This is a genomic window from Emticicia fontis (genome assembly GCF_054779675.1).
In genome coordinates this window covers 350,811-400,072 of the sequence record NZ_BAAGXU010000064.1, presented here as the reverse complement: position 1 = coordinate 400,072, position 49,262 = coordinate 350,811, and the positions used below count along the sequence as shown (strand labels likewise).

General features: G+C 37.6%; 38 protein-coding genes. 13 read left to right on the top strand and 25 right to left on the bottom strand.

Features of this window, described 5'->3' with window-relative positions; all coding sequences use genetic code 11:
- Nucleotides 1–284 precede the first annotated feature (284 nt).
- Nucleotides 285–1,652 carry a Gfo/Idh/MocA family protein gene (locus ACYVFA_RS25490; protein WP_460474685.1) on the top strand — a complete coding sequence of 456 codons (1,368 nt, stop codon included), beginning with the start codon at nt 285–287 and terminating at the stop codon, nt 1,650–1,652.
- A 50-nt stretch (nt 1,653–1,702) separates the two neighbouring features.
- On the opposite strand, the gene ACYVFA_RS25485 is transcribed toward ACYVFA_RS25490, so the two are convergent.
- From ACYVFA_RS25485 to ACYVFA_RS25475, 3 genes are all read right to left on the bottom strand, one after another.
- Nucleotides 1,703–3,493 carry an ABC transporter ATP-binding protein gene (locus tag ACYVFA_RS25485; protein ID WP_460474684.1) on the bottom strand — a complete coding sequence of 597 codons (1,791 nt, stop codon included), beginning with the start codon at nt 3,491–3,493 and terminating at the stop codon, nt 1,703–1,705.
- A 61-nt stretch (nt 3,494–3,554) separates the two neighbouring features.
- Nucleotides 3,555–4,706, bottom strand: coding sequence for a DoxX family protein (locus ACYVFA_RS25480; RefSeq protein WP_460474683.1), 1,152 nt, complete (start codon nt 4,704–4,706; stop codon nt 3,555–3,557).
- Between the two features lie 13 nt (nt 4,707–4,719).
- Complete coding sequence (locus ACYVFA_RS25475; protein ID WP_460474682.1) at nt 4,720–5,283, bottom strand: thioredoxin family protein; 564 nt, start codon at nt 5,281–5,283, stop codon at nt 4,720–4,722.
- A gap of 180 nt (nt 5,284–5,463) precedes the next feature.
- On the opposite strand from ACYVFA_RS25475, the gene ACYVFA_RS25470 reads away from it, so the two are divergent.
- On the top strand, nt 5,464–5,682 hold the full coding sequence (locus tag ACYVFA_RS25470; protein ID WP_460474681.1) for a hypothetical protein: 219 nt from the start codon (nt 5,464–5,466) through the stop codon (nt 5,680–5,682).
- Here the strand turns inward: ACYVFA_RS25470 and ACYVFA_RS25465 are convergent.
- The 7 genes from ACYVFA_RS25465 to miaB form a co-directional block, all read right to left on the bottom strand.
- A complete protein-coding gene (locus tag ACYVFA_RS25465; RefSeq protein WP_460474680.1) occupies nt 5,679–7,601 on the bottom strand; it encodes an acetoacetate--CoA ligase in 1,923 nt (640 codons plus the stop codon). The two genes, ACYVFA_RS25470 and ACYVFA_RS25465, sit on opposite strands and share 4 nt — an antisense overlap.
- Before the next feature lie 98 nt (nt 7,602–7,699).
- Nucleotides 7,700–8,488 (bottom strand): DUF3108 domain-containing protein, encoded by a 789-nt coding sequence (locus ACYVFA_RS25460; RefSeq protein ID WP_460474679.1) that lies wholly within the window; start codon nt 8,486–8,488, stop codon nt 7,700–7,702.
- A gap of 46 nt (nt 8,489–8,534) precedes the next feature.
- The gene (locus ACYVFA_RS25455; protein ID WP_460474678.1) at nt 8,535–9,596 is read right to left on the bottom strand and encodes an aminopeptidase; all 1,062 of its coding nucleotides are present in this window, start codon (nt 9,594–9,596) and stop codon (nt 8,535–8,537) included.
- Nucleotides 9,597–9,710: 114 nt separating this feature from the next.
- Entirely contained in the window at nt 9,711–12,554 is a 2,844-nt protein-coding gene (gene carB / locus ACYVFA_RS25450; RefSeq protein ID WP_460474677.1) for a carbamoyl phosphate synthase large subunit, read from the bottom strand.
- Between the two features lie 173 nt (nt 12,555–12,727).
- Entirely contained in the window at nt 12,728–13,189 is a 462-nt protein-coding gene (locus ACYVFA_RS25445; protein ID WP_460474676.1) for an LptE family protein, read from the bottom strand.
- A gap of 85 nt (nt 13,190–13,274) precedes the next feature.
- A complete protein-coding gene (locus ACYVFA_RS25440; protein ID WP_460474675.1) occupies nt 13,275–14,585 on the bottom strand; it encodes a sigma-54 interaction domain-containing protein in 1,311 nt (436 codons plus the stop codon).
- A 7-nt stretch (nt 14,586–14,592) separates the two neighbouring features.
- Nucleotides 14,593–16,035: a MiaB/RimO family radical SAM methylthiotransferase gene (gene miaB, locus ACYVFA_RS25435; RefSeq protein ID WP_460474674.1), complete on the bottom strand. Its 1,443-nt coding sequence runs from the start codon at nt 16,033–16,035 to the stop codon at nt 14,593–14,595.
- Nucleotides 16,036–16,263: 228 nt separating this feature from the next.
- Between miaB and ACYVFA_RS25430 the strand changes: the two genes are divergently transcribed.
- Nucleotides 16,264–17,580 carry a transporter permease gene (locus ACYVFA_RS25430; protein WP_460474673.1) on the top strand — a complete coding sequence of 439 codons (1,317 nt, stop codon included), beginning with the start codon at nt 16,264–16,266 and terminating at the stop codon, nt 17,578–17,580.
- 6 nt (nt 17,581–17,586) lie between these two features.
- Here ACYVFA_RS25430 and tamL read toward each other — a convergent pair whose 3' ends face one another.
- Nucleotides 17,587–20,094, bottom strand: a complete 2,508-nt coding sequence (gene tamL / locus ACYVFA_RS25425) for a BamA/TamA family outer membrane protein (RefSeq protein WP_460474672.1) — start codon at nt 20,092–20,094, stop codon at nt 17,587–17,589.
- A gap of 13 nt (nt 20,095–20,107) precedes the next feature.
- Between tamL and ACYVFA_RS25420 the strand changes: the two genes are divergently transcribed.
- Together ACYVFA_RS25420 and ACYVFA_RS25415 are read left to right on the top strand one after the other, a co-directional pair.
- Nucleotides 20,108–20,854 (top strand): TrmH family RNA methyltransferase, encoded by a 747-nt coding sequence (locus ACYVFA_RS25420; RefSeq protein ID WP_460474671.1) that lies wholly within the window; start codon nt 20,108–20,110, stop codon nt 20,852–20,854.
- Nucleotides 20,855–20,861: 7 nt separating this feature from the next.
- Nucleotides 20,862–21,434 (top strand): pentapeptide repeat-containing protein, encoded by a 573-nt coding sequence (locus tag ACYVFA_RS25415; protein ID WP_460474670.1) that lies wholly within the window; start codon nt 20,862–20,864, stop codon nt 21,432–21,434.
- Between the two features lie 2 nt (nt 21,435–21,436).
- On the opposite strand, the gene ACYVFA_RS25410 is transcribed toward ACYVFA_RS25415, so the two are convergent.
- On the bottom strand, nt 21,437–21,952 hold the full coding sequence (locus ACYVFA_RS25410) for a GNAT family N-acetyltransferase (protein WP_460474669.1): 516 nt from the start codon (nt 21,950–21,952) through the stop codon (nt 21,437–21,439).
- 82 nt (nt 21,953–22,034) lie between these two features.
- On the opposite strand from ACYVFA_RS25410, the gene ACYVFA_RS25405 reads away from it, so the two are divergent.
- Nucleotides 22,035–23,021 (top strand): bifunctional helix-turn-helix transcriptional regulator/GNAT family N-acetyltransferase, encoded by a 987-nt coding sequence (locus tag ACYVFA_RS25405; RefSeq protein WP_460474668.1) that lies wholly within the window; start codon nt 22,035–22,037, stop codon nt 23,019–23,021.
- Between the two features lie 220 nt (nt 23,022–23,241).
- Here ACYVFA_RS25405 and ACYVFA_RS25400 read toward each other — a convergent pair whose 3' ends face one another.
- From ACYVFA_RS25400 to ACYVFA_RS25390, 3 genes are all read right to left on the bottom strand, one after another.
- Nucleotides 23,242–28,077, bottom strand: coding sequence for a M36 family metallopeptidase (locus ACYVFA_RS25400; RefSeq protein ID WP_460474667.1), 4,836 nt, complete (start codon nt 28,075–28,077; stop codon nt 23,242–23,244).
- Nucleotides 28,078–28,142: 65 nt separating this feature from the next.
- Complete coding sequence (locus ACYVFA_RS25395; RefSeq protein ID WP_460474666.1) at nt 28,143–28,484, bottom strand: LytR/AlgR family response regulator transcription factor; 342 nt, start codon at nt 28,482–28,484, stop codon at nt 28,143–28,145.
- Nucleotides 28,485–28,721: 237 nt separating this feature from the next.
- Complete coding sequence (locus tag ACYVFA_RS25390; protein ID WP_460474691.1) at nt 28,722–30,647, bottom strand: helix-turn-helix domain-containing protein; 1,926 nt, start codon at nt 30,645–30,647, stop codon at nt 28,722–28,724.
- 223 nt (nt 30,648–30,870) lie between these two features.
- Here ACYVFA_RS25390 and ACYVFA_RS25385 point away from each other — a divergent pair, with 223 nt between their 5' ends.
- Entirely contained in the window at nt 30,871–33,819 is a 2,949-nt protein-coding gene (locus tag ACYVFA_RS25385) for a T9SS type A sorting domain-containing protein (protein WP_460474665.1), read from the top strand.
- A 63-nt stretch (nt 33,820–33,882) separates the two neighbouring features.
- Here ACYVFA_RS25385 and clpB read toward each other — a convergent pair whose 3' ends face one another.
- A complete protein-coding gene (gene clpB / locus ACYVFA_RS25380) occupies nt 33,883–36,501 on the bottom strand; it encodes an ATP-dependent Clp protease ATP-binding subunit (protein ID WP_460474664.1) in 2,619 nt (872 codons plus the stop codon).
- Nucleotides 36,502–36,672: 171 nt separating this feature from the next.
- Between clpB and ACYVFA_RS25375 the strand changes: the two genes are divergently transcribed.
- Complete coding sequence (locus ACYVFA_RS25375) at nt 36,673–37,287, top strand: IMPACT family protein (RefSeq protein WP_460474663.1); 615 nt, start codon at nt 36,673–36,675, stop codon at nt 37,285–37,287.
- A gap of 75 nt (nt 37,288–37,362) precedes the next feature.
- On the opposite strand, the gene ACYVFA_RS25370 is transcribed toward ACYVFA_RS25375, so the two are convergent.
- The 3 genes from ACYVFA_RS25370 to ACYVFA_RS25360 all read right to left on the bottom strand — a co-directional run bounded on the left by ACYVFA_RS25370 (nt 37,363) and on the right by ACYVFA_RS25360 (nt 38,881).
- The gene (locus ACYVFA_RS25370; RefSeq protein WP_460474662.1) at nt 37,363–37,653 is read right to left on the bottom strand and encodes a hypothetical protein; all 291 of its coding nucleotides are present in this window, start codon (nt 37,651–37,653) and stop codon (nt 37,363–37,365) included.
- A gap of 525 nt (nt 37,654–38,178) precedes the next feature.
- On the bottom strand, nt 38,179–38,358 hold the full coding sequence (locus tag ACYVFA_RS25365; RefSeq protein WP_460474661.1) for a Sec-independent protein translocase subunit TatA/TatB: 180 nt from the start codon (nt 38,356–38,358) through the stop codon (nt 38,179–38,181).
- 91 nt (nt 38,359–38,449) lie between these two features.
- The gene (locus ACYVFA_RS25360) at nt 38,450–38,881 is read right to left on the bottom strand and encodes a YkvA family protein (protein WP_460474660.1); all 432 of its coding nucleotides are present in this window, start codon (nt 38,879–38,881) and stop codon (nt 38,450–38,452) included.
- A 346-nt stretch (nt 38,882–39,227) separates the two neighbouring features.
- Between ACYVFA_RS25360 and ACYVFA_RS25355 the strand changes: the two genes are divergently transcribed.
- From ACYVFA_RS25355 to secG, 3 genes are all read left to right on the top strand, one after another.
- Nucleotides 39,228–40,172, top strand: coding sequence for a malate dehydrogenase (locus ACYVFA_RS25355; RefSeq protein ID WP_460474690.1), 945 nt, complete (start codon nt 39,228–39,230; stop codon nt 40,170–40,172).
- Between the two features lie 391 nt (nt 40,173–40,563).
- On the top strand, nt 40,564–41,226 hold the full coding sequence (locus ACYVFA_RS25350) for a hypothetical protein (protein WP_460474659.1): 663 nt from the start codon (nt 40,564–40,566) through the stop codon (nt 41,224–41,226).
- A gap of 56 nt (nt 41,227–41,282) precedes the next feature.
- On the top strand, nt 41,283–41,660 hold the full coding sequence (gene secG / locus ACYVFA_RS25345) for a preprotein translocase subunit SecG (RefSeq protein WP_460474658.1): 378 nt from the start codon (nt 41,283–41,285) through the stop codon (nt 41,658–41,660).
- 92 nt (nt 41,661–41,752) lie between these two features.
- On the opposite strand, the gene ACYVFA_RS25340 is transcribed toward secG, so the two are convergent.
- Together ACYVFA_RS25340 and ACYVFA_RS25335 are read right to left on the bottom strand one after the other, a co-directional pair.
- Nucleotides 41,753–42,112, bottom strand: a complete 360-nt coding sequence (locus tag ACYVFA_RS25340) for a DUF2304 domain-containing protein (protein ID WP_460474657.1) — start codon at nt 42,110–42,112, stop codon at nt 41,753–41,755.
- A gap of 131 nt (nt 42,113–42,243) precedes the next feature.
- Nucleotides 42,244–43,485: an ABC transporter permease gene (locus ACYVFA_RS25335; protein ID WP_460474656.1), complete on the bottom strand. Its 1,242-nt coding sequence runs from the start codon at nt 43,483–43,485 to the stop codon at nt 42,244–42,246.
- A 258-nt stretch (nt 43,486–43,743) separates the two neighbouring features.
- On the opposite strand from ACYVFA_RS25335, the gene ACYVFA_RS25330 reads away from it, so the two are divergent.
- Nucleotides 43,744–45,306: a zinc-binding metallopeptidase family protein gene (locus ACYVFA_RS25330; RefSeq protein ID WP_460474655.1), complete on the top strand. Its 1,563-nt coding sequence runs from the start codon at nt 43,744–43,746 to the stop codon at nt 45,304–45,306.
- 25 nt (nt 45,307–45,331) lie between these two features.
- Here ACYVFA_RS25330 and ACYVFA_RS25325 read toward each other — a convergent pair whose 3' ends face one another.
- A complete protein-coding gene (locus ACYVFA_RS25325) occupies nt 45,332–46,594 on the bottom strand; it encodes an RNA polymerase sigma factor (RefSeq protein WP_460474654.1) in 1,263 nt (420 codons plus the stop codon).
- Nucleotides 46,595–46,596: 2 nt separating this feature from the next.
- On the bottom strand, nt 46,597–46,950 hold the full coding sequence (locus ACYVFA_RS25320; protein ID WP_460474653.1) for a YciI family protein: 354 nt from the start codon (nt 46,948–46,950) through the stop codon (nt 46,597–46,599).
- A gap of 205 nt (nt 46,951–47,155) precedes the next feature.
- Between ACYVFA_RS25320 and ACYVFA_RS25315 the strand changes: the two genes are divergently transcribed.
- Nucleotides 47,156–48,418 (top strand): asparagine synthetase B, encoded by a 1,263-nt coding sequence (locus ACYVFA_RS25315; protein WP_460474652.1) that lies wholly within the window; start codon nt 47,156–47,158, stop codon nt 48,416–48,418.
- 63 nt (nt 48,419–48,481) lie between these two features.
- Here ACYVFA_RS25315 and ACYVFA_RS25310 read toward each other — a convergent pair whose 3' ends face one another.
- A complete protein-coding gene (locus ACYVFA_RS25310) occupies nt 48,482–48,712 on the bottom strand; it encodes a DUF2188 domain-containing protein (RefSeq protein ID WP_460474651.1) in 231 nt (76 codons plus the stop codon).
- 2 nt (nt 48,713–48,714) lie between these two features.
- Nucleotides 48,715–49,262 (bottom strand): DUF4142 domain-containing protein (locus ACYVFA_RS25305; RefSeq protein WP_460474650.1); only part of this gene is annotated, 548 nt, incomplete at its 5' end.

Here is a 49,262-nt window from a genome sequence, read left to right as displayed (position 1 = left end):
TTGCATTTAGCAAAGGTCTTTATTCATTTTTACTATTCAAATTTTAATGCGTTTAACCTGATTATTGCTTACCATTGATTATGTAAACTTTTGTCGCACAATAGGGAACGGTAGTCTATAAAAGACCCTCAAACAAAAAGAACAGCATTGAATACTCCGGTTTTCTAAATTATCTTTGGGTATTATTTTTTGTAAGTATCTACTAAAATTTATAAAAGTATTAAGAAAAAATTCTTAAACTTGATAGATTTTAAAAATAGCAAAGTCAACCCCCTCTATTTCTAATGAATAACTTTAATATTAACCGACGCCGATTCATGCAAGGTGCGTCTGCTTCTTTAGCATTATCTACCTTTGGTGCAAGAGGCATGGACATTATCAATCCACCAACAGCTTATCGTGTAGCACTCATTGGTACAGGGTGGTACGGCAAAAGTGATTTATTCCGTCTGATTCAGGTAGCTCCCGTTGAAGTCATAGCTCTTTGCGATGTTGACAAAAACATGCTGAACGAAGCTGGAAAGCTAGTGAGCCAACGCCAGAAATCAGGCAAAGTACCTAAACTCTATACTGACTACAAAAAACTACTGGCCGATAATCAGTTAGATATTGTATTGATTGGTACTCCTGACCATTGGCACGCATTGAATATGATCGATGCCGTGAAAGCTGGTGCCAACGTATATGTACAAAAACCAATCAGTGTGGATGTGATGGAGGGTGAAGCTATGGTTGCTGCTGCCCGAAAATATAATAAAGTGGTTCAGGTAGGTACTCAACGTAAAAGTACACCTCACCTGATTGAAGCGAAAAAGAATATTGTTGATGCGGGTTTGTTAGGTAAGATTTCCCATGTAGAAATGTGCTGCTACTTCCATATGAGAAACAACGGAAATCCTCCTGTACAAGCCGTACCTGATTTTCTTGATTATGAAATGTGGACAGGCCCTGCTCCTATGCGGCCTTACGATGGTTTACCGCATATCCGCTGGTGGCGTACATTCAAAGAATATGGTAACGGAATCATGGGTGATATGTGTATCCATATGTTTGATACGGTCCGCTGGATGTTGAAACTAGGCTGGCCTACCAAAATATCTTCTACCGGAGGTATTTACGTACAAAAAGAAGGAAAATCGAATATTGAAGATACACAATCGGCGATCTTTGAATATCCTGAACTGAATTGTGTATGGCAGCACCGCACCTGGGGAACGCCAAATAACCCTGATTATCCTTGGTCGTTCACCTTATATGGCGAAAAAGGCACTTTATGGGCCAGTACCATGGCGTATGATTTTATTCCACAAGGCAAAGGAGATAAAATCCATAAAGATGTGGTATATGAAAGAGAGAAATATCCGGAAGATTTAACAGAAGACAGAATTGAGTTAAACGCCGCTCCGGCAACTCGTCTGCATATGTTAGATTTCTTAGCTGCAATTGAAAACAAAGGCAGACCGGTGGCTGACATAGAACAAGGTCATATTTCAACCGCAAGCTGCTTATTAGCTAATCTTTCGATGCAAACAGGCCGTCCGATTGTTTATGATCCAGTGAAACGCGAGATTGTTGGTGACCGTGAAGCAAATGGTCTTTTGGCTCGTCCGTATCGTAAGCCTTATGTACACCCAGATCCAAAAAAGGTTTAAGAATTACTTTTCAATCGATAAAGAATAGGTGGGCGAAGGTCTGCCTATTTTTATTCCTCGTCAATATCAAATGTCTTGGCTATTTTCTCTAAATTTAAACTTCTGGCAGAAGCATTGAAGATTTCGCGATACACGCCATTTTTCTCATACAGTTCCTGATGGACTCCTTGCTCTACTACTCTTCCTTTTTTCATGACAATAATTTTATCTGAGTCGATAATCTGAGATAGACTATGAGAAATAATTACGACTGTACGTCCTTTTTTAATATCATCCAGGCTATTTTTGATTTGTTCGGTAGCAATGGCATCCAGACTAGCGGTAGGTTCGTCTAAGATAATAATAGGAGGGTTTTTCAGAAATAATCTGGCAATGGCAATTCTTTGTTGTTGTCCACCAGATAAGAGTTGTGCATCTGATTCATATTTATCCGGCAATTCCATAATCTGTTCATGCAATGACGCTTGTTTGGTTGCTTCTATGATCTCCTCTTTAGTGGCATTCATATTACCATAGCGTATATTCTCTTCGATATTACCTTTAAAAATATGATTCTTTTGTAAAACCATCCCAATATCATCTCTTAGTACCTGCGTATCATATTTGGATAAATCTATCTTATCCAGTACTATTTGTCCAGAATCCGGGGCATAAAATTTAACCAGTAAATTAATCAAAGTACTCTTGCCTGCACCAGATAAGCCAACTAAAGCCGTTGTTTTCCCATTTTCAATTTCAATAGATATATCGGTCAAAGCTTTTGTACCATTCGGGTAGGTAAAATCTACATTTTTTAATAAATAATCTCCCTTGATTTGTGTCGGTTGGAAATCACCGCTTTTTTCAATGGCTTTTTTATTGTCTAAAATATCAAAGAACCCCTCTGAATAGGTGAGGGCATCGTTCATTTCATCGTAAATACGATGAAGCTGACGGATTGGCGCCGATACATTATTAAAGAGCATGATATGAAACATAATTGCCCCTATGGAGATTTGTCTGTCTAAAACCAGATAGGCTGTCAGGATGATGATTAACACTACTCCTATCTGCTCTACAAAGCTCTTGATAGCATCAAATAAAAAGTTGGTTCTGCGGGTAGTCAATTGCAAATCCATCAGTTTCATTTGCAGGCCATATTGCTTAGTCTCTTCGTATTTTTCTCTTACAAATGATTTAATAACTACGATTGATTCAATCAGATTGATGATACCATTACTCTTGTTTTCTCGCTGGAATTTGAGTTTTCTTCTTACCCCCTGCAATTTATCTGCCTGTACATAACTAATCCAGAAGTAGATTGGGAGAATCATAGTAGCGACTAAACCTACATACACATTGGCTGTGAACATCACGATCAAGGCCATAATTGAATTGGCAAAGAGCGGGAGAATATCTATGAAGAAATTCTGCACCAGTTTAGTTAAACTTTCTACTCCCCTATCAATACGTGTCTGCAGTTTGCCTTTCTGGTTATCACTATCGGCATAAAATGCCATCTGATAGCTCAGAATTCGGCTCACTACTTCCTGTGATAAATCGCTTGAAATATTAATTCTGATTTTTTCACCGTAGAATTTTTGACCGAAAGTGATAAAAGAGTTTATCACCTCTTTGACACATAAAACTAAAGTGATTTCTAAGAGAAGAGGATACCCTTGCTGGATTGTCAGATGTTTATCTAACATTCCCTGGATAGTATCGACCGTATAGCGCAAGACCCAAGGGTTTACCTGTGCTGTAATAGCTCCCAGTAATGTTAGTAACAAAGCCAGATAAATTAGGCCACGATAAGGTTTGACAAAAGGCTGCAAACGCTTAAATATACTCCAGATGTTCATGTGATTGTGTGAGAAATAGCAGTAATTAAAAGGGATTTTAGTGTATACTCAATTTTTACTTTTAATTGAATATGAGTTTATCTTTACGTAATGTACATTCAATATTGAGCGAATCTTTCCCTATTCTTCCTCTTAATAAGAGTTTATCAGCTACAGACTTTTCTAGTTTCCATGTCTGAGTTTCATAGCGGGTATTCTGATTATTAATAAAGCTAATGGTTGTCTGTTTTTCGGTAGAATCCATAAAATATACAAATCTTTGCCTTTTTAAAGGGCCTTGAAGAACACCAGCGTAGCCTTCAAAAAAACACCTGTTAAAATTACTTGAATCAGTAGCAGTAGTAGCCACCCAGTTGCCATTTTCCCACTTTTCAATTTTTTCTACTTTCCAGGCGCCATATAACTTATTTTTAGGGGCTGATTGATTAGCAGCCGTTAAATAATCGTAGGTACTTATCAGAGGGTCATATAAGATATAACCAACCAATAAGATATTGATACCTAAACCTATTCGTTTCAATAATTTTCTATCGGCCAAGTCAGGATAATAAGGCGCCGGAACTTCTTTATTGGTAAAAAAGAATTTCCAGAGTCTATTACTATATTGCAGGAAAATATAAGTAGCCACTGCCAAATAGGTAAATGAATTGAGTTTGACACAAACATCAAAGAAGATGTTAACCAGCCATACATTCAGCATGACCACTACCATCAATAATGCTCCTAATAAAGCAGTGCGGCGAAAAAGTAGCAAAAAGGCAGGAATCACTTCTCCCCACCCCAGAAAGATCTGATAGCCCTTTGAATACCCAAAGAATGCCCATGCCACACGCATAGGGCTTAGTTCGGCCATTCGGGCATCCATATTTGCCATTAACTGAGGAAATTGTCCAGCAAAGACCTTAGCTAAACCATAGCTCATAATTATCCATGCCAGGTACATACGCAGGAGAAATACAAGTATAGGCTGGACTCTATATGCATTTGGAATTTTAGCGTGTAATAAATTAAATAGTAATCCGACCGCTCCACCAATAAGCGCGCCTCGCCCTACTACCTGATAATGCTGTGGGAAATCCCCACAACCACTATTATAATTGGCCTGAAAGAATACACCGATAGCCATTCCGACTACCGTAAAACCAAGAATATTATTCCAGAAGCTGACATCCGTCAGACTGAGACGTTCATAATAGCGGTAAGGTTTAGTCATGATATGGTATTTGTTATTGTTTCCACTTGATATTACAACCCATACTCGGGTATTGGATTTCTGAGACTAGTTGATTGGCGAGCATGGCATTCAGTGCGCCTCTTAAGTCACTTCCGGTAACAGGCTTAGGGTTTTCCATTTTTGGTCGGGATTCATCTAATCTGCCTCTATATCTTAATCTCAGTTCTCCATCAAATACGTAAAAATCTGGTGTACAGGCTGCTTCAAAGGCTCTTGCTACATCCTGAGTTTCATCATATAAGTATGGGAAAGTAAAACCCGACTCTCTCGCAAAAACTTTCATCGCATCAGGGCCGTCCTGTGGGTAATGTTCTACGTCATTAGAACTGATAGCTACAAATGAAACGCCTTTGGGTTGGTAGTCTTTTGCCAGTTTTACTACCTCATCTTTTACATGCAATACATACGGACAATGATTGCATATAAACATGACAACTGTGGCTTTGTCGGAACGCAAATCATTCAATGACAGCAATTGTCCTGTGATGGTGTCAGGTAATATAAATATAGGAGCTAAGGTCCCAATGGGAAGCATATTTGATTCAGTGCGTGCCATAATTTATCTTCTTGCAGGATTAAAAAGCAAATTAATTAATTTCGGTATAAGATGATAGGGGTAATAATCGTTTTAATTGTCAGATGAATAGATTAATTAAACCATTTCTGTTTTAATTAATCTAAGAACTAAAATGTTTATAGAATTATGAAAAATCAATCAAAATTTCGTACGCTAACCTTGGCAGGACTTTTTGCTCTGCTTGCTTTATCGCTTTCGAGTTGTGTGTATAGTGGCCGACCTGTCCGTTATTACGATAGGCCAGCTTATAGTAGTCGTCCGTATTATAGGGTTCAGCCAAGAACAAGAGTTGTTGTAGTTCCAAGATATGATAGACATCACCGCAATTATGACCGACATCATCATGACAACGGCCGTCGACGCGGTGGAAGATATTAATAGCTATTTTGGTTTAAAAACCAGTTTATAGATTGCGGATTACGCATAGCATCCAGCGAAACCGCTTTTTCAACCGGAGTGCCCATCAGGATTTTCTTGATGGGCATTTCCATTTTTTTACCACTAATGGTATAAGGTATTTCCGGAACTTCAAAGATGGCATCAGGCACGTGTCTGGGGCTATATTGTTTTCTGAGTTGTGCTTTAATTTTCGCTATTAAATTATCATCTAATAGTCCGTTCTCATGCAGAACTACATATAATGGCATAAAGAAACTACCATCAGGCTTTTCTATACAAATAACCAGGCTATCTTTTATTTCGGGTATGGCCTCAATTGCATTATATACCTCAGCAGTTCCTATCCTTACGCCATCACGATTCAGCGTAGCATCTGACCTGCCGTAGATAATAATTCCCAGATTTTTGGTAATTTTTATCCAGTCACCATGTGTCCAGACATCGGCGTATTTTTCAAAATAGCTGCTACGGTATTTTTGGTTATCTCTATCTTTCCAAAAATACAGAGGCATGGAAGGCATCACGTTTTTTATGACTAATTCTCCTACTTCATTATAGATTGGGCTACCCTCATCATTCCAGGCTTCAATATTTGCTCCTAACATCCTGCACTGAATTTCGCCAGAATAAACCGGTAGATAAGGGCATCCTCCCATAAATGCACTACATACATCAGTTCCGCCACTTAAAGAAATCAGATGCAGGTTTTTAGAAACATTTTCATAAATCCATTCAAAAGCTTGTGGTGGCAAAGGTGAGCCTGTTGAACCCAATGTTTTAATTTTAAGTGTATTATCCTTAAAAAAATGCGTACCTTGCTTCATATAATTGATATAAAAAGCAGCTCCACCCCCAAAATGATTCACTTTGGCATCTCTGGCAAATTGCCATAAGACATTAATATGAGGGTAAGCAGGTGAACCATCATATAAGCATAAGGTTGCTCCACAAGCCATTGAAGAGAGAGCAAAATTCCACATCATCCATCCGGTTGTTGAGTACCAGAAATACCGTTCTCCCGGTTGCACATCCTGGTGAAACGCCAGCGCTTTCAGGTGTTCTATCAGATTTCCTCCGGTGCTATGGGTAATAGCTTTGGGTTTTCCGGTCGTACCTGATGAATAGAGAATCCAGATTGGGTCGTTAAACTCAACCGGAGTAAAGGTTAGTTTTTCATTAGGTGTTATCGATAGTATTGTTTCCCATGCTTCACTCTCCAAAATAACTGTATCGACCAATGATGGTAGTTGTTCAGATAATTCTTTTACAATAGCCGATTTATCAAAAACCTTACCGCCATAATTGTAACTATCGCATGCAAAAAGGATTCTAGGCTCTATCTGTTGAAAACGGTCTATCAGACTCTCCAAACCAAAATCAGGGGAGCAGCATGACCAGATAGCTCCTACTGAATTCACGGCTAAGAAAATGGCTATTGTATCGGGAGTATTAGGTAAATAACCTACTACCCTATCTCCTTTCTGGACTCCTTTTTCTTTCAGATACTTTTGCAGGGCTGAAACTTCGTTTTCCAAGCTTGCCCAGGAAATTTCAGTTAGGGTTTGGGTTTCAGATTGAAATATAATGGCAGGACGTTCGGTAGTTTTATGACGAAATATATGTTCAGCATAGTTTAAAGTGGAGCCTTCAAACCATTTGGTGCCAATCATTTCGTTGTTGGTTTGTTGTAATACCGATTGGTAGCCAGTATGAGCATGGATTTCGAAGAATTGAAAAATTGTCTCCCAAAAGTCTGCAACATTATCAACCGACCATTGCCACAAAGCCTGATAATCTTTAAAAGTCAGGTTTTTATGAATCTCAAGCCAGGATTCGTATTTTTTTAGATTCGATTCTTCAATATATGTGGTGGAGGGTGTCCAAAGCGGGATATTCATGCCTATTCTTATTTTAAGGCAATATTATGAAGATACTTTTATATTTTAATTGTCAGAACAATTATTTTATCTATCTAATTTATCAGATATTAGCAGCTTTAGCGCCACTCAAAATTGTAGCGGGTATGCTTGTAGCCTTTGATTTCCATGCTGGCACTACCAATTGGGAACTCAAGCTCTATTCTGATGGGTACTCGGTTTCTATCATCAGATACCCAGATTCTGATAGCATCTTCACCTTTAAACATTTCGTTCTGTGGTAAAATTGGCGTTAGTTTAAGTACATCAATCTTACCGAATCTGGTTTTTACTACGCCCCTACCATTAAATTTCACTTTCATCTGGTAGATTTGATCGTCGAAAAACATCGGTGCGGCCACACTTTCGCCCACCTTCATTTTTGAAAAATCTAAGGTACGTAAGAAATAATAACCCGAAACCACATCGTGGATATTGTTGGGCAGATCAAATGCCTTCTTTTCATTGTTCTGTTCTCGCATTGCAGAGTTGGCCGCGTGATCAAAAAGAATGACCTGATCTTTTTTATAATTGTTTTCCTGCAAACTCATCAGGAATTTTTGCGGCAAAATAGCAGAGGTATCAAGATAAGAGCGATAGGTATTTCTGATATGAAAAAGGTCTGTTAAACCAGTGGTACGACCAAAAACATTAATCCGGAAACATGCGCGGTTATTGACAGAATAAATCTGTGGGCTTACTTCAACTGTTGCTTCACCTACGGGCAGTATACCGTACTTTATTTTATACTCAAAGTATTCTCCCGCCTTAAAACTTGTATTAGGTATAAAGCGATACGTATCTCCTACCACAAATGATGAGGCAACGAATAAAAAACAAACAGTCAATATTTTTACAAGATATTTCATCTAAACTAGGCTAAACAAAAGATATAACTAAAAAAATATGCCAATATCAAAAAACAATACTACTTGGATACTCCTTTTTAAGATATGTCAGGTATTTTTTAAAATCCTGATTGAATTTAGTTTTAAACTCTTCTTCAAACTGATTTTGCTTGCTCTGATATGTGAGATAGCCAATAAAATAAGCATTATTTACCTCGGAAGTTCGTCTGCGATTCTTTCTGAGTGATTGCATTTCTCCTTTCATCAACGTATCAGTTGAACTTATTATTTTTCCTATCAAATCAAATTTAAGGGAAGTTCTCTGGCTGATTGTTAAGCTTTTATTAAAACTATGATACAAATTATCCAATTTTTTTGCTCCCCTGATCAGGTGTTTTGTGTAAGCATCACTAAACATCTTTGAGCGCTCATATTTTCTCAACTCTTCTGAATCCCTGCCATATTTATAGGCTAAAAATCTGATAGCTCCATATTCTCCAATGAAATCAGCCAGATTCTCATTGAACTCCAGGTTATTTTTCACAAAAAGCGTTCCATGTGTGAGTTCATGAATAATCAATGATGCTAATCTGGCATCAGAATAATAAAGCATAGAACTCAGAATCGGATCTTTCAGATAACCTAAAGTACTCCAGGCTGAAACCTCGTTCAATTGTGTATCAAAGCCTTGTTTTTTCAGTTCCCCTATTTCCTTATCAGCCAATTCTTTTTCAAAATGTCCTTTATAACTAAAAGTACCTACAATCGGGAAATGCCATTTTTTTGCTTTCAGCTCAAAAGGTTCACAGGCAGTCATTACCCATAAAATAGGTTTGCCATGTTGATTATAAAATGTGGTATAGTTTTCGGAAGGATTTAAACCCAAAGAATCAACTGCGAATTTTTTAATTTCCTGAATCAATTCAATCCGTTTCTTTAAAGAGTCGGGGAAGGTTTTGTCTGCCATCACCTCTTTTACCGGACGCGTATTAAAAATGATTTTTAACTGGCCTTTTGCCTGACGAAAGCCATAAGCGGCAGCATCGAAATTGAACGCAATAAAGCCTACCAGTAGGATGAAGAATACAAGAAAAAAGTATTTGATAAACTTTTTAAAACCAAGCCACATATTGCAATATAATTGAATCTCTTATTTTCTATAAAGAAAACTATACTCAGACTAATAAACAAAAATAAAAGCCACTCTGTTCAGAATGGCTTTATATTTATCTATTTCTTAATATTATCTGCTTAAATAGAGATTTCTTTCAGCATAAACTTTCAGGAAGAAATCATCTGTTAAATCGTCGATGAAGTAAATACCTTCACCTGTCGATTTCATCTCAGGCCCTAGTTCTTTATTCACATTCGGGAATTTGCTGAACGAGAAAACAGGGATTTTAATGGCATAACCTTCTTTATGAGGATTGAAATTAAAATCTTTTACTTTTTTCTCTCCTAGCATCACCTTAGTTGCATAATTTACATAAGGCTCACGGTAAGCTTTACAGATGAAGGGTACTGTACGAGATGCTCTTGGATTTGCTTCAATTACATATACCTTCTCATCTTTAATCGCAAACTGGATATTGATTAATCCTACCGTATTTAAACCTACGGCAATTTTCTTCGTGTATTCCTCTATCTGAGCAATCACATTTTCGCTTAAATCAAACGTTGGTAAAAGCGCATAAGAGTCTCCTGAGTGGATACCTGCAGGCTCAATATGCTCCATGATACCGATGATATATACATCTTCTCCATCACAGATAGCATCAGCCTCTGCCTCTATTGCATTTTCAAGGAAATGGTCTATCAGGATATTGTTGTCAGGAATATCGTTCAGGATTTTAACCACGTGTTGCTCTAATTCCTGCTCGTTGATAACAATTTTCATGCTTTGTCCGCCTAGTACATAACTTGGACGAACCAATAGAGGGAAGCCTAGTTCACGAGAAACTTCAACCGCGCGATCTGCACTACGAACCGTATCAAATAAAGGGTAAGCAATATCAAGTTCTCTTAATCTTTCAGAGAATCGACCTCTGTCTTCTGCTAAATCAAGCGCATCGTAAGAAGTACCTATGATTTTGATACCATATTTAGTTAGTTTTTCTGCCATTTTCAGGGCAGTTTGTCCACCTAACTGTACAATTACACCTTCCGGTTTTTCGTGTTGAATCAAATCATATACATGCTCCCAGAATACTGGCTCAAAGTATAATTTATCTGCAATATCAGGGTCTGTTGATACAGTTTCAGGATTACAGTTCAGCATGATGGTTTCGTAACCACATTCTTTAGCTGCTAATACACCATGCACACAAGAGTAATCAAACTCAATACCTTGCCCGATACGGTTAGGGCCTGAGCCCAATACCAATACTTTCTTTCTGTTCGAACTTACCGACTCATTTTCAGGATTTTCCTGATCAACGTTGAAAGTAGAGTAATAATATGGTGTTTTTGCTTCAAACTCTGCCGAGCAGGTATCAACGCATTTATACACGCGCTTAATACCTAAAGCATTTCTCTTATTGAAAACCTGACTTTCTTTACAATTCAGAATATGGGCAATCTGACGGTCAGCATAGCCTTTTTGCTTGGCTGTTAATAGTAAATCTTTGTCTATATCATCAATTGAGAATTGCTCCATTTCTTTTTCCAGCAATATCAATTCCTCAATCTGACGTAAGAACCATTTATCTATTTTGGTAAGATTCTGTATAGTTTTGAAAGAAAGCCCGGCTTTGAAAGCATCATAAATATGGAATAAACGATTCCATGATGGATTGGCTAATGATTTCTTCAATGCATCCTGATCTCTCAATTCTTTGCCATCTGCACCTAAACCATTACGACGGATTTCTAATGATTGACAAGCTTTTTGAAGCGCTTCCTGAAAATTACGGCCGATACCCATCGTTTCACCTACCGATTTCATCTGTAAGCCTAACGAACGGTCAGCACCCTGAAATTTATCGAAGTTCCAACGTGGTACTTTTACGATTACGTAGTCGATGGCTGGTTCGAAAAACGCTGAAGTACTTCCTGTAATCGGGTTAATTAACTCATCAAGATTATACCCAATCGCCATTTTTGCGGCAATCTTGGCAATCGGATAACCAGTAGCTTTTGAAGCCAGCGCCGATGAACGGCTTACACGAGGATTAATTTCGATAGCAATAATCTCGTCTGTATCAGGATGCAATGAGAACTGAACATTACAACCACCTGCAAACTGTCCGATTCCGTTCATCATCTTGATTGCCATATCACGCATTTTCTGGTAAATGGTGTCTGGCAATGTCATGGCAGGAGCAACTGTAATTGAGTCTCCTGTATGAATACCCATCGGATCGAAGTTCTCGATGGTACAGATAATAACGATATTACCTTTATTGTCGCGCAATAACTCTAACTCATATTCCTTCCAACCCATGATTGATTGCTCAACCAATACTTCGTGTACTGGTGAAGCATGTAAGCCATGGTTAAGCGCTTTATCAAAATCTTCAGGATTATTTACAAATCCACCACCAGTTCCACCTAGGGTAAATGATGGACGAATAACCAATGGGAATCCTATTTCCTGTGCGATTTCTTTTCCTTCCAGGAATGAACGGGCAGTACGGCCTTTACATACGCCTACGCCTAGCTCAAGCATTTTTAGTCTGAACTTCTCACGATCTTCGGTTGTCTCAATGGCTTTGATGTCAACACCAATAATCTGCACATTGTATTTTTTCCAAACACCACTTTTATCACAATCAATGGCAAGGTTCAATGCAGTTTGTCCGCCCATAGTTGGTAAAACGGCGTCAATTGGTTTACCCATTGCGCGGTGTTTTTCCAGAATTTCTACGATAGATTTTTTCTCCAGTGGTTTCAGATAAACATAATCAGCATTGATAGGATCCGTCATGATAGTTGCCGGATTTGAGTTAATCAAACTCACTTCAATACCTTCTTCCTTTATTGATCTTGCTGCTTGAGAGCCGGAGTAATCAAATTCACACGCCTGACCTATGACAATGGGGCCTGAGCCTATGATAAGAACTGACTTAATATTGAGATTTTTTGGCATTTTTTTTTGTGAAGGGGTTTCGATTCGTTAATCGAAGAACAAAGTTAGTACAGATTTTTGATTCTATCATTGAAAACTTAAAAATACCTTAGAAAAGTGCAAAAAAAAGATAAAAATATCTCATTAAACAGCAATCTTCATTAAGTCTTTTGCCAAAGTCTAAAAGATAGATTTTACCACTGTGCAGCAGTATCGTTGAAGACATTTAATACCAATTGGTCAAGGATTTTAGGCACTAATGAGCCTTCTACCTGAGCCAATGTTTGTTCTTGCGGGAAGTCCTGATAAAAAGAATATTCTTTTTCAAAACTATCATCCTCGCTTTTTGAATTTACAAACCTTACTTCTATTCTGATGGTTAATCTGTTAAGCGCAGCTTTATCACTTGCGGTAGCAGCTACCGGAGTAAGTTCATAACCAGTAATTGAACCTTCTAAAAATAAATCTCCATCATTGGGTTTTAATTTCAGACTGGTATTACGCTGATAATATTCTTTTAGTTTTTCGGTGAAAGTCAAGGTAAGGTTGGCAGGGCCACCGGCGGTGTTCATCACAAAAGTTTGAATCGTGATAGTTTTTAAATCGCTCGAAAGAGTTGTACCCGTAAAAGAATAGATTTTGCATGAATCAAGCATTAGTGCAGAACATAAAAAAAGCGACAGAACTAAACACCTTTTTGCTACTACACCAAATTTATCTTTGTTTGTGTTTAATCCTATGTTATTCATCTTCAATATCGTATTGCTTGATTTTTCTATATAATGTTCTTTCAGAAATGCCCAGGTCAGATGCTGCATATTTACGTTTAAAGCCATTTTTCTTCAAAGCTTTAATAATCATTTCTTTTTCCTGCCTCTCTAATGAAAACGAATCTTCCTCCGTCTCATGCGAAATATCTTCTATATTATTTCTATCGTCCTGAATTTCGTCAATCTTGATAAATCCATTTTCGTCAACTGGTTGATATGGCTGAAATGGGCTCGCTACCGGGCCATACATATTCTGAGGTACAAGTGCAACACTTTCATCCTGATGAATGCCATTAAACAAGTCGCTATGTTGTTTCATCATTTCAGGATTTATCTGCCCGCCTTGCATTAATGACAGAACCAATTTCTTCAAATCAGTCATGTCTTTCCGCATATCAAAGAGTACTTTATATAATAAATCTCTTTCTGAAATACCACTGTCAACCCCACCATTCATGCCTTTCAGCAAGGTAGGCAAGCCACTTGATTGTTCACGGGGAAGGTATTTAGTCAAGACTTCGGCTGACACCAATCTATCGGTTTCCAGAATGGTAATTTGCTCTGCAATATTTTTTAGCTGACGAATATTGCCCGGAAAGCGGAAATTCATCAATAATTGCGTAGCACTTTCTGTTAGCTCAATGGGCTGAATATGATTTTTTTCGGCGAAATCGTAGGAGAATTTTCTAAAAAGCAGGTCAATATCGTATCCACGCTCGCGTAACGGTGGCACGTATATAGGAACTGTATTTAAGCGATAATATAAATCTTCTCTGAATCTACCTTTTTCAACCGCATCAATCAGATTGACATTCGTTGCCGCAACTACCCTTACGTCTGTTTTCTTTACTTTAGAAGAGCCTACCGGAATAAATTCGCCATTCTCTAATACACGCAATAAACGGGCTTGCGTGCCTATCGGTAACTCAGCTATCTCATCGAGGAATATTGTACCAGAATTAGTGGTTTCAAAGTAACCTTTACGGTCGTCGATAGCACCTGTAAAAGAGCCTTTTACGTGTCCGAATAGCTCTGAGTCAATAGTTCCTTCAGGAATAGCTCCACAGTTGATAGCTATAAATGGCCCATGTTTTCGTGAACTTAGTGCATGGATTATTTTTGAAAACGATTCCTTTCCACTCCCACTCTCTCCGGTTATCAGGACAGTCAGGTCGGTTGGGGCTACTTGTACGGCAATACTCAGGGCATAATTCAATGCAGGCGCATTGCCAATGACTCCGAACCGATTCTTGACTGATTGTATTTCTGCGTTGTTGGTCATTATAATTCTAAGCTAAAACTTCTTCCACTGCCTTGCCTATCAAAGTTGCTGCGGTGCACTCAGTTACCAATACGTTTACGTAATCGCCTTTCTTGAAATTCTCTTTTGGGAAAACCACCATTTTATTCTGGTCATTTCTACCACATAAGTGTTCTGCAGAACGTTTTGAGAAACCTTCTACTAAAATCTTATGCACTTTACCTATGGCTAATTGATTACGCTCTAATGAGTGCAATTGTTGTTTGGCAATAACTTCTGTCAGACGTCTGTTTTTTACATCGGCAGGTATATCATCAGTCAATTTTTTAGCTGCAGGAGTATTTGGTCTTTCAGAATAGGCAAACATATAACCATAGTCATATTTTACGTAATCCATCAATGAAAGTGTGTCCTGATGATCTTCTTCTGTTTCAGTACAGAAACCTGTAATCATATCTTGTGAGATACCACATTCTTCGCCCAGAATCTCGCGGATTCTATCAATCTTACCCATGTACCATTCGCGGTCATAAGTACGGTTCATCAGGTCAAGAATACGACTGCTACCACTTTGTGCCGGCAAGTGAATATATTTACAAACGTTTTCATGCTTTTTCATCGCATAAAGCACCTCATCTGTAATGTCTTTTGGGTGAGAAGTGGAGAAACGGATGCGTAGGTCTGGATTGATTGAAGCTACCATTTCCAGCAAATTAGCAAAGGTGGTGGTATTAAGGTCCCCATTCACGCCTTTCCATTTGTATGAATCTACGTTTTGGCCTAAAAGAGTAACTTCTCTGTAGCCTTGCTCAAAAAGTTCAGTGGCTTCTTTAACAATCGAGAACGGGTCACGACTTCTTTCACGTCCACGAGTATAAGGCACTACGCAGAAGCTACACATATTATCACAACCACGCATAATGCTGATGAAAGCAGTAACACCGTTTGAATCTAAGCGGATAGGTGTGATATCGGCATAGGTCTCTTCTCTTGATAGAAATACGTTTACGGCTTTTTGGCCGTCTTCTACTTCGTTAATCAAATTGGGTAAATCACGGTAGGCATCAGGGCCTACTACCATGTCTACGATTTTCTCTTCTTCCAGAAACTTGGTTTTCAAACGCTCTGCCATACAGCCTAATACGCCAATTTTTACATTCTGGCGTTTTTTCTTCATAGGCACCAGGTGTTGCAGGCGATTTCTGACCTTTTGCTCGGCATTCTCACGGATAGCACAAGTATTCAGTAAAATCAATTCTGCTTCTTCTATTTTAGAAGTAGTCGCAAAACCATTTTCTCTTAATATAGATGCTACAATTTCGCTATCCGCAAAATTCATCTGGCATCCATAGCTTTCTATATATAGCTTGCGTTTGCTATTGCTTTCTTCGTCCACACTCACACGTGCTACATCTAAATCTTTCTTATCTTCTTCTTTCAGAATTTCTAATCTGCTTGTTACTAAACTCATGATTATTACCTTGATTTATCAAACACAACTCAATCGACAAAAATAAAGTTCTTATTCCGGTTAATCGACTTGCACAATTAAGACACAAATTTACTACAATACTGACAGATTGTCAGAAAAAAATTAATTAATTATTCTTAAACAGATGCTATCCCTCTTTTACCTCTATCTATTTTCAATAATCCTTTGTAATTTGCTGCACATTCAACCTTATAACCTGTTGCCCTTATGCCTTTGCTCATTACTATTATTGGGCTTATTGTATTGATTTTGCTCATTTCTTATTTCAAACTTCATACATTTCTTTCTTTTTTAGTAGTTACATTAGGTGTAGGCTTAGCTTTACAAATGCCCCCGGAAAAAATATTAACGGCAGTTCAGCAAGGTATTGGCGGAACACTCGGTTCTATCGTTTCAATTATTGCCTTGGGGGCTATGCTAGGTAAACTCGTAGCGCAAAGCGGCGCAGCCCAACGGATTTCAACCAAAATGATGGAGATTATCGGCACGGGCTATGTTCGCTGGGCTTTTATGATAACAGGTTTTATTGTTGGGCTACCACTTTTTTATTCAGTGGGCTTTATGCTTCTGGCTCCTTTGGTTATCACAGTTTCGTATAGATATAAATTGCCTGCGGTTTACATTGGTATACCCATGTTAGCTTCTCTCTCGGTTACGCAAGGTTATCTCCCACCCCATCCTGCTCCTTTAGCTATTGTGAAACAATTTGAAGTTGATATGGGCTTGACACTGTTTTATGGCATCATAGTGGCTATTCCGGCAATATTGGTTTCGGGTGCCTTGTTTGGGAGTACTTTAAAAAAATATCTCACCTTACCGAATAAGGCTTTTATTGCGCCTGAGCTAAAAGATGATGAAATGCCTTCTACTTTTATGAGTTTTATTTCAGTACTCTTACCTATTCTGTTGATTAGCATTTCTACCATTATTCTTCCCTATTTTCCTAAGGGATCATTCATGCATCAGCTACTGACTTTTGTGGGAGATCCGATTGTGAGTATGTTTATTTCGGTCTTGTTTGCTTCTTATGCTTTAGGTATTAAGCAAAATAAAACGATGGGAGAAGTAACAAATTTATTAGGAGACTCAATTAAAGAAGTAGCAATGTTGTTCCTTATTTTTGGTGGTGCCGGAGCTTTGAAACAGGTTTTGACCGACGGAGGTGTCAATCAATCTATTGCTTCCATGATGCAGGCATCTTCTTTGCATCCGTTGATTTTAGCCTGGGGAATGGCGGCTATCATACGTGTGGCGGTGGGTTCTTCTACTGTTTCGGGTATTACTACTGCCGGATTTGTTGCACCGTTATTGGCTTCTACCCATACTGAACCGCACCTGATGGTATTGAGTATTGGTGCAGGGAGCATGATGTTTTCTCATGTAAATGATGCGGGCTTCTGGCTTTTCAGAGAATATTTTCAGCTTTCTATGACCGAAACATTGAAAACCTGGTCTATTATGGAAACATTGGTTTCTGTATCAGGACTGGCTGGCGTAATGGCATTGAATGCGTTTATCGGATAAATCGACTTAAAAAGGATAACCAATAGCGAAGTGGAACACAGGATAGTATTCGTTATTCCTGCCTAATCTGGTTTTATTCAACACGAAACGATCACCCTCTTCCCTAGAAGGGTCTATTACTTTTACCCCCCAATCAAAACGGGCAACAAAGTAGTCTAAATCCAGACGAATACCAGCGCCTGTACCTACTGCGAATTCTTTATAAAACCTGTTCCAGGCAAAATTAGCCTCATTGTATTTGGATGAAATCTGGTACCATTTCCAGACGTTCCCAGCATCAATAAACAAGCCTGCGTTCCAGTTACCGATGAATCGGAACATATACTTGCGATATTCTATACTTCCTTCTAAGAGAATATCACCCGGTTGCTGGAAGAAACGGTTCCCAACGGTTACCCCTTGTGCTGAGCCTGGGCCTAAAGAGCGTGGTCGCCATGCTCGGATACTATTAGGGCCGCCAATAAAAAAGTTTTTTTCGAATGGTAGAGCCTGATTATCTCCATAAGGATGCGCTACGCCTACATTCACCCGATAAGCCCACGAGTCGCGGGCATTGATTGGGAAATATTTTCTGAAATCTATATTGACTTTTAAAAATCTGAAATACGCCCGCTGAATGGTATCTAGTGGAAATAACCGGTCAATGAATTTGATTTTATTTTTATCCGGAAAAAAATTAAGCGTTGTTCCACCTGATTCTATGAAAATCCTCAGATATTTAGCTCTGATATTTTTTCCCTGCTCCTGATTATTGAAAATATAGGTGGCGTTGATACTCGAAACGAATTGCGGATCAAATAATACTTTCAGGTTATTGCCACGTGCTGCTTCTGATGTCAGGATTGAATCAAAGGCATAACTTTTATAAGGGGTATTAATCAGATTAATATCGAATGGAGAAATCTGAATAGTTTCATATTTTGATTTTAACCATGAGTAATTACCGGTTAATCTAAAAACCTGTCTACGATACAATTGTTGGGCCGAATTATTATAACTCAAAGCCACTTGAGTACGTGGACTTTTCAGGCTTAAGCTATTGGATACTTTATTAAAGAAAATAATTTTCGGGAAGTTAAAAGCCAGATTTGCCCCCAATTCACGGCTTCGTTGAACGGTTGTATCTAGTCCTGGTTGTCCTTCCAAATTGGCTCTAATCCCTAATTCAGTCGTTTCTAAGGCACTTAACAGGTTTCTTGCCCTTAATGACACATTGGCTCCACCTCCGAGAATTCCATTAATGTTATTAACATCGAAGTTGTAAGAGGAGGTATACTTAGGGTTTGTTGGGGCAATAATATCTGTACGCAGCCTATTATCAGGCAATTGTGTAAACTTAATATTGGCAAAAGCAAACTGATCAAGGCCGTAGAGTTGCCGGTTTGTTTCATTTACTACCGAAACTCTGAAAAGCTGATTCGGGCGAATCAGTATTTTTTTATCCAAAAGTCTTGTTGGGAATCTTTTACCAATAAAAGTATAATTAATGCCGCTATAAGTTATTTGGGTGGTATCTCCTCCAACTGTCGGATCATTTGAGGGGTCAGCAGAGATAAAGTTTACCGATTCAAAATGAAATTGCTCATGCTGATTTCTGGCAACAGGGTTTCTTATCAGCATTTTTACATTTACCCGATAATTACGTTTGATATAATCGGTCGTATCAATTTCAGTTGATATATAGTTTTTGGCGATAAAATTATAATAGCCTTCGTCTTTCAGAAGCAGCTCTATCCTACCCTTTTCCAAGGTAATATTATTCATGTCTATATGCGCTCCCTGCTTTATCATGGTAGAAGCCATGGTAACTTTAATAATACTATCGACGCGAGGATCCTTGATATCATACGTAATGCTATCAATATAATAGGCGTTTTTTTCTTCAACCGAATAAGTCAGTTTTATTCCTCTCTTATTACTAACCGAATCTATCTGATAAGCAACGGTATTATCAAAATAGCCCTTATTATAAATATATTTCTGAATCGTTTCAGAAGTATGTTTAATGGCGGCCTCTGTGATTTTTGCAGGTGGTTCGCCCACGTTTTTCATCCACCAGTTTTCTTTGGTATCTAATCTATCCTGATAAATATTCTTTTTCCGCTGATATCTTGCTCTCTTTTTTTCTATATCTGCATTAAATTCAGGAGAACTCGGCAAAGCTTTGAGTTTAGCATCCCATCTATCATAACGTTTTTTTATTTTAGCAGAATCATAGAAAGTTTTCCCCAAATTATATAGCCCCACATAGGGAGTAATAGGCAGATTAAAAGGCCGACGATTAGGTTTTTGTGTAGGAGGAATAAGGTACTCTAATTCCTCAGTTGAAATTTGTTTATTACCTTTGAACGCCAGACTGTGCAAACGATATTCGTTTGGCTCCAGCTGTACTTTGCGTGAACACGAAAAGAAAAGCAGGAACAATAAAGGCAGGTACTTCATTTTATCACTCACGACATTTCTTTGTGCTTTCTGGGTCTTGGTATGTCTTGATGATAAATAAGAAAAACGCATAAATTCTATTGATATGTTTTCTAAGCAGCAACAAAAATACGTTCAATCCTTACAAATAAAAAAATATCGTCAAGAACACCACGCTTTTTTAGTAGAGGGAGCGAAAAGTGTACTGGAATTGATGGATTCTGATTTTCAGATTGAGTTGTTGCTCTGTACGTCTAAATTCTTTGAAGAAAACGAAAAAAAACTCAAAAAAATATCGGTTGAGCAAATTTCTCAGACAGAATTAGAGAAAATAAGTACCCTGCAAAGCAATGATGCAGCGGTAGCAGTAGTAAAAATGAAGGCAAATGTCAATCTTCAAGCCAGTGAAAAAGAATTTGTTGTGGTGTTAGATGATATTCGTGATCCGGGCAATTTAGGTACTATCTTGCGAATTGCTGATTGGTATGGCATTACAAAGGTGATTTGCTCTGATACGACCGTTGATTTTTATAATCCAAAAGTCATCGCAGCCTCGATGGGTTCATTTACCAGAATCCAGACCTTTTATACTGATTTGCAAGCCTATTTTGAAAAGATTTCGGGTCAAACTCCTGCTATTATTGGTACATTTCTGAATCATGAAAACCTGCATCAATTCAGTTTTCCAGACGCCGGCTATATTGTTTTGGGCAATGAATCGAATGGTATTGGAGAGGTGGTTGAGAAGTTTGTAACCAACAAAGTAACTATTCCAAGATTCGGACAAGCCGAGTCATTGAATGTAGGCATCGCCACAGCTATTGTTTTAGATAACTTAATGAGAAGAAAATAATCCTGTTATGAATAAAGCCTATTTTGAAGATCTCTCTTTTGATAAAGTTGATTTTGTGGCCACTACACTGGCCAGGGGTGAATATGAAAACTGTGCGTTCAGCAATTGTAATTTTGCTGAGGTGCATTTATCAGGCTATATTTTTTCAGACTGTGTATTTAAAGACTGTAATTTGAGTCTGGCTCAAGTGAGAAGTACTTCATTTAAGGGTGTAAGATTTAACTCCTGCAAATTGTTGGGTATACATTTCGACCAGTGCAATCCTTTTCTTTTTGAAGTAAATTTTGAAAACTGCCTGCTTAATCTTTCTACCTTTCAAAAATTGAATCTTAAAAAGACTAGATTCAAGGATTGTACGATTCATGAAGTAGATTTTTCAGATGCTGATTTAAGTAGCGCCATCTTTGATACCTCTGATTTAACAAGAAGCAATTTCAACAATACTAATCTGGAAAAGGCTGATTTCAGGACTGCTTACAATTATTCAATAGATCCTGAAAGAAACAAGCTTAAAAAAGCTAAATTCTCTTTGCAGGGTGTGATTGGCTTATTGGATAAATATAATATTTCGATCGGGTAAAACTATTCCGCAACTTTGATTTCGAATAGCCCTAAAGTTACTCCCCAATAATGCATAGGAAGACCGCCTGTCGGAATTATTTGCTTTATACCGACGTAGGTATAGCCAGCATTCAGATAAATCTGATGCAGCTTGGCATTATCCTGCCAGGTATCTAATCTAACATAATCTATTTGATTAGTTTTAGCAAAATTGATTGACCAATCGGTAATCAATTTCACAAATCCCCTACCCCTGAAATCAGGATTTGTAGAAATGCGGTGCACATAAACTGCTGAATCTTTGTCTTTTTCATCCCAGATGTCGGGGTCGTTAAAGGCGGTCATAAAAACACAGGCTACTTCTCCGTCAATTATTATTTTCCATTGGCGATTCTCTTCAATTTCTTTCAATACCATTGCTTTATCAAAGCCTTTCCATACTAATTCACTCACTGCTCTTTGATGTGCAATGGCGCTATCGTATAGGCTCATTAAGGTGTCTAAATCGTCAATTGTAGCGTTTATAATTTCCATCATTCTTTATTTTTCTGCAAAAATTTGCATTATAAATTTATTCTCCAAATATTTGCGTAACTAATTACGTAATTAATTACCTATTATGGATTTAATATCAGATTTAGGTGCCTTGGCACTTGGCAGCCGTTTAAAACGGCTAAGCGACCGGATGATGAAATCGGTTTCGGAAATATATAGGAATTCTGGTGTAGACTTTGAGTCGAAGTGGTTTCCTCTATTTTATTTATTGAGTAAAGAAGGAGAAAAAGGGATTATGGAGATTGCCGAGATTTTGAATATTAGTCACCCTGGAGTGATTCAGATAGCTAAAGAAATGGAAAAGGCAGGTTGGATAGAATCAGAGAAATCTGGGCAGGATGCCCGCAAAAGACACTTAAAACTGACTGAAAAAGCCTGGCAGAATTTACCTCAATTAGAAGAAATGTGGGTGAGTTTCAGGGAAAATAACGCTAAGATTATTCGTGCATCTCAACAGAATATTCTTAAGGCTTTGGAAGAATTTGAGCATTTTCTTGATAATAATGATTTCAAAAAACAATACTATGAGACTTTTAAGGAAATGAAAGACAACCAACTTGAAATAAAGCTTTTCGATGAAAAATACCAGCAACAGGTAGAAGATATGGTATTGTCTATCCAGAATGGTGAGTTTAATTTAGGGCTAACTGCTCAAAGGCAACCCGATTTACATAACCTAAAAGCATTTTATAATGATAAAGGCAATTGGCTTTGGGTTGCTACTAACAATAGAGATGAGGTTGTTGGCACTATTGGTTTAGAACGATTGAATAGTGAACAGTCTGTATTAAGGAAAATGTTTATCAAAAAAGAATATAGGGGCAAAACTCTGGGTTTAGCTCAGAAATTATTTGAAATTTTGGTAAAAGAAGCGAAGCAACAGCAATTCAAGGAAATTTTACTGGATACTCCATTGGTTACTCATGCGGCTCATCGTTTTTATGAACGCAATGGTTTTGATTTAATCAGTAATGATTTAGTGCCTGATAATTACATTTTGCCTAAGGGCATTACATTAAAAATCTATCGGCTGATTCTATCTAAGGGTTAATACTAACACCAATTGTACCTGAAAAGCCTGCTCCCTCATAAAAGTTTCCATTCAATTCCATAGCCACATAATTTATATAGGCAAGTAAGTAAATTAAGAGAAAAATTTGTTTCATGGAAAAATGTTATAAAGTTAGTTTGGGTTTAGAATATATTATTCGGAATGGTAAAGGGAATTAGCACAATTGACTGATACTAATTCCCTGATTTAATCTTTACTATCAATTGCATCCACCAATTTCAGCCAGAAAAACCGTTCCATTATCGGCCTTAAAGCCTGGATTCAATTCCATGTTCTTTGCTTTATAGCTGACATTGGCAGTGCCTGTAATTTTATTGGTTGCACTTATCTTTCCGTTTACACTTGAAGCAGTTTTCAGAATAATTCCAGATGTATAATCGTCTGTTGGGCTTGAGAGGGTTTCTGATGCTGCAACAGAACCAAAACTTACAACCGTAGTTGCTGCATTTGCACAACCATAACTATCGATAATGCTTACTGAGTAGGTTCCGGGCGTTGTAACGGTTATGCTCGGAGTTGTTTCCCGACCGGGATACCAGACTACCGCATTTATAGGCGACGTAGACGGCACTTGCCAGGTTGGGCTATTCACAAAAGTTGCGTGATTATTATTAGTGGTGGCGTCTGCTGTGGTTGTGCCTGTGCCTTCATCAAATTTATAATACGCCACCAGCCCGGTGCTATTGGTGGCAATGGTAGTGTTTCTGTTAGCCTGTAATTCAGCTTGTGTTCTGGCTATGTTCCATAACCTTAGTTCATCCATCGTGCCATTGAAATGATTACACTGGCAGTAAGTTGGCTGTTGTCGGCCAATATTCATTTCTCCCGTATCCTGTAAAAATCCTGTAGTGGCTGTTCCGGAAGCAACTCCGTTGATATAAAATGTGAGTGTCCCACCACTTAGGGTAATAGCTACATGAGTCCACGTATTTTCGGGAACGGAAGCGGTAGAATAGAACCATGTATGAGGGTTTTTCTGGTAGAAACCCATTTTATTGGCATTGCCATTGGCATTTAATGACCATAAAAAGTCATAATCGCCCTTATCAATAATTGTAACGTTTGTTCCTGAATAATTCACCCAGGCTTCTATGGTAGCAGTAGTACCCAGATTAATACTGGCACTATGCGGAACAGTAAGATACTGGCTATTAGCTTTTACAAATGAGAGCGAATTGTTACTGGCTATATTTGAGTTTAAGGTAACAGGCGCTCCATTACAGAGTGCTAATGGGCCGGCAGGTGTAACAGTGGGTGCTGGTGGTGCCGGTAGTGCAACAGTTGTGACGGCAATGCTTGATAAAGTCGGACAACCATAGGTCTTTGTTAGTGTGGCACTATAAGTTCCGGCCGATGCAACAGTTATGCCCGGGGTTGTTGCGCCACCCTGAGACCACGCATAGGTCGTAAATATACTCTGCCAGCCCGGACTGTTTACTAACGTTCCATTGTTACCATTGCCTGTGGCATCTGCCGTGGTTGTGCCTGTACCTTCATCAAATTTATAATACGCCACCAATCCGGCACTATTATTGGCAATAGAGGCTGACGTATTCTCCTTAATCTGGGTTTGTGTTCTTACTATGTTCCATATCCGTAATTCATCCATTGTGCCGTTAAAATGATTACACTGACAGGAGGTTGGTTGTTGTCGGCCGATATTCATGGCTTCAATATCCTGTGCAATTGTCACACTACCTGTTCCTGAAGCAATTCCGTTAATATAAAAGGTGAGCGTTCCGTTATTGAGCGTAATGGCTACGTGGGTCCAGATATTCTCCGGAACAGGGGCTGTGGAGTAAACCCATGTCGTATTTTTATTAAAAAACCCCATCTTGTTATTATTGCCATTGGCATTTAATGACCATAAAAAGTCATAGTCGCCTTTATCTATAATGGTGCTATTAATCCCCGAATAATTTACCCAGGCCTCCATGGTGAAAGTAGCTCCCAGATTAATACTCGAACTATGCGGAACTGTGACATACTGACTGGTGGCTTTTGTGAATGAAAGTGCATTGTCTTTTACAACGTTTGGGGTTAAAGTAACTGCACCACCTTCACAAAGTAATCCATTGGTTGTAATCGGAGGTCCTTGTTGTGGCGGAGTGATAGTAAAGGTAACGGGCGTACGGCAATCAGACAGGTTAGTTTCTGCCACATAAAAAGTAGTAGCACCTACGGTTGAAGTATTAGGCAGGCCAGATCCGGGTACACCCACAGGATTGAAAACAGCGCCTGCTGCTAATGAAGTTCCTCCGGATGGGTTTGCATACCATTGGAAGTTCTCTTTTACGAATACATCCTGCGAGCTTTTCAGGGTAAATGTTCCGGTTACATTATTGTCATATGTACTGACAACCAAAACATAAACTGAGCCTTGCACCAGAGCTCTGGACAGCGATGATCTATAGCCGGCACCTGAATCATCATCTCCAACCAGAAAGTTTGTAGCAGGAGAAGCCGGATTAAATAAGGTTTGATATAAAGTAAGGTATGTATCATCTTTTCCCTGACCTGTTAAGTTGGCTGAGGTAATCTCAAAAAAGGTCTTACCACTTGTCTGAGCCACAAATGTTATGGTTTTGTAGTAAACTGCCGTTCCAACGGCACTGGCACTATAAAAAGTTATTCCATCTCCGTCTCCTCTCTTATAGGTAGGGCCTGTAGTAATAGTTCCGCTTATTGTATTAGTATAACTTTGAGCCAGCAGACCCTCGCCGGCTTGTAGAGTGCCCCCTTTACATATAGCATAAGGGTATGTTGGGATACTCTGTGGAGCAACGATAACTGTAATTGGTTGTGTACCACTACAGGTAGTTACAGGATTTAATGAAAAATAATAAGTTACTGTAACAGGCGAAGCGGTAGTATTAATCAGTATTTCACTGATTGAAGCCGAATTACCACTTGATGCCGCATTACTGATACCTGCCACTACCGGGCGTGTCCAACTGAATGACACTCCGTTAGTAGCACTTGTGGCAGTGTATGAAAACGTGGTGTTTGAACAAATCTTATTAGATATGAGTGACGATAATGAGGGTTCTACAATCGGTGTAAAATCCTCGAAAACTTCACGGTCATCTGAAGATATTCCTGTTGAAGCATATTTGCCCAACCCCCTTCTGGCAAAAGCACGACTGATAGCACAGCGATAACGACCATTGAATAAAGCCTGATCTGCTGCCAGAATCGCATCACGTGCCTGTACAAAACTCGGGCTACAGGGTTGTAAACGCAAGCCTTCATTGACTAGTTTTAAAGCGGCTAGATTACCAACCAGATTACCTGTATTATGAATATCAGTTACTATCTGATTATCCTGCATGATAATCTCCCAGGTCATATCCCAAAGCATGGTCGCCCAGATTGAGCCTATCGCATGCGGAATACGATAATTAAGGTCTCCTACTCTGCCATAAGTTACTAAAGGGTTAACGTTTGCCATATCATACGAATAGGGATATGTGCGAATACCTACACCAGTTGTAGTTTGCCCTAATGCATAAGTGCCTATTCCTCTTGAAATATTGGCACTGGCAAGATTTGGGCTAAGGGATGACCAGTTGGTAGTAAGCATCAATGCCAGGTAATCACTCCACCCTTCTCCACCTTGCTCGGAGTTATTAAGGCAACTACTATTTGCCGGCCCACCGGTTAGCCTGATTGACCACCCATGCCCATATTCGTGCGCTATTATGCCATTATCGAAATCGCCATCAGGCTGATAGCCTCCGGCATTGCTCCAGAGGTACATTTGCATACGCCCACTTGTACCATCAACGGGGGTAGTAAAATAGGCGTTGTTTGTGCCACCCCCATCTTGTGCATCGGCATATACAAAATCGTTTCCTGCACCGCCTCTGCCCATATTATCTTTCTGAAAATTCCCACTGGGCTCATCAAACCCATATTTGTACAATACATCATGAATCAGGTTATTCCAATAAAACAGATTCGTGATAGCTGCATTCTGATTTGCTCCTGAAGTAAAAACACCTTGCGAATAATCATAATCAAATTCTAATGTGGCAGAAGTGGGGCTTGCTCCTGTACCATCATTATGATTCCTGTCTTCCTGAGCCCAAACATTATTTCCTCTGGTGGTGGTGTAGCTTGTTGTTCCATCATGATGCCAGCCATTGGTATCACCCGGGCCTGTTCCTGCCGATACAAAGCGGGTATATGGTTTTTCAACAATCGTTCTGCTTCCATGATTTGGGCTTTCGAGGGGAATGTCAAATACATTATAGCTACTGTCAACCGGAGCAATACTGATTTTTTTGAAATCGAATATGCCTGAATGGTGCATTGTTTCCTCTTGTGCGTGCGTGTGCGGAACCCCAAAATCACAATGGATTACTTCATCAATTGTTTCTAATATCCTACCCGATTTTGCATCAACATGGATACTCCATCGGTTTTGTAAATCTTTAGTTGAGAACCTGACATTCCAGGTCAGCGCAACCGCTTTTCCTGAAGTATCAGCGCTTCTTTCAATTGGTAACCAGTATAGTTTTACCTCAATATTTTCGTTTGATAACTGGCTGTCAAAAAAAGTGGCTTTGTTGGTAATGCCTGATGGAAGCTGCGAGGTACTCAGGGTTTGAACAGCCTGCAAGGCACTCATAGTCATATTCTTACTGGCAGCAGCTTTTTGCAATGCTTCAATGGGTTGGAGCTGTATTAACGTATTGGATGGAATTTTTGAGGTCAGGTTCTCCACAAAGCTGTTCCCGACGTGTATTACCTCATTGCCTTTCAGTGCAACATTTAACATTCCATTGAAGACCTCAATGTCCTGGTAAGTCTGGTTGAAATAGATATGATACCAGCCTGTAGAGGGTGAAAGATAGGCACTTGAAACTGCCATATCGTTGATGTCAAGTTTGGTTAACTTATACTTTCCTGTATTATTTGCCAGATAGTTCTTAGCAGTAGTAATTTGGGTATTATTGATTTGCTGACTATAGGCAACACTCCCTAAAAGACAGTAAAGTGTAACACAAACGGCAAATAGTTTTTTTCTCATAGTTAAATTTGAAATTGATTTCCATTGAAATAACAGTTGATGTTCTTGATAGAAATTGGTTAAAGTTACTTATTCTGAAACAATCCAGTATCTATACCTTTTACTTTTCTTCTTGAGACTCGAATTTGTTCTTTATTTTTTAACTCAATTACCGCAAAACTGCCCGTTTGAGTTTTATCCACAAATTTTGAAATAAATGATTGATTGACTACAAAAGAGCGGTTAGGGCGAAAGAAGAGAAAGTCTTTCAGACGTTTTTCAAGAATACCAATATTCGTCGAGCTTAAGATTTGTTTCCCGTCTACCAGATAAATAATTGTATAGTTACTATCTGCTTTGAGCATCATTATATTGGTAGGAGAAATTTTTTCATAACCACCAATCTTAATTAAATCTTTGTTTTTCATGGTCTTTGTTTAGGTTTACTATCCGAGTCAAAACAGCTAAACATTTATATATAGTCATAAGCATGTTTATATACTAAAATTGACGCATCAAATTTAAAACTTGAAGTAGTTTTGATGTTAGTTTATTTGTTCAATCACTTAGTATATTGTTGCAGACATAAATTATTCAATCAAATTACCAGACTTTGTTTAAAATACGCAGAAAAACAGAGTAGAATGAAGCCATTAAGCTGAAGATTATTTTGGGTAGATTATCGGGCCGGAAAGGTCAAATTTTTTCAGAATTTCTTCAAATCTTTTATCGCCATGAAGGATATTGTAGATAGGCATTACCTTCAAATCAGTAGGAATTGTGCCTGTTTTTGCTTTTTTTTGCAGATAATAAAGGGCATGCTCTTTATCATCTAAACCCATATAAATCATTGCCAGAGCCGGATAGTTTTCAGACTTATCTGCTAAAGAGGCTAGATAATTATTTACCTCTCTTACCTCTCTTAATCTGGCTTTACAATAGAAAATAAAATATTCAATTATTTTGACTTCGGGATTGAGCGCGCGAGCTTTATTGAACTCCTTCAAAGCTAAAGAATAATCCTTTTTTGCTATATAAGAATCTCCCCTCACCCAATAGTAAACCCATGAGTCATTGAAGAGCAACTCCGCATCTTTAATACTTTTTTCAGCAAGTTCTAATTTCCTCCCATATATACAATTAACTATATGCCCCGCGAAAATAACAGGATGGAGCGGGTCTAAACTAACAGCTTTAGTGCTATATCTGATAGCTTCGGCTAGTTGTCCGGTTGATCTCAGCATCAAACTATACCAATAATTTACTAGAGCATTATTCGGCTCATATTTTAGGGCAGTCAGATAAGCGTCATTGGCTTGTTTCCATTTATTCTTATCTCGGTAAATATGCGCTAATGCCGAATAAGCTATAGCATTTTCTGCATCCAATTTTATAGCATTCTGTGCATTTTGTTCGGATAATTTAATAGAAGCTTCAATATCTGAATAATGACTATCTGCCATCAGAAAATATGCCGTTGCCCTTTCGGCATAAGCTGCTGCAAAATTGGGGTCAAGTGCAATAGCCTTAGTGAATTTCAATAAACTTGCCTGTATTTTTTCTTTGCTTCGTGATTGCATCAACTGTCGCCCCTGCAAATATTCATTATACGCAGACAAATTTTTTGTTGGTATTTTATTAAGTTTCTGCGCAAAGCCATTATTTAGTTTCTGATTTAACTCACCCGCTATACCTTCTGCCACCTGACTCATATAAGTAAATACGTCTTTGGTATCACCATTATACTTTTTTGCCCATACTACCCTGCTATCTTTCGAATTAATCAATTCAATAGTAATACTCAATTGTTTATCAATTTGTAGAACGGCTCCTTCTAATACAAAACGTACCCCAAGTTCACGGGCAATCTGAGCTATATTTTTTTGCGTATGCAAGTATTTATTAGATGAAGCCGTAGCAATCACTTTCAGGTCATCAAAAGAAGCCAGTGAATTATGAATATGTTCCATAATTCCCTCGCTGAAATAATTAGTAGTAGAATCGCCTAAATTTTTAAATGGCAGAATAGCAATAGAATTGTCTGTGATTCCGGTCGGAAAGTTGCTATCAGGTATTTCTCTTGATAATGATCTCGAATAAGTTTGCCAAAAATAGACACCTGAAATACTCAATAATAGAATACCCAAACCTGTAACAAAGTAGATAAATTTTCGTTGTCTTTTCGAAGTATTGATAGCTTTAGGAGCTGGTTTATCTGCAATGCTATTCTGAAGAACTCCAAGTTCAGATTGTTGATAATTTTTTCTATATTCGGTAGGACTAAGACCAAACTCCTGCGTGAAATACTTACTAAAATTCTGTGGACTATCTATCCCTATTTTATAGGATATTTCAGCAATTTTAAGTTCACTACTGACCAATAATTCTTTGGCTTTAAGCAGCCTTCGTCTGCGGATATATAATGAAGTAGAAAGATTAAAGTGTTCTTTTAAGATACGATATAACTGTGACCTGCTGATACCCAATTCCCGACAAATATCTTCAATAGAAAAAGAGGAATTATCAAAATTATTTTCGAGTACTCTATCAAGCTTTTCTATCAACACTTTTTCGGCATTTGTCATATTCACTTCAATCAATCAAAGTATTTTACAGATAAGCTAACGGTTTAAACATATACAAAAATAAATAAATTTGTTCGATATAAAGCAAAAGCTTTTGTGAATCTTAGAAAATACGAAAAAAGGCAATATTCTTCAATAAATAAAGTCAACCGTTAAATAATTAATACAATAAGTGCCTTAGGTAAAAGCTATACTATATTCTAATTTTGATTACAAATATCTTTTGCCTATGAAAAAGTACTTCTTTCTGATTCTTACATTTTTCTATTTTTCGTTTCCCTCTTTTGCTCAAAAAAAGCTTTATCTGCCCGATAATTCGTTCAGATTCGAGCTTGCCAGGTTTGCTATGCCTCTTTTCAAAAAAGAAGAAATAATAGGTGTGATTAAAGATTTTTTTCTGGTTAGAACCAGCATAGGGAATAGTCTGACCTTATTATTAGTGGATAAAGAAGGGAATATTATTGAAAACTTTGAAGGTAACTGGTTATTGCCTGAAAACTGGCAGGAAGAAAACAGTTTTTGGTTATATCAACCCTCGCAATCATTTTCCGATCCAACTCCAACTATGGTCAATATATTAAAGTATAATTTTTCTACTAGAAAGAGAGAAATAAAAAGTGTCGAAATACCAGAATACTATCAATACTCTGAGTTTAAACCAACTATTATTGGTAATTATTTTTCATGTCTTAATATACAAAGAGAAATATTTTTATTTGAATTTGCTACTGGAAAGCTCACTAAAATTTCCACCCGAAATCATCAGATTATAAGCTTTAATTTAGATACTACAACTAAAAAAGTTAATATCTTTGAGATGGTAAACGGCTCACAAGATGTAACTGTAAAATTCTATCAGTTACCCATTGCTGATGAGATTGATTTTAACAAATATCTAAAATGGGCAAAAAAAAGCCAAGATTTGAAAGTCAGTAGATTTCATGATACTACCTCTCCTAATATCAGTTTTACTTCTTCAAATGAATTTATTATCAAATATGCCAAATTCGAAGATACTTTGACTCTTGCGGCTAAGTATAATTTAGAAGGAAGAATTATATCAAACTTCCGATTAATGGAGACTCAGAATTTAGCATTTATTACTAATAACATAGGGAATGATTATTATCAAATAAACAACATTGAAAATACATGGTATTTAACCAACTCAGGTTTAGCAACTATCATCTATCAAACAAGTGGTCCGGAAAAAGTACTTAATCTCAAAAACCACTATTTACTCCAGAGTCCAGATGATTTACAGACAACCTCAAATAAATCTTTTGTATTTTCTGATAGCGCCAATACCTTAAGAACGGTCAACGCTCGAGATTTAAGTATTCAAGAACATCCTTATAAGATTCAGGTAGCCCAAAAAAGTTATAACATAACAAAAGTACAAACACTGGCAGATAGCAGTTATTGGGTTTATTATTACTCGCCCAATGGCACTTATATTAAATATAACAATAACGATGAAGAGGTTTATCGTACGCCAGATTCACTTCATATTTTAGCAGGAACCAATAGTTTTTATCAACTAAATGATACTGATGTTTTAATTGCGACCTACAGTATGGGATCAACTGATGATTGCAATAATTGCATATATATTATAAACAACTACTTAAAAGTTGACGGTAAAAATCAAAGCATCTTGCTAGACACCAAGAAGTTTTTTCAGGGTAAGCCTATCTATTATTATGATGTAGTAAGACAGCATTTTTATGTAAAAACCGATTCATTAATCAGATACACTTATGACTTTAGAATTGACTCAACTTTTCGAATAAAAAAGAACATTAAAGTAGGTTCTATGCTGGTAAGCAAGCAAGGAAATATTTATCTCGGCCAGACATTCTTTTCTTATGATATTGATAGCCTTTATAAACTGGATTCAAAAGGGAAGGTGCTTTGGCGCAAAAAATATATTTTAGGCGAGAGCAATGCCTATACTACAATTCCCGGTGGAGCATTCTATGGAGGCTTATATCCAATATTTAATAAAGATAGTATTATTATTTGGGGTAACCTTACTTGTGGCGAAGGATGCTACACTAGCAATAATATAGCAATAACTGAAAATGATAAATTGGTCAAACTCTCTTATCTTGATAAACTTGAAAATAATAGCCCAGCTTATTCTTTTATCAATAAATATGGTGTTTTTATGAAAAATTATAACACCTTTCTGGTCTACAACTCTACTAAAAATTCTATAGATAAAGATACTAATACCTCAATAAAATTTACAACCAACTACAATTCTATTTATGAACTTGATGTATTACCCAACCAGGACTTATTAGTCATTGAATCTAATAATCTCAAAAAATACAGCTATAAGAAAACCGTATGGGCTACTATTAATAATCTTGAAAAAGAACGAGAAAATTATTCTTTCGGCTTTTGGACTTTATATGCGAAAGATGCCATAAACAAGTCTATTAAACTAGATATTTTTGTTTCAGATAGTTCTCAGGCTATTCTAAAACTTGTCCCTGAAAACGCTGATGTAGCCTATATTAATGATCAAACCTTGTTTTTTACTGGTAAAGAAGGCACAGTGGCTGTATATGCACAATCCATAAATGGTGGTGAACCTTATTTAAGCCGTGAATTTACAGTTCAAAAAGGGAATCCTCCTTTCTCAATAAGTGTTGAAGGAGAGGTAATATATCCTAATCGTCCGGTTGTAGTGCGATTCGAATCTACCGAGAATATAAGTTTTAAGATTGATTCAGTCCAAGGTTCTTGTCAGCTGCAAGAAGGTAAGATTGTGGGAATCTCTCCTTTTTCTGAGAATTGTTGGGTATCTTATAGTTGGACAGGAACTGATATTTATACTTCAGGTAGTAGCATACTTTCCGTAGACGTACTTGACTACTTATTCATAGCAGACGAAGATATAGCAAACAACACAATACTTTTTCCTAATCCACTAACTCAATATATATTAAGTATAAAAAGTCCCAGAGAAAGTATAGAACGCATCAACATCACAAACGTACAAGGACAAAAAACAGAATTAGTTATGCTTCAATCTAATTTCGAAAAGGGTCGGTTTGTTTCTAACTTTGAAATTAGCAAAAACTTCAGTCCAGGAACTTATATAATTGAATTATTAGATAATAAGGGAATAATAATAAAAAAGGAAAAGCTAATTATTAGCCGGTAATGTTGATATAAAAATAGCCGCTGATAGTATCAACGGCTATTAAGCATCTATTTCATTTAGCTATTATTCAATCTCTAGTGCACCATTACCTACATTCTCAAAGATTATCTCACCGTCGCTATCCAATTCCATCATAATCACAGAATCTTTATGTACTTTTCCGGCTAAAATATCTTTTGAGAGTTCATTCAGAATTTTGCGTTGTAATACGCGTTTCAAGGGTCTTGCGCCGAAACTCGGATCATATCCCTCGTCTCCTAACTTAGCTAATACCTCTTCAGTTGCTTCCAAGGTTATGCCTTGCTCTGCCACACGCGCTTGAATCTGTTTGAACTGAATACTGATGATTTTATGTAAGTTATCCTTAGTTAAAGGTTCAAACAATACAATTTCATCAATACGGTTCAGGAACTCAGGTCTTACAAAGGTTTTTAGCTGGTCTAATACCGCATTTTTGGTTTCTTCCAATATTAAGTGATAATTCCAGTTTTCGATTTCGGCAAATTTTTCCTGAATAATATTACTACCCATGTTTGAGGTCATGATAATAATGGTATTCTTGAAATTGGCCACGCGACCTTTATTATCGGTCAGACGGCCTTCGTCGAGCACCTGCAATAAAATATTCCAAACGTCTGGGTGAGCCTTTTCTATTTCGTCGAGCAAAACAACACTATACGGTTTGCGACGAATAGCCTCTGTTAATTGTCCCCCTTCATCATATCCAACGTATCCCGGAGGGGCTCCCACCAAACGGCTTACAGCATGGCGCTCCTGATATTCACTCATATCTATTCTGACCAGTGCATTATCATCATTAAATAGATATTCTGCAAGCGCTTTTGCCAATTCTGTTTTACCTACACCCGTAGGCCCCAGGAATAAGAAACTACCAATCGGGCGTTTAGGGTCTTGCAAGCCTGCACGTGAACGACGCACGGCATCGGCTACTACTGTGATGGCTTCGTTTTGCCCGGCTACACGATTGTGTAATTCTTTTTCGAGGTGTAATAATTTCTCACGTTCGCTTTGTAGCATCTTAGCCACCGGAATTCCGGTCCACTTAGCTACTACCTCAGCAATATTTTCAGCTGATACTTCTTCATTTAATAAGGTTGAATGGGTATTATCAGCTTGTTTCTGAATGTCGTTCAGTTTATTATTGGCTTCTAATAGTCTACCGTATCGTATCTCTGCTACTTTTCCATAGTCACCTGCACGTTCGGCCTGGTCAGCTTCTAATTTCAATTGCTCGATTTGTTCTTTCAACGAACGTAATTCATTGATTGAGCCTTTTTCGTTTTCCCATTTAGCTTTTAACTCATTGCGTCTTTCGCTTAAATCGGCAATTTCTTTATTCAGAATACTTTCTTTGTCTTTGTTATTCTCACGACGAATTGCCTCTCTCTCAATCTCTAATTGCATAATCTTCCGATTCAATTCGTCTAGTTCTTCTGGCATTGAGTCCATTTCCAGACGTAGTTTAGAAGCAGCTTCGTCCATTAAATCAATGGCTTTATCTGGCAAGAAACGGTCTGAAATGTATCTGTCTGATAATTCTACGGCAGCAATTACGGCATCGTCCTGAATACGTACCCCGTGGTGTAATTCGTATTTTTCTTTGATACCACGTAAGATTGAAATAGCATCCGGTACATTTGGTTCGTCTACCATTACTGATTGGAAACGACGTTCTAAAGCTTTATCTTTCTCGATGTATTTCTGATACTCGGCAAGAGTAGTTGCACCAATGGTATGTAATTCACCACGTGATAAGGCCGGTTTTAATAAGTTGGCTGCATCCATTGCACTCTCACCGCCTGCACCCGCGCCAATCAGGGTATGAATCTCGTCAATAAACAATACCATCTCTCCTTCTGAATCTGTTACTTCTTTGATAACTGCTTTCAGACGTTCTTCAAATTCACCTTTATATTTTGCTCCTGCAATCAATAAACCCATATCTAATGATACAATGGTTTTTGATTTCAGGTTTTCGGGTACGTCGCCTGAAACTATTCTTTGTGCCAGCCCCTCTACAATTGCTGTTTTACCTACACCTGGCTCGCCTAAAAGAATCGGGTTATTTTTGGTACGGCGTGACAATATCTGCAACACACGACGAATCTCCTCGTCACGTCCGATTACGGGGTCAATTTTGCCTTGACGGGCTAAATCATTCAGATTTTTGCTGTAGCGTGCAAGGGCTTGATAAGTGTTCTCTGCGTTTTGGTCTTTCACTGGATTGTTTTTACCTCTTAATTCTTGTATAGTGGATTTTAGTTCTTTCTCTTTAAAGCCGACCTCTTTCATCAAGTTTGCTACGGAGTCTTTTCCTGCTACCAAACCCAGATAAAGTAGTTCGACACTTACAAACTGGTCGTTAAATTCTTTCAGATAGCTCTGAGATTTTGCCAGCGCTGCTGATAAATCATTACCTAAGTATGGTTGTGCGCCACTCACTTTCGGATAGCCGTTGACAATACTCTCCAATCGATTTGTGAATAAGTTTTCATTCACATTCAACTTTTTCAATAAAAAAGACGATGTATTGGCGTCTTCTTCTAACAATGCTTTTAACAAGTGTCCGGTTTCAACTGCCTGTTGCATATTGCCCTGAGCGATCTGAACAGCCTGCTGGATAATCTCCTGAGCTTTTATGGTATATTGATTAAAATTCATCTTTCAACAATTTTGTATTTGCATCTCTATCAACAAAAAATGTGCAGATAGATTGTTTTCGGAAAAATTGACAGGAAATAATACTTTTTACATAAAACAGAAAGACAAAAAGACAGTTTTTCGTGAATATTCTTACAATTTTTGCATTTTTGGCACTTATTTCAGATTGATATGCTTTTCGACGATACATATACCACCATAAAACAAGCCACAGAGGCATTATTTAAAGATAGAGGAAGTAAGTTTTTGGCTTTCGCTTATCCCATTACCAATGAACAAGAGGTAAAAAAGTATTTAGATGCGCTGCGTGGACTACACCCTAAAGCAAATCATCATTGCTATGCGTATCGACTAGGTATTGAAAGAAGCCAATTCAGAGTAAATGATGATGGAGAACCATCAGGTTCGGCAGGTAGGCCAATCTTAAATGTATTGTTATCGAAGGATGTGACTAATATTTTAGTGGTGGTGGTGCGATACTTTGGTGGAACTCTATTGGGTGTGCCCGGTTTGATTAATGCCTATAAATCGGCAACTATAGAGGCTCTGGCAGAAGCGGAAATGATACAAAAGACAGTAAATGATGTATATGAAATAAGCTTCGATTTTGAAGCAATGAATGATGTAATGAAAGTGGTAAAAGAGTTTGGTTTGAAAATCAGTAACCAGAATTATGACAACCGTTGTGCATTGACAATTGAAGTAAGAAAATCTACCCTGAACCAAGTATTGTCAAAAATGGAAAAGATTGATAATATCAGCACAAAATACTTATCTACCTTATAAAACTACTTTCTTTACAGGCAAAAAAAAAGCAAGACAAAATCCTGCTTAGTTTTTCATTATTTAATTTATAGTTTGTTAGAAGAGTCTTGCAAACGCAACTGCTACAAATACAAAGATAGATGCCCACATAGGTACACGGCGTGCTTTGTAAACAGCTACTTTAAATACTTTAAGGTATTCTAATCTTAGCCATACTACTACGGCTAGCAACAAAAACATCACAGCACTAGAAAACTTAAATGCCATCACATGAGCTGGATTCGTTGAGAAATAAAGGTAAATATTTACCAATAAAAGTAGGGTTCCTAGGAGACCAAATACTTTAACTGTCCATGTGTAAGTTTCTTTGTCTATGTTATTTCTCATGATTTTGTTGTTTGATGTACAAATGTAAAATAATTATTAAGTATTTGTCAAGTATTTTTAAATAAATTTTGTCAATTTATAATATCACCAAATAATATTCTGGCACACTTCTAAATTATGTATCTTTTAATATTAGAATAGTACAATAATTATTTTCACAAATCAGCAAAATTATGTTAAGAAAATAAGCTTTATATCTAAAAAAGTTGCAAATCTTACAAAATCATGTATTCAAGACATTGCAAGTATTTATATAAAAGAATATAATTTTTTTAAGATAATGCTATAGAAGTGCTGTAAAACGATTTTCTAAATCGTTTCAAAAAATTCAGCAATTGCAAGAAGAGAAAAAATCGGGCTGAAGATATTCTATTGAAAGAATGCAGGGTTTATGGATTCCTGCCATTTGAGAAAGCACTTATATATAAGCTTAAGAAATGGGCAGTTTATAAACAAAAAACAATAGCAATTCATGCAAAAACATGAATGCTATTGTTCTATAGATTAGGGCTGAATGAGAAAATATTATTTGTTATCTTCTTGAACTGCCTTTTCGATATTATCTTTTACTTCGCGAGAAGCATCTTTGAATTCACGGATACCTTTACCTAATCCACGAGCTAATTCTGGAAGTTTTTTAGCTCCGAAGAAGAAAAGGACAACTACTAAAATCAAAACCATCTCTGTTGTTCCAAGACCAAACATGACGTAATTAGTTTAAATGTTTTCTACAATAATTTAACACAAATATAAACGAAATTCGAACAACTAAAAAATTAAATTCCTCTTAAATACCTTACTCCGGCTGAGGCACGGCTTTTTTCCATTGTTCAAATTTTTCAAGTTCATCACTGATACTTTTAATAATAAACATCAGCAAAGCGACATCGTCGGCAAGGCCGACGTAAGGCAGGAAATCTGGTAACAAATCGATTGGGGAGATAAAATAGATAAATCCGGCAACGACTTTTAGCAGATTCGGTAATTCAATATTTCTATATTCGCCTGTTGCATAGGCTTTTAATAATCCACCTAATAAAACAACTTTGTCTCGCAGTACATCAAACGTCGCCCCTACTCCTAAGCTTTGTACTTTGACAAGCGCACTTTTTAAAAGTTTAAGCAGGCTACCTGCATTTTTTGCCAATCTTGGGGCTTTTTTCAAAGCACTTTTATAAAAGGCTGATTCTAATACTCTGATAAGCAAGTTTTTGGTGTCTGATGCCATTTAAGTTTTTATAAATCTTTATTTACTAATATAAACGTTAAATTTACAAAAAAAGGTAAGGCTTTAAGAAAAAATACAAAAAAAACGTTTAAAAACCTTGTATTATATTAGTTTTGTCCAATAAATTTGGGGCAAAATTTCTTAGCTACCGCTTAAAGTACTTATTCTTATTGCATATAAAAGAAAAAAGCCCCGATTAGTTCATAATCAAAAGTTGGTAGCTCAATTATTACATTTATTTATTTAAAATATTTATGAAACTTCATGTAAATAAATTACCCCAAAACATGAGATGTTTCCAACCAAACAAGCTCTGCTAAGGGCATTTATGGGGTATTATTATCAAATGAAAGTAACCGTAGTTGGTGCAGGTGCTGTAGGAGCAACCACCGCCGATAACATCGCTCGCAAACAGATAGTTGATGAAGTAGTATTGCTAGACATCAAACCAGGAGCAGCAGAAGGGAAAGCAATGGATTTGATGCAAACGGCTTCATTAGAAGGTTTTGATACTAAAATAATCGGCTCAACTAATGATTATGCCAAAACAGCAAAATCTGATGTGGTTGTTATTACTTCTGGTTTGCCTCGTAAACCGGGTATGACTCGTGAAGAATTGATTGGTATCAATGCGGGTATCGTGAAAAGTGTAGTTACTCAGATTCTTACACACTCTCCAAAAGCTATTTTATTAATTGTATCAAACCCAATGGATACAATGACTTACCTTGCATTGCAAGTAGCTCAGTCAATGGGTGTGAACAAAAAACGTGTGATTGGTATGGGTGGGGCGCTTGACTCTTCACGTTTCCGTTATTATTTATCACAAGCGATGGGTGTTTCTCAAGGAGATTTACACGCAAACGTAATTGGTGGTCATGGTGATACAACTATGATTCCATTGACGCGTCTGGCTACCTGGAATGGTATTCCGGCAAGTAGATTTATCTCTAAAGAAGCTTTGGCTAAAGTTGCTGCTGATACAATGGTTGGTGGTGCTACTTTAACAGGTCTTTTAGGAACTTCTGCATGGTATGCACCGGGTATTGCCTCTTGCTCAATGGTAGAAGCAATCATCCGTGACGAAAAACGTATTGTACCGGCATCAGTTTCATTGAATGGTGAGTATGGTCAGAAAGATATCTGTTTAGGTGTGCCGGTTGTTTTAGGCAGAAATGGTTGGGAGAAAATCGTTAACTATCGTCTGAATCAGGAAGAGCAAGCAGCTTTTGCAAAATCGGCTGATGCAGTAAGAAACATGAACAATGTTTTGAGCACTTTGAGCATCTAACCGGCTAACAGAACATACGATTTATTACTGATTTTTTATACAAAAAATCTCGTAGTATAATAACTGCGAGATTTTTCTTTTCTAGAAGCAATTATTGAAACAAAACAATAAATTTGTTGTTTTTATTCTTAAATTTGATGTAAAAGTATGTTTAAAATTTATTTTCCGACTGAAAAGAACATCTTTTCCAGCTATACCGCGTTGCATTTTTTCGATGTTGCTGCCGCTTCGGCGGTCCGATGGCTACATCTGCAAAATGCGCCCGCGCGACGTCCGCTTGTCTAGCTAAAAAATCTTATTCTTTTCAATCAGAAAAACAAAATTTAAACACATGCTAAGAATCCTAATATAAAAGCTATATCCCTAATTGTTTCTATAACCGTGCTTACAAATGCTTGACAAGAATAACTTTATCGACTTCCTGAACAATCCGCAGTCGTTAAGTCTTAACGATATTATGCTCATGGAAAATATGACCAAAAAGTATCCATATTTTCAATTGGGCTATACAATGATTGCTAAAGGAATTTACACCAAAGCCCCAGAAATCGCCCATGATGCTATCCGCAAAGCTGCCATCTATGCATTAAGCAGAAATGCACTTCGCAAAGTGATAGAAAATGATATTGACTGGAACGCCAATATTACTGCCAGATTAATTGATACACCCATTGAAGTTAAATTTTCGCCTGATTCCATTGAGGAGGAACTAAACCGTGAAAAGTTGGAAGAAGAACTGATAGAATCTATTGCCAAGCCTGCTCTACGTAATATACAAGAAGAACAACTGGCGCTTATTGAGCAATTTATAAAGAAAGAACCCCGTATTCAGCCTATACGTACAAACATTCCTCCCGAAGAAGTGGAGGATCTGAGTGAGCGTAGTACAACTATGAAAGGGCCGCTTCTGACAGAGAGTTATGCCAAAATTTTATCCCGCCAGGGAAGATTTGAACAATCTATAGAAGTTTATCATAAACTTATTGCAAAAAATCCCGAAAAAAGTACTTACTTTGCAGAAAAAATAGCAGAATTAGAAAAGAAGATTCTCTGATAAAGAGGCGCTTTTTCGAGATAAATCATTGGTCAATTTAATTTTTATTTGAAAAGATGTACACTACAATCTTAGTTTTGATGGTTATTGTTGCCATTTTATTAGTTTTAATCGTATTAATTCAAAATCCAAAAGGTGGTGGCATATCAAGCGAGTTTAGTGGTGCTGGTTCACAAATGTTTGGTGTGCAACGTACAGGGGATTTATTAGAACAACTTACTTGGGGTTTCTTTGCATTTATCATTGTAGGTGCTTTGGTTTCAGGTATTTTTATTGACAAAAGCGGTACTGCCGGTACACAAGACAATGGCCTGAATGTTGAAAAAACCCAGACTCGTCCTGCAGCTACTCCAGCACCGACACAAGCCCCAGCAACTGCTCCGGCTCAAACTCCTGCCAATACAACTCCAGCTCCTGCTCAACCGCAGAAATAAGCGTTTTAAAGGATATTTAAAAAGCCCTGATAATCTGATTATCAGGGCTTTTGGTTTTTATAATGTCTTGATTAATATCTTTAGCTTTTAGGTTATTCAATTGAATCTGCTTTCGCCTTTTGCTCATTTTCCTGTTTTAATAAGGCAATCTCCTGCGCCAGTTTAGTCATATTCTTTTGCAGCTTTGAATTGACTATAGATAGGTGCAAAAGATAAATCAATATAATAAAGATAAAGCCCGTAAAAACCAGATTGGGTGCTTCGTATACCCCAAACAACTTTGAAATTACTTCTAGTCCATTTCTCCAGATAGAAAAAACTGCCAGAAAAATCGTACAGATTAACCATACAATCGCATATTCCTCCCGCAATTTTCCTTTTACTATCAGATAAGCAATTGATAAAATGAAAAAGAAATTGATGACAATGGTGATAATCTGGATACGTGCCATGGTGTGATTGATAATGTAGATTTAAAAATAATAGAAGTAAATTTAAAAAAAATACATTTAAAAGCGTCAGAAATAATAAAGGGTATAGAAACTGCTTTCTATACCCTTTATTATTTTTTTTATAGCTTCACTTATTCGTAACGAAGAGATTCGATAGGATCTAATTTTGAGGCTTTATAAGCCGGATAAATTCCTGAGATAATACCAACCACTACACAGACAATAATTCCCATCATCATCCATCCCCAAGGCACAATGAAACTACTTTTCTCACTAATCAGCTTGGCAATCACGTTCCCGACGGATATACCGAGTATAATACCGCCGATTCCACCCAGGATACAAATTACAATGGCTTCCATCAGGAATTGTAAACGTATTTTGAATGGTGTAGCACCAATAGCTTTTCTGATACCAATCTCGCGGGTACGCTCTGTTACTGATACCATCATGATATTCATTAGTGCAATTGCCGCACCAAGCAAAGTGATAGTTCCAATCCCAAAACCTCCTATTCTCAGATAGCCTGTTACATCTTCAAAATCTTTGGCTAAAGCGTCTGAACGCTCCATTTCAAATGATTTAGGCTTACTGATAGGATCTTTCCGCACACGTCGCATCACAGCCTCAGCTTCGCCCATAATATAATCCATATCTGATACATTAGGTACAGAGGTAGTTATATCAAAAGTTAATGTTCTGTTACCTGCAATCTGGCGGCCAGTTTCTAAAGGTACCAGAGCTACACGGTCGTCTCCTCCCCCATTGATACTTCCTTTTTTCTCCATCACACCGATTACCTTAAATCTTAAACCAAGCAAGGTAATATCTTTATCAATCGGGTTTTCTTTCGGGAATAATAAACTGGAGAGCTCATTCCCCAAAATCACTACATTATTCGTAAATTCAATGTCATTCTTATTAATATCTCTACCTGCTTGCAATTTGTAACCTTTAATTGTCAGGAAATCTTCATCAATTCCACGTATCAATGTATTTGGGTTGGTTTTGATTGATTTATACTTCAATTGTGCTGCCCCTGCTACATTCGTATATATACTGATAGTAGCAGGCGTTTTGCCCTGAAATAAAGTCTTGTATAATTTAGCCTGACGATAATCTATAGGCGGAAAATCTTTGTCCTCCACTCCCCCACTTCTGCGTCTCCACATTCTTGGGCCTTTAATATCAAACGAATTGGCTCCTAAGCCCGCAAAACTATTATCTACCGAACTTTGCATGCCATCTATGGCCGTCAGGATACCAACCAGCGAGGTAATACCAATGGCAATAATCAATGCAGTAAGCACTGTACGGAGCATATTTCCTTGTATAGACCGAAGTCCTTCCCGGACGTTTTCTTGTAAATTCATTTGATACTCGCTTAAAAAATGGAGAGAACAGAGTGCTGCCAGAGGCATCATTTATATTTACAAAGTTCCATAAGAGTTTTGAAACCTACAAACCAATGAGATATTTGATTCAGCCGTTTATCATTATTTTCGGACGAATCGTCTCTTTTCTATCGAAAGCAAGGCTTCATTTAATACTTTTAAATAAAATTAACCAAAATAAACCGAGAAACACTTAATTTAGGTATTTCAAATAACCTCATCTAACAAATTTCTTTCATGAAAAAAACTACCCGTTCTCTTTTAGTTGGTATCATGCTTTCTGGTAGCTTTAGTTTTGCCCAAAACAAAGAGACCTCGAAAGACCCTGTTATTGCCAACATTATTAAGGAAGAAACAGAAAACTCTCAACTAGAAAAAATTGCTCATGAATTAATGGACGGCATAGGCCCGCGTCTGGTAGGCTCTCCACAAATGCAACAAGCGCATGATTGGGCAGTTGCCAAGTACAAAGAAATGGGAATCCCGGCCAGAAATGAGAAATGGGGTGAATGGCGCGGCTGGGAAAGAGGCGTGTCGCATATTGATATGGTTTCGCCACGCGTGAAATCATTAGAAGGGATGCAATTGGCCTGGAGCCCAAGCACCAAAGGCAAGGAAGTTGTGGCTGAAACGATTATTATTCCTGATTTGGCAGATTCACTGGCATTTCAGAAATGGTTACCAAATGTAAAAGGTAAATTTGTAATGATTTCGATGAATCAACCAACTGGTCGCCCTGATTATAACTGGGAAGAGTTTGGTACGAAAGAATCATTCGAGAAAATGAAAGCCAACCGCAATGCCCAGACAGATGCCTGGACAAAACGCATCAGCAAAACTGGTTATACAACCCGTACCCTTCCGGTGGCTTTAGAAAAAGCCGGAGCTGTAGGAGTTGTGATGTGTTATTGGTCTAAAGGTTTTGGTGCGAATAAAATTTTTGGCGCAAATACTAAAACTGTCCCAACCATTGATATTTCGGTAGAAGATTATGGGCTTTTATATAGATTAACAGAATCGGGTATTAAACCGAAAATCAGTGTTCGCGCTGACTCTAAAGAACTAGGTGTGGTGCCAACATTCAATACTATTGCTGAAATTAAAGGAACTGAGAAACCTAATGAATATGTAATGCTATCAGCTCACTTTGATTCCTGGGATGGTGGTACTGGTGCAACAGATAATGGTACAGGCACAATCGTGATGATGGAAGCGATGCGTTTATTGAAGAAATATTACCCTAACCCTAAAAGAACCATTCTGGTAGGCCATTGGGGAAGTGAAGAACAAGGCTTAAATGGTTCCAGAGCTTTTGTAGAAGATCATCCTGAAATTGTATCAAACCTGCAAGCTTTGTTTAATCAGGATAATGGTACTGGCAGGGTTGTAAATATTACAGGACAGGGTTATTTACACGCGTATGATTATATTGGCCGTTGGTTATCAAAAGTACCAGCTGATTATAAAAAAGGTTTAGAGACCCGTTTCCCTGGTGCACCAGGTGGTGGTGGGTCAGACTTTGCTTCTTTCGTAGCAGCAGGTGCTCCCGGCTTCTCATTAAGCTCATTGAACTGGTCGTATGGTACTTATACATGGCATACAAACCGTGATACTTATGACAAGATTGTTTTTGACGATGTGCGTAATAACGCTATTCTGGCGGCTATTCTGGCGTATCAGGCAAGTGAAGACCCTACGAGAACTTCGACAGAAAAAAGTATTTTACCACTTAACGAAAAAGGAGAGCCAGGCACATGGCCTGCTAAAAGGTCTCCAACACGTAAAGGCGGTTTAGATTAATAATTGTAAAGGCCTGTGATGCACATCATAGGCCTTTTATTTGGTTTAATTTCTTCTCAATTAATCTTCTCTCTGGCTCTGAAATAACCAGACTTAAGGCTTTTTCATAGCATTGTTGGGCTAAAGTAAAATCTTTTAACTCTCCATATAAATCTCCCTTTGTTGTCTGATATATGTAGTGCTGGCTCAGATTTTCTATTTTTCCCAGGTCTTCTAGTGCTGTTTGTGCTCCATACACATAACCTTTTACAATGGCTATATTCAGGCAAATAAATGGCGTAGGCTTTATATCTGCTAATAGATTGTATAATCTTAAAATTACTTCCCAATTGGTTTTTTCAAAACTTTCAGAAGAAGCATGATAGGATGCAATAGCAGCTTCAAGATGATATTCACTGATTTCATTACCGGCCGACGATCTTCTGAAAAACTCATAGGCTCGTGAAATCATGAAATTATCCCATAAACTCCTATCCTGATCTTTCAGTAAGACAATGGCTCCTTTTTCATCAAGTCTTGCAGGAAAACGTGCCACCTGAAAGCACATGAGCGCCAGAAGTGCATTGGTATTGGGAAGATTCGTTAATTGATTTCTGGTTAAAAGCAGACCAATTCGAATGGCATCTTCGCATAAATCATGTCTGATTAGCTGGTCTGAATGCGAAGAACTATAACCTTCATTAAATATCAGGTAAATAATTTTTAGTACTACTTCCAGCCGAGCGGTTAATTCTTTTGATTGAGGGACTTCTAATACGATATTCTCACTTCGGATTTTTTCTTTTGCCCGATACAACCGCTTATTCACAGTATCTTCACTTATCAGGAAAGCCCGCGCAATTTCAGAGGCATTCAAACCTCCCAGAGTTTTGAGACTTAGTGTAATCTGCGATTCTAAAGCAATTGAAGGATGGCAACAGGCAAATAACATTCTAAGCTGGCTATCTTCTATTTCGTCAGATAAAAATAGTTTACCTAATGTATTTTCCTGCTGTTCTGATAAATAAGTTAGTTCCTGACTGATTTCGCCAAATAGTTTTTCTCTCCTTAATAAATCAAGTGCCTGATTTTTAGCTACTCTATACAGCCAAGCAGATGGATTATCAGGTATTTGGGTTCGCCATTCCTTTAAGGCTTTCAGGAGTGTATCCTGCACTATATCTTCTGCAATCTCTATACGGTCAAAACCAAACATACGAGCTAAAACAGCAGTCATCTTTCCCGCTTCGTGGCGAAAAAGATGACTAACTAATTGATTGATATGCTCGTATTTACTGCTTTCAGTCAATATTATTCAAAATTCTGGATCGGTCTTACTTCTACTACACTTTCATAGTCGTACATTGGGCACCCTTTTGATAGTTCAATGGCTTCTTCAATTGAGTCTGCTTTCAAAAGCATATAACCGCTTACAATTTCTTTAGCTTCAGTATAAGGGCCATCTGTTATGATATGACTTGTCCCTTTTACACTCTTACCTGTAGGGTAAAGTGCATCGGTAGCTATCAGTTTGCCCTGTGCAGCAATTCCACCAATCCAGGTGTTCCATTTTTGTAATTCCGCCTGCATGTCTTCAGGTGAAAAATTTTCATACATTGACTCGACTTGCATTTCGTTGCGGAAGATAAGCATAAATTTTTCCATGATTCTGTAATTTTAAACGGTTAATAAATTAAATTTTGCTCTGAAGACGAATCAATTTTTAAGTTTAGGACAATCATAAGAAAAAAAAAATTAAATTGCTTAGTTGATGAATCTGAAAATAATGTCATCATCCAATATGGCTATCTTTTTTTCGTTTATTGGTATAAAGATTGCTGTAATATTTCAAATTAATCCGGTTTTGCCCATGAAGAAATTAATAATTTTAATATGTTTTTCCATTTCGTTTGTCTCTCAGGTATTTGCCAATAAAATCCTGATTCCGATGGACGAGAGTCAAAAAAACCACCTGAAAGCCTACGGTATTGCATTCTGGCTGTTGAAAGAACATGGAACAGAGGTTGAATGGCTATTGAATTTCAGAGGTGGGAGTTTCTTATTTGAAGCATCTCAAAGTTATATCAATGAATGTGTAATCAGAGGTGTGAGCTATGAGACTATCTCAGATGCTGAATCGCAATCGATTTTAGCACAGATTGCCTCACCTGATGCGAATATGGATGCCGTAAAGTTGAATAAAGCGCCTAAAATAGCGGTTTACTCACCAAAGACTACCCAGCCCTGGGATGATGCCGTGACATTGGTTTTAACCTATGCAGAGATTCCTTACGATAAGATATTCGATGAAGAAGTATTAGATAATAAATTACCTGAGTACGACTGGTTGCACCTGCATCATGAAGATTTTACAGGGCAATTCGGTAAATTTTTACGTATGCGTGGACAGGCGTGGTATCAGGAGCAAAAGCAGGAAGCAGAAACTATTGCCCGAAAGTATAATTTTCAGAAAATCCCGGATTTGAAATTAGCAGTATCAAAAAAAATACGTGACTTTGTGTTGGGAGGTGGCTATATGTTTGCCATGTGTAATGCAACGGATACTTTTGATATTGCTTTAGCTGCAGATGGTATTGATATTGTAGAGTCTCCTTATGATGGTGATGGTGCAGATCCTAATGCGGATAAGAAGCTGAACTTTGAAAACTGTTTCGCTTTCCAGAACTTCAGATTATATATGAATCCTTATGAAATGGAATTTTCAACGATTGATAATCAACAGGAAGAACGCGGGGTAAATGAAACAAATGATTATTTTTCTTTATTCCAGTTTTCCGCAAAATGGGATCCCATTCCTACGATGCTTACCCAAAATCATGCAAACCTTATCAAAGGTTTTATGGGGCAAACAACGGCCTTCAAAAAGCAATATATTCAACCTGATGTAATTACTATGGCTGAAAATCGCTCTTTGGGCGAAGCACGCTATATTCATGGCACCAAGGGTAAAGGTTTCTGGACTTTCTATGGTGGTCATGACCCAGAAGATTATCAGCATTATGTAGGAGAAGAACCAACAGATTTGAATCTTCATCCCAATTCAGCAGGTTACCGATTGATTCTAAATAATGTTTTATTTCCTGCCGCAAAGAAGAAAAAGTTAAAAACTTAATAGAAATTATTAAAAATGCCCTTAAGATTAATCTTAAGGGCATTTTTGTATCAATTATTTGAGTTAAGCTATTTCTTTCTTAATTTTCTTGCCTCTGTTTTTTGCCCATTCTTCTGCTTTTGAAGTGCCAATTGCAATTGCTGAACCTTCTTCTCTACCGTCTTCTAATAAAGCATTGGCAATTTCAACCGCTTTATTTCTGACAGGTGCCGTAAGATTTTTCATCGACGGCGGATAATCTGATTTTGACCAAGGCATAGTTGTATTCGTTAAGAGAACACTTATTACTCTCATTCTTACATTTTATCTGTCAATTTTTCGATTCTTTCCGCCTCTTCTTTATGATGATTCAAAGTTGGAAGCGTCTTGGAAGCAAATGCTTTTAAATCTGCATCGTTACCTTTGTCAGCTAGTTTCTGGAACTTATCAATATCTTTTTTATGGTCGTCTACCATTTCGTCCATATATTTTTTGTCGAAATCTTTACCGCTTTTTTCAGAAACTTCATTTAATGTTTTTTGATGTGCATCTGGCAAAGTAGTTGGTAGAACGATATTTTTATTACTTGCTAAGGTTTTCAGTTCATCGTTTGCTTTTGAATGATCGTCAATCATCATTTGCGCAAATTTCTTAACTTCAGAAGAAGTAGCTTTTTTAACAGCCACTTTTGCCAACTCCACTTCAAACATTCCACCACCGGCCAAATCGACCACTAATTCTGCGTCATCTTTCTGGGCACTAGCTACTGAATCTGTTGGAGCAGTGGCATCAATCGCTTCGTTGTTTACTTGTTCTGTTGAATCTTTAGAGTCTTCGCTTTTATTTGAATTACATGATGTCATTC

Coding starts and splice junctions, on each gene's coding strand:
- ACYVFA_RS25485 (WP_460474684.1), bottom strand. CDS start 3,493: ATGAACATCTGGAGTATATTTAAGCGTTTGCAGCCTTTTGTCAAACCT.
- ACYVFA_RS25375 (WP_460474663.1), top strand. CDS start 36,673: ATGCTTTTCGACGATACATATACCACCATAAAACAAGCCACAGAGGCA.
- ACYVFA_RS25365 (WP_460474661.1), bottom strand. CDS start 38,358: ATGTTTGGTCTTGGAACAACAGAGATGGTTTTGATTTTAGTAGTTGTC.
- ACYVFA_RS25490 (WP_460474685.1), top strand. CDS start 285: ATGAATAACTTTAATATTAACCGACGCCGATTCATGCAAGGTGCGTCT.
- ACYVFA_RS25415 (WP_460474670.1), top strand. CDS start 20,862: ATGAATAAAGCCTATTTTGAAGATCTCTCTTTTGATAAAGTTGATTTT.
- ACYVFA_RS25385 (WP_460474665.1), top strand. CDS start 30,871: ATGAAAAAGTACTTCTTTCTGATTCTTACATTTTTCTATTTTTCGTTT.
- ACYVFA_RS25315 (WP_460474652.1), top strand. CDS start 47,156: ATGAAGAAATTAATAATTTTAATATGTTTTTCCATTTCGTTTGTCTCT.
- tamL (WP_460474672.1), bottom strand. CDS start 20,094: ATGCGTTTTTCTTATTTATCATCAAGACATACCAAGACCCAGAAAGCA.
- ACYVFA_RS25480 (WP_460474683.1), bottom strand. CDS start 4,706: ATGACTAAACCTTACCGCTATTATGAACGTCTCAGTCTGACGGATGTC.
- ACYVFA_RS25370 (WP_460474662.1), bottom strand. CDS start 37,653: ATGAGAAATAACATAGACAAAGAAACTTACACATGGACAGTTAAAGTA.
- ACYVFA_RS25410 (WP_460474669.1), bottom strand. CDS start 21,952: ATGATGGAAATTATAAACGCTACAATTGACGATTTAGACACCTTAATG.
- ACYVFA_RS25340 (WP_460474657.1), bottom strand. CDS start 42,112: ATGGCACGTATCCAGATTATCACCATTGTCATCAATTTCTTTTTCATT.
- clpB (WP_460474664.1), bottom strand. CDS start 36,501: ATGAATTTTAATCAATATACCATAAAAGCTCAGGAGATTATCCAGCAG.
- ACYVFA_RS25335 (WP_460474656.1), bottom strand. CDS start 43,485: ATGAATTTACAAGAAAACGTCCGGGAAGGACTTCGGTCTATACAAGGA.
- ACYVFA_RS25350 (WP_460474659.1), top strand. CDS start 40,564: ATGCTTGACAAGAATAACTTTATCGACTTCCTGAACAATCCGCAGTCG.
- ACYVFA_RS25320 (WP_460474653.1), bottom strand. CDS start 46,950: ATGGAAAAATTTATGCTTATCTTCCGCAACGAAATGCAAGTCGAGTCA.
- ACYVFA_RS25330 (WP_460474655.1), top strand. CDS start 43,744: ATGAAAAAAACTACCCGTTCTCTTTTAGTTGGTATCATGCTTTCTGGT.
- ACYVFA_RS25355 (WP_460474690.1), top strand. CDS start 39,228: ATGAAAGTAACCGTAGTTGGTGCAGGTGCTGTAGGAGCAACCACCGCC.
- ACYVFA_RS25310 (WP_460474651.1), bottom strand. CDS start 48,712: ATGAGAGTAATAAGTGTTCTCTTAACGAATACAACTATGCCTTGGTCA.
- ACYVFA_RS25430 (WP_460474673.1), top strand. CDS start 16,264: ATGCCTTTGCTCATTACTATTATTGGGCTTATTGTATTGATTTTGCTC.
- ACYVFA_RS25440 (WP_460474675.1), bottom strand. CDS start 14,585: ATGACCAACAACGCAGAAATACAATCAGTCAAGAATCGGTTCGGAGTC.
- ACYVFA_RS25475 (WP_460474682.1), bottom strand. CDS start 5,283: ATGGCACGCACTGAATCAAATATGCTTCCCATTGGGACCTTAGCTCCT.
- ACYVFA_RS25360 (WP_460474660.1), bottom strand. CDS start 38,881: ATGGCATCAGACACCAAAAACTTGCTTATCAGAGTATTAGAATCAGCC.
- miaB (WP_460474674.1), bottom strand. CDS start 16,035: ATGAGTTTAGTAACAAGCAGATTAGAAATTCTGAAAGAAGAAGATAAG.
- ACYVFA_RS25405 (WP_460474668.1), top strand. CDS start 22,035: ATGGATTTAATATCAGATTTAGGTGCCTTGGCACTTGGCAGCCGTTTA.
- ACYVFA_RS25445 (WP_460474676.1), bottom strand. CDS start 13,189: ATGCTTGATTCATGCAAAATCTATTCTTTTACGGGTACAACTCTTTCG.
- ACYVFA_RS25420 (WP_460474671.1), top strand. CDS start 20,108: ATGTTTTCTAAGCAGCAACAAAAATACGTTCAATCCTTACAAATAAAA.
- carB (WP_460474677.1), bottom strand. CDS start 12,554: ATGCCAAAAAATCTCAATATTAAGTCAGTTCTTATCATAGGCTCAGGC.
- ACYVFA_RS25460 (WP_460474679.1), bottom strand. CDS start 8,488: ATGAAATATCTTGTAAAAATATTGACTGTTTGTTTTTTATTCGTTGCC.
- secG (WP_460474658.1), top strand. CDS start 41,283: ATGTACACTACAATCTTAGTTTTGATGGTTATTGTTGCCATTTTATTA.
- ACYVFA_RS25395 (WP_460474666.1), bottom strand. CDS start 28,484: ATGAAAAACAAAGATTTAATTAAGATTGGTGGTTATGAAAAAATTTCT.
- ACYVFA_RS25455 (WP_460474678.1), bottom strand. CDS start 9,596: ATGTGGCTTGGTTTTAAAAAGTTTATCAAATACTTTTTTCTTGTATTC.
- ACYVFA_RS25465 (WP_460474680.1), bottom strand. CDS start 7,601: ATGAATATCCCGCTTTGGACACCCTCCACCACATATATTGAAGAATCG.
- ACYVFA_RS25400 (WP_460474667.1), bottom strand. CDS start 28,077: ATGAGAAAAAAACTATTTGCCGTTTGTGTTACACTTTACTGTCTTTTA.